Origin of the sequence: Streptomyces sp. NBC_00258 (genome assembly GCF_036182465.1) — a bacterium.
Taxonomy (GTDB): domain Bacteria; phylum Actinomycetota; class Actinomycetes; order Streptomycetales; family Streptomycetaceae; genus Streptomyces.
Genome location: NZ_CP108081.1, coordinates 9,697,830 through 9,755,500, shown reverse-complemented (window position 1 = coordinate 9,755,500; position 57,671 = coordinate 9,697,830). Strand labels below are relative to the sequence as shown.

The 57,671-nt window shown below is 71.2% G+C and carries 48 protein-coding genes (2 of these 48 cut by a window edge); 25 read left to right on the top strand and 23 right to left on the bottom strand.

The features are described 5' to 3' along the window. Positions 1-329, top strand: the 3' end of a protein-coding gene (locus OG718_RS43435) for a hypothetical protein (protein ID WP_328847930.1). 397 nt of this gene lie to the left of the window's left edge; only the last 329 of its 726 coding nucleotides appear in the window; the start codon falls outside the window, past its left edge; it ends in the stop codon at positions 327-329. Between the two features lie 149 nt (positions 330-478). On the opposite strand, the gene OG718_RS43430 is transcribed toward OG718_RS43435, so the two are convergent. After that, positions 479-1,660: an NAD(P)/FAD-dependent oxidoreductase gene (locus tag OG718_RS43430; protein ID WP_328846730.1), complete on the bottom strand. Its 1,182-nt coding sequence runs from the start codon at positions 1,658-1,660 to the stop codon at positions 479-481. After that, the gene (locus tag OG718_RS43425) at positions 1,657-1,983 is read right to left on the bottom strand and encodes a bifunctional 3-phenylpropionate/cinnamic acid dioxygenase ferredoxin subunit (protein WP_143635205.1); all 327 of its coding nucleotides are present in this window, start codon (positions 1,981-1,983) and stop codon (positions 1,657-1,659) included. Before OG718_RS43425 ends, OG718_RS43430 begins: the two co-directional genes overlap by 4 nt. A gap of 214 nt (positions 1,984-2,197) precedes the next feature. Here OG718_RS43425 and OG718_RS43420 point away from each other — a divergent pair, with 214 nt between their 5' ends. From OG718_RS43420 to OG718_RS43380, 9 genes are all read left to right on the top strand, one after another. Beyond that, positions 2,198-3,016, top strand: coding sequence for an IclR family transcriptional regulator (locus tag OG718_RS43420; protein ID WP_143635207.1), 819 nt, complete (start codon positions 2,198-2,200; stop codon positions 3,014-3,016). A 237-nt stretch (positions 3,017-3,253) separates the two neighbouring features. Beyond that, positions 3,254-4,339 (top strand): S-(hydroxymethyl)mycothiol dehydrogenase, encoded by a 1,086-nt coding sequence (locus OG718_RS43415; protein ID WP_143635209.1) that lies wholly within the window; start codon positions 3,254-3,256, stop codon positions 4,337-4,339. Continuing rightward, complete coding sequence (locus OG718_RS43410) at positions 4,336-4,962, top strand: MBL fold metallo-hydrolase (RefSeq protein ID WP_328846729.1); 627 nt, start codon at positions 4,336-4,338, stop codon at positions 4,960-4,962. The genes OG718_RS43415 and OG718_RS43410 overlap by 4 nt, the downstream gene beginning before the upstream one ends. Before the next feature lie 47 nt (positions 4,963-5,009). Continuing rightward, positions 5,010-7,460, top strand: coding sequence for a GcvT family protein (locus OG718_RS43405; RefSeq protein WP_328846728.1), 2,451 nt, complete (start codon positions 5,010-5,012; stop codon positions 7,458-7,460). A 22-nt stretch (positions 7,461-7,482) separates the two neighbouring features. Further along, the gene (solA, locus tag OG718_RS43400; protein ID WP_328846727.1) at positions 7,483-8,637 is read left to right on the top strand and encodes an N-methyl-L-tryptophan oxidase; all 1,155 of its coding nucleotides are present in this window, start codon (positions 7,483-7,485) and stop codon (positions 8,635-8,637) included. A gap of 11 nt (positions 8,638-8,648) precedes the next feature. Beyond that, complete coding sequence (locus tag OG718_RS43395) at positions 8,649-9,812, top strand: aromatic ring-hydroxylating oxygenase subunit alpha (RefSeq protein WP_143635215.1); 1,164 nt, start codon at positions 8,649-8,651, stop codon at positions 9,810-9,812. Further along, complete coding sequence (locus tag OG718_RS43390; protein WP_328846726.1) at positions 9,805-11,271, top strand: aldehyde dehydrogenase family protein; 1,467 nt, start codon at positions 9,805-9,807, stop codon at positions 11,269-11,271. The genes OG718_RS43395 and OG718_RS43390 overlap by 8 nt, the downstream gene beginning before the upstream one ends. Positions 11,272-11,443: 172 nt before the next feature. Continuing rightward, a complete protein-coding gene (locus OG718_RS43385; RefSeq protein ID WP_143635219.1) occupies positions 11,444-13,021 on the top strand; it encodes an APC family permease in 1,578 nt (525 codons plus the stop codon). Between the two features lie 52 nt (positions 13,022-13,073). After that, positions 13,074-14,624 carry a GMC family oxidoreductase gene (locus OG718_RS43380; RefSeq protein WP_328846725.1) on the top strand — a complete coding sequence of 517 codons (1,551 nt, stop codon included), beginning with the start codon at positions 13,074-13,076 and terminating at the stop codon, positions 14,622-14,624. Between the two features lie 72 nt (positions 14,625-14,696). On the opposite strand, the gene OG718_RS43375 is transcribed toward OG718_RS43380, so the two are convergent. The 4 genes from OG718_RS43375 to OG718_RS43360 form a co-directional block, all read right to left on the bottom strand. Then, positions 14,697-19,487: a hypothetical protein gene (locus OG718_RS43375; RefSeq protein ID WP_328846724.1), complete on the bottom strand. Its 4,791-nt coding sequence runs from the start codon at positions 19,485-19,487 to the stop codon at positions 14,697-14,699. A gap of 103 nt (positions 19,488-19,590) precedes the next feature. Continuing rightward, positions 19,591-20,469: a hypothetical protein gene (locus OG718_RS43370; RefSeq protein ID WP_143635225.1), complete on the bottom strand. Its 879-nt coding sequence runs from the start codon at positions 20,467-20,469 to the stop codon at positions 19,591-19,593. A gap of 139 nt (positions 20,470-20,608) precedes the next feature. After that, on the bottom strand, positions 20,609-22,135 hold the full coding sequence (locus OG718_RS43365) for a hypothetical protein (protein WP_143635227.1): 1,527 nt from the start codon (positions 22,133-22,135) through the stop codon (positions 20,609-20,611). A gap of 130 nt (positions 22,136-22,265) precedes the next feature. After that, entirely contained in the window at positions 22,266-22,961 is a 696-nt protein-coding gene (locus tag OG718_RS43360; RefSeq protein WP_328846723.1) for a GntR family transcriptional regulator, read from the bottom strand. Positions 22,962-23,190: 229 nt separating this feature from the next. Here OG718_RS43360 and OG718_RS43355 point away from each other — a divergent pair, with 229 nt between their 5' ends. From OG718_RS43355 to OG718_RS43335, 5 genes are read left to right on the top strand one after another with little or no spacing between them, the layout of a single operon-like run. Next, positions 23,191-24,510, top strand: a complete 1,320-nt coding sequence (locus OG718_RS43355; RefSeq protein WP_143635231.1) for an MFS transporter — start codon at positions 23,191-23,193, stop codon at positions 24,508-24,510. Then, on the top strand, positions 24,507-25,328 hold the full coding sequence (locus tag OG718_RS43350; protein ID WP_143635233.1) for a putative hydro-lyase: 822 nt from the start codon (positions 24,507-24,509) through the stop codon (positions 25,326-25,328). The genes OG718_RS43355 and OG718_RS43350 overlap by 4 nt, the downstream gene beginning before the upstream one ends. Before the next feature lie 19 nt (positions 25,329-25,347). Then, positions 25,348-26,106: a LamB/YcsF family protein gene (locus OG718_RS43345; RefSeq protein ID WP_143635244.1), complete on the top strand. Its 759-nt coding sequence runs from the start codon at positions 25,348-25,350 to the stop codon at positions 26,104-26,106. Beyond that, positions 26,103-26,717 carry a 5-oxoprolinase subunit PxpB gene (pxpB, locus tag OG718_RS43340; RefSeq protein ID WP_328846722.1) on the top strand — a complete coding sequence of 205 codons (615 nt, stop codon included), beginning with the start codon at positions 26,103-26,105 and terminating at the stop codon, positions 26,715-26,717. Before OG718_RS43345 ends, pxpB begins: the two co-directional genes overlap by 4 nt. Beyond that, complete coding sequence (locus tag OG718_RS43335) at positions 26,717-27,586, top strand: biotin-dependent carboxyltransferase family protein (RefSeq protein ID WP_328846721.1); 870 nt, start codon at positions 26,717-26,719, stop codon at positions 27,584-27,586. Before pxpB ends, OG718_RS43335 begins: the two co-directional genes overlap by 1 nt. Positions 27,587-27,720: 134 nt before the next feature. Here the strand turns inward: OG718_RS43335 and OG718_RS43330 are convergent, their stop codons facing one another. The 5 genes from OG718_RS43330 to OG718_RS43310 form a co-directional block, all read right to left on the bottom strand. Continuing rightward, positions 27,721-28,578: an SGNH/GDSL hydrolase family protein gene (locus OG718_RS43330; protein ID WP_143635249.1), complete on the bottom strand. Its 858-nt coding sequence runs from the start codon at positions 28,576-28,578 to the stop codon at positions 27,721-27,723. Beyond that, positions 28,575-29,768, bottom strand: a complete 1,194-nt coding sequence (locus tag OG718_RS43325) for a glycosyltransferase (protein WP_143635251.1) — start codon at positions 29,766-29,768, stop codon at positions 28,575-28,577. The genes OG718_RS43330 and OG718_RS43325 overlap by 4 nt, the downstream gene beginning before the upstream one ends. Further along, entirely contained in the window at positions 29,765-30,889 is a 1,125-nt protein-coding gene (locus OG718_RS43320) for a glycosyltransferase family 4 protein (protein WP_306941031.1), read from the bottom strand. Before OG718_RS43320 ends, OG718_RS43325 begins: the two co-directional genes overlap by 4 nt. 212 nt (positions 30,890-31,101) lie before the next feature. Then, complete coding sequence (locus OG718_RS43315; protein WP_306941030.1) at positions 31,102-32,520, bottom strand: HEAT repeat domain-containing protein; 1,419 nt, start codon at positions 32,518-32,520, stop codon at positions 31,102-31,104. A 301-nt stretch (positions 32,521-32,821) separates the two neighbouring features. Then, positions 32,822-33,214, bottom strand: a complete 393-nt coding sequence (locus OG718_RS43310; RefSeq protein WP_143635256.1) for an ankyrin repeat domain-containing protein — start codon at positions 33,212-33,214, stop codon at positions 32,822-32,824. Between the two features lie 316 nt (positions 33,215-33,530). Between OG718_RS43310 and OG718_RS43305 the strand changes: the two genes are divergently transcribed. Next, positions 33,531-33,725 carry a hypothetical protein gene (locus tag OG718_RS43305; protein WP_055611072.1) on the top strand — a complete coding sequence of 65 codons (195 nt, stop codon included), beginning with the start codon at positions 33,531-33,533 and terminating at the stop codon, positions 33,723-33,725. Positions 33,726-33,762: 37 nt separating this feature from the next. Further along, positions 33,763-35,385, top strand: a complete 1,623-nt coding sequence (locus tag OG718_RS43300; RefSeq protein WP_328846720.1) for a hypothetical protein — start codon at positions 33,763-33,765, stop codon at positions 35,383-35,385. A 175-nt stretch (positions 35,386-35,560) separates the two neighbouring features. Here the strand turns inward: OG718_RS43300 and OG718_RS43295 are convergent, their stop codons facing one another. Continuing rightward, entirely contained in the window at positions 35,561-37,060 is a 1,500-nt protein-coding gene (locus OG718_RS43295) for an SCO1417 family MocR-like transcription factor (protein WP_143635261.1), read from the bottom strand. Between the two features lie 100 nt (positions 37,061-37,160). Between OG718_RS43295 and yczE the strand changes: the two genes are divergently transcribed. The 4 genes from yczE (at position 37,161) to OG718_RS43275 (ending at position 40,664) form a co-directional block, all read left to right on the top strand. Further along, positions 37,161-37,859, top strand: coding sequence for a membrane protein YczE (gene yczE / locus OG718_RS43290; protein WP_143635263.1), 699 nt, complete (start codon positions 37,161-37,163; stop codon positions 37,857-37,859). Continuing rightward, the gene (locus OG718_RS43285; RefSeq protein ID WP_143635265.1) at positions 37,856-38,623 is read left to right on the top strand and encodes a glycerophosphodiester phosphodiesterase; all 768 of its coding nucleotides are present in this window, start codon (positions 37,856-37,858) and stop codon (positions 38,621-38,623) included. The genes yczE and OG718_RS43285 overlap by 4 nt, the downstream gene beginning before the upstream one ends. A gap of 61 nt (positions 38,624-38,684) precedes the next feature. Continuing rightward, positions 38,685-40,034: an MFS transporter gene (locus OG718_RS43280; RefSeq protein WP_328846719.1), complete on the top strand. Its 1,350-nt coding sequence runs from the start codon at positions 38,685-38,687 to the stop codon at positions 40,032-40,034. A gap of 255 nt (positions 40,035-40,289) precedes the next feature. Beyond that, entirely contained in the window at positions 40,290-40,664 is a 375-nt protein-coding gene (locus OG718_RS43275) for an RNA polymerase-binding protein RbpA (protein ID WP_003977404.1), read from the top strand. A 254-nt stretch (positions 40,665-40,918) separates the two neighbouring features. Here the strand turns inward: OG718_RS43275 and fxsA are convergent, their stop codons facing one another. The 4 genes from fxsA to OG718_RS43255 form a co-directional block, all read right to left on the bottom strand. Then, positions 40,919-41,500: an FxsA family membrane protein gene (fxsA, locus tag OG718_RS43270; RefSeq protein ID WP_143635269.1), complete on the bottom strand. Its 582-nt coding sequence runs from the start codon at positions 41,498-41,500 to the stop codon at positions 40,919-40,921. A 149-nt stretch (positions 41,501-41,649) separates the two neighbouring features. Then, complete coding sequence (locus tag OG718_RS43265; protein ID WP_328846718.1) at positions 41,650-42,417, bottom strand: polyprenol monophosphomannose synthase; 768 nt, start codon at positions 42,415-42,417, stop codon at positions 41,650-41,652. A gap of 502 nt (positions 42,418-42,919) precedes the next feature. Further along, on the bottom strand, positions 42,920-44,635 hold the full coding sequence (locus tag OG718_RS43260; RefSeq protein ID WP_143635272.1) for an amidohydrolase: 1,716 nt from the start codon (positions 44,633-44,635) through the stop codon (positions 42,920-42,922). 61 nt (positions 44,636-44,696) lie between these two features. Then, on the bottom strand, positions 44,697-45,137 hold the full coding sequence (locus OG718_RS43255) for an Lrp/AsnC family transcriptional regulator (protein WP_143635274.1): 441 nt from the start codon (positions 45,135-45,137) through the stop codon (positions 44,697-44,699). A 265-nt stretch (positions 45,138-45,402) separates the two neighbouring features. On the opposite strand from OG718_RS43255, the gene OG718_RS43250 reads away from it, so the two are divergent. Next, positions 45,403-45,831, top strand: coding sequence for a hypothetical protein (locus OG718_RS43250; protein WP_143635276.1), 429 nt, complete (start codon positions 45,403-45,405; stop codon positions 45,829-45,831). Between the two features lie 39 nt (positions 45,832-45,870). On the opposite strand, the gene OG718_RS43245 is transcribed toward OG718_RS43250, so the two are convergent. The 3 genes from OG718_RS43245 to OG718_RS43235 form a co-directional block, all read right to left on the bottom strand. Then, positions 45,871-46,959 carry a phosphotransferase family protein gene (locus OG718_RS43245; RefSeq protein ID WP_143635278.1) on the bottom strand — a complete coding sequence of 363 codons (1,089 nt, stop codon included), beginning with the start codon at positions 46,957-46,959 and terminating at the stop codon, positions 45,871-45,873. Between the two features lie 30 nt (positions 46,960-46,989). Then, a complete protein-coding gene (locus tag OG718_RS43240; protein WP_328846717.1) occupies positions 46,990-48,114 on the bottom strand; it encodes a hypothetical protein in 1,125 nt (374 codons plus the stop codon). A gap of 530 nt (positions 48,115-48,644) precedes the next feature. Then, on the bottom strand, positions 48,645-49,817 hold the full coding sequence (locus OG718_RS43235) for an acyl-CoA dehydrogenase family protein (RefSeq protein ID WP_143635283.1): 1,173 nt from the start codon (positions 49,815-49,817) through the stop codon (positions 48,645-48,647). Positions 49,818-50,152: 335 nt separating this feature from the next. Between OG718_RS43235 and OG718_RS43230 the strand changes: the two genes are divergently transcribed. Continuing rightward, positions 50,153-51,397, top strand: coding sequence for a glycoside hydrolase family 18 protein (locus tag OG718_RS43230; RefSeq protein WP_143635285.1), 1,245 nt, complete (start codon positions 50,153-50,155; stop codon positions 51,395-51,397). Between the two features lie 65 nt (positions 51,398-51,462). Here the strand turns inward: OG718_RS43230 and OG718_RS43225 are convergent, their stop codons facing one another. The 3 genes from OG718_RS43225 to OG718_RS43215 form a co-directional block, all read right to left on the bottom strand. After that, positions 51,463-52,122 carry a TetR/AcrR family transcriptional regulator gene (locus tag OG718_RS43225; RefSeq protein ID WP_306941023.1) on the bottom strand — a complete coding sequence of 220 codons (660 nt, stop codon included), beginning with the start codon at positions 52,120-52,122 and terminating at the stop codon, positions 51,463-51,465. 87 nt (positions 52,123-52,209) lie between these two features. Further along, the gene (locus OG718_RS43220) at positions 52,210-52,356 is read right to left on the bottom strand and encodes an SCO1431 family membrane protein (RefSeq protein WP_143635288.1); all 147 of its coding nucleotides are present in this window, start codon (positions 52,354-52,356) and stop codon (positions 52,210-52,212) included. Between the two features lie 188 nt (positions 52,357-52,544). Then, positions 52,545-53,924 carry a peptidase C39 family protein gene (locus tag OG718_RS43215; protein ID WP_143635290.1) on the bottom strand — a complete coding sequence of 460 codons (1,380 nt, stop codon included), beginning with the start codon at positions 53,922-53,924 and terminating at the stop codon, positions 52,545-52,547. A 234-nt stretch (positions 53,925-54,158) separates the two neighbouring features. On the opposite strand from OG718_RS43215, the gene OG718_RS43210 reads away from it, so the two are divergent. Both OG718_RS43210 and OG718_RS43205 read left to right on the top strand, forming a co-directional pair. Next, complete coding sequence (locus OG718_RS43210) at positions 54,159-54,785, top strand: uridine kinase family protein (RefSeq protein ID WP_328847929.1); 627 nt, start codon at positions 54,159-54,161, stop codon at positions 54,783-54,785. 434 nt (positions 54,786-55,219) lie between these two features. Continuing rightward, on the top strand, positions 55,220-57,088 hold the full coding sequence (locus OG718_RS43205; protein WP_143635293.1) for an AAA family ATPase: 1,869 nt from the start codon (positions 55,220-55,222) through the stop codon (positions 57,086-57,088). A gap of 111 nt (positions 57,089-57,199) precedes the next feature. Here OG718_RS43205 and OG718_RS43200 read toward each other — a convergent pair whose 3' ends face one another. Further along, positions 57,200-57,671, bottom strand: the final stretch of a protein-coding gene (locus tag OG718_RS43200; protein ID WP_143635294.1) for a hemolysin family protein. 629 nt of this gene lie beyond the right edge of the window; the window shows 472 of its 1,101 coding nt (coding positions 630-1,101); the start codon falls outside the window, past its right edge — the gene reads right to left on this strand; it ends in the stop codon at positions 57,200-57,202.

Here is a 57,671-nt window from a genome sequence, read left to right as displayed (position 1 = left end):
CCGCGGTGCGGGCCGTCATCATCATCGCCGTCACGCTGATCCAGGCGATGGTCGCCTTCCTGTGCACGCTGGCCGGTTCCTGGCTCGCGTTCCCCATGGTGCTGAGCAGCGTGGCGAGCACGGTGGTGGCCACCTGGGGCGCCCTGGACGTGTGGGTGACGCGCCAGGTGTGGAACCAGCGCAACGGCGTGGTGTCGGTGCCCAGCAGCACGGCCCGTGCCCTCCGGCGCGAGCGGCGCAAGGCACGCCGCCAGGAGCGGTCGTCGGAGCGGACCAAGGAGCGGATACGCCGACAGGGCGGCGGCGCGGGCCAGTTGTCGCACTCCTAGGAGGCAGCGCCCCTCGGCCGGCAGGCGATGCCCCTCGGCAAGCGCCCCTCGGCGAATGCTCCAGGGCGCTGCCTCGGGGTGCGGTCACGGCCGCACCCCTGCTCCGCCAGGACACGGCGGCAGCCCTCCCCCGTTGGAGGATGGCGGCGCTAGGAGGCGGCCGCCTCCGCCGTCACCCCGCGTCCGAGTTCGCGCCGGGCTCGCATGAACGGCCGTGGTCGGTCCACGGAGAGCACCGCGGTCGTCCGGCCGTCCCGCTCGTACAGGGCGAGAAAGCCTCCCTCGTCGGGCGTGCCGTCACTGATGCCGCCCTCCGCGATCCGGACGGTGTCGGTGTCGAGCCGCCGTCCGGCGAACTGGATGCGTGCTCCGTACTGGTCGGACCAGAAGTAGGGCAGCGGGCGCACGGTCTCCGCCGTGTGCCCCGCGAGGAGGTTGCGTACGGCGACCCGGGGCTGCTCGGTGGCGCTGGTCCAGTGTTCGGCACGGGTTCCGCCGACGCGGGCGACGTCACCGACGGCGACCACCTGGGGCAGAGCCGTCACGCAGCCGTCGTCGCACAGCACTCCGTCGTTCAGCGCGAGCGTCGAGCCCGCCAGCCAGTCGGTGTTGGGGATGGCTCCGATGCCGACGATCACGATGTCGGCGGGAAGGAGGCGACCGTCGGCGAGTTCCACCCCGGTCACCGCGACCGTGCCGCGCAGCCCGGCGACGCCGGTGCCCGTGACCAGGTCGACACCGCCGCGCCGGTGCAGCCCGGCGCACACCGCGGCCATCTCCGGGCCCAGTTGGGGCACCAGCGGCAGCGGCGCGGCCTCGACGACGGTGACGTCGTGACCGAGTCCCGCACAGGAGGAGGCCGTCTCGGCGCCGATGAAGCCGCCGCCGATGACGACGACACGGCGGGTGCCCGCGGCGAGTTCGGCACGCAGCGCACGCGCGTCGTCGAGGGTGCGCAGGGTGTGGACTCCGGCGAGTTCGCAGCCGGGGAGACCGCGGGCCGAGGCTCCGGTGGCGATGATCACTCCGTCGGTGGAGACGGTGCGGCCGTCGCCCAGCAGGACGGTCCGGCCGCGCGCGTCCAGGCCGCGGGCGCGGACGCCGAGCAGCCACTCGGCGTCCAGCTCGGTGGTCTCCTCGGCGTCGGAGAGGGCGAGTTGGTCCTCGCCCGACCGGCCGGTGAGGAAGTCCTTGGACAACGGGGGGCGGTCGTAGGGGCGGTGCGGTTCGTCCCCGACGACCACCAGCCGCCCGTCGAACCCCTGGGCACGCAGTTCCCGGGCCGCGTACAGCCCGGACAGCGAGGCCCCGACGACGGTCACGGTCCTCATGCCGCCGTGCCCTCCTCTTCCTCGGCCGCCACGTGGACGTGGACGATGCCGTCGTCGACGGTGACGCGGTGGGTGCGGACGGCCCGACGTGCGGGAAGGCACGTCGGCCGGCCGGTGCGGAGATCGAATGACGCGGCGTGGAGCGGGCATTCGACCAGACAACCCTCCAGCCATCCCTCGGAGAGGGACGCATCCTGGTGGGTGCAGGTGTCATCGATGGCGTACAGCTCGCCATCGGCGTTGAACACGGCGATGGGCGGTGCGGTGTCGATGCGGACGGATTCGCCCGCGGGGAGGTCATCAAGGCGGCAGACGGGAATCACGGGCCCCCCTCTCGGTCCAGGACCACGGTCCGGGACCTCTCAGGTCCGGTCTGGTCCGAGACCTTCCCGGTCACGGACTCTTCGGTAACATGATGTTTCGTATGGCGCACGAGGGAGCGCTATACGCAACAGAATCCGCGCGGGATGCCCGTCACGTCAAGGGCTTCCGGCAGATGCGGCTCAATCCGGGCCGCCAGGTGGTGAGAGTTGAGTTATGACCCGCACGCAGAAGCAGGCTGACCGCACAGAGGAGACACCCGGGAAGCAGAGCAGGGGCGCGGGGAGCGCCGTCCAGTCCGTGGACCGCGCCGTGAGCGTGCTGGAGATCCTCGCCCGGCTCGGCGAGGCGGGTGTCACCGAGATCGCCGACGAGCTGGAGGTGCACAAGTCCACCGCCTTCCGACTCCTCGGAGTGCTGGAGAACAGGGGATTGGTCGCCCAGGCCAAGGACCGCGGGAAGTACTACCTGGGCGCCGGCGTACTACGCCTGGCGGGGGCGGCGGCAGTGCGTCTGGACATCTCCCAGGAGGGCGTGCCCGTGTGCCGCGAGCTCGCGGACGAGGTGGGCGAGACCGTCAACATCGCGGTCCTGGACGACAACGCGGCGGTCAACATCATGCAGGCCCGTGGCGCCGCGTCCGTCACCGCGCAGAACTGGCTGGGCAGACGCACCCCGCTGCACGCCACGTCCAGCGGAAAGGTGCTGCTGGGGCATCTGCCGCCGACCCTGAGGGAAGGGCTGCTGGCCAGGCCGCTCCCGCGATTCACCGAGCGCACGATCACCGGTACGGCCGCGCTGCGCGGCGAGCTGGAGGCCGTGGTGGAACAGGGGTACGCGTTCGCCCTGGAGGAGCTGGAGCTGGGGCTGGCCGCGACCGCCGCCCCGGTACGCGCCCACGACGGGAAGGTGATCGGCGCGATCAGCGTCTCGGGCCCGGTGTACCGGCTGGATTCGGACCGTCTGCCCGAACTCGCCAAGCGCACGGCGGCAGCCGCCGCCGACCTGTCGCGCCGGATGGGATACGGCTTCTGACGGAAGCGGGGCCGGACGCGTACCGGAGCCGGAGACCGGACGCCGCAGGGACACGGCACGAAGCGCGGGGCCAGGAACACCTGGCCCCGCGCTTCTGTGTGTCGGACAGATTTCGTGCCGCCCGTTCCTTTTGCCAAGGATTAACCCGCACCCCTTGACGGCCCCTTGGCGGCGTTCTCACTATGTTCCTCATCGCGCAACCCATAGTGCATTGCGCAACAGCAGAGGAGCTGGGTCGTGCCACACGAGGTCCGTGCCGTAGTCGCTGTGAAGAAGGGCGCACCCGTCGAGGTGCAGACGATCGTCGTTCCCGACCCGGGTCCGGGCGAGGTGCTCGTCTCCGTGCAGGCCTGCGGGGTCTGCCACACGGATCTGCACTATCGGGAGGGCGCGATCAACGACGACTTCCCGTTCCTGCTGGGCCATGAGGCGGCCGGCACGATCGAGACGGTCGGCGAGGGCGTCACCGACCTGGCCCCCGGCGACTACGTGGTGCTCGCCTGGCGGGCCCCCTGCGGTTCCTGTCGCTCCTGTCGCCGGGGCCGTCCCTGGTACTGCTTCGACTCGCGCAACGCCACCCAGCCGATGACACTCCTGGACGGCACCCCGCTCAGCAACGCCCTCGGTATCGGTGCCTTCGCCGAGAAGACCCTGGTCGCGGCCGGACAGGCGGTGAAGATCGACCCGGCGGCCCGGCCCGAGGCCGCGGGCCTGATCGGCTGCGGCGTGATGGCCGGCTACGGAGCGGCCGTGAACACCGGCAACGTCGGCCGCGGTGACACGGTCGCCGTCATCGGCTGCGGCGGCGTCGGCAACGCGGCCATCGCGGGTGCCTGCCTCAACGGCGCCATGAAGGTCATCGCCGTCGACATCGACGACAAGAAGCTCGACCAGGCGGAGAGGTTCGGCGCCACCCACACGGTCAACTCCCGGGGCACCGACCCGGTCGAGGCCGTACGCGCACTCACCGACGGTTTCGGCGTGGACATCGCCATCGACGCGGTGGGCCGCCCCGAGACCTTCAAACAGGCCTTCTACATGCGCGACCACGCCGGCCTGCTGGTCCAGGTCGGCGTCCCCTCCCCCGACATGAAGATCGAACTCCCACTGATCGACGTCTTCTCCCGCGGCGGCGCGATCAAGTCCTCCTGGTACGGCGACTGCCTGCCGAGCCGCGACTTCCCGTTCCTCATCGACCAGTACCTGTACGGCCTCCTCGACCTCAACGCCTTCGTCACGGAGACCATCGCGCTCGACCAGGTCGAGGAGGCCTTCGCCAAGATGCACCGCGGCGAGGTGCTGCGCTCGGTGGTGGTCCTGTGAGCGCCCGGGGGACCGTACGGATCGAGCGTGTGGTCACCTCAGGCACGTTCAGCCTCGACGGCGAGACCTTCGACGTCGACAACAACGTCTGGCTGGTCGGCGACGATGAGGAGGTACTGATCGTCGACGCCGCCCATGACGCCCGTACGATCCACCGGGCCGTAGCGGGCCGCCAGGTGGTCGCCGTCGTGTGCACCCACGCGCACGACGACCACGTCGACGCGGCGGCCGAGCTGGCCGGGCTCACCGGTGCGCCGGTGCTCCTGCACCCCGCCGACCACGAGCTGTGGGCCGCCACGCACCCCGACCGCAAGCCGGACGGCGAGCTCTTCGACGGACAGCGGATCGGCGTCGCCGGGATCGAGCTCCAGGTGATCCACAACCCCGGTCACACCTGGGGCAGCTGCTCCCTGTACGCCACGTTCCTCGACGCGGTCTTCACCGGGGACACCCTCTTCCACGGCGGTCCCGGCGCCACCGGCCGCTCCTACTCCGACCGACCGACCATCGAGGCCTCCATCCGCAACCGGCTGCTCACGCTGCCCGGCGACACGGACGTCCACACCGGACACGGCGAGGACACCACGATCGCCGCCGAACGCCCCAACGTCCCCGCTCCCTGAGCGCGTTCACCCCCGCCACGACAACCCCCACCACGACAAGGAGGGGCATGTCCAGCACGCCCGAAACGAACCCCCGCGTGGTCATCGTGGGCGCCGGCATCGTCGGCTGCTCCCTCGCCGACGAGCTCACCGCCCGCGGCTGGACCGACGTCACCGTCCTCGAACAGGGACCGCTGCCCGCTCCCGGCGGCTCCACCTCGCACGCGCCGGGCCTGGTCTTCCAGACGAACCCGTCGAAGACCCTCACCGAGTTCGCCCGGTACACGGTCGAGAAGTTCAACTCCCTTGAGGTGGACGGGGTCTCCTGCTTCAACCCGGTCGGCGGCCTTGAGCTCGCGACGACTCCCGAGCGGCTGGCGGAGCTGCACCGCCGGGCCGGGTACGCCGCTTCCTGGGGCATCCGCGGCGAGATCGTGAGCGCGGCCCGTTGCAAGGAACTGTGGCCGCTCATCGACGAGTCGATGGTCCTCGGCGGCTTCCACACACCCGACGACGGCCTGGCCCGCGCGCTGCTCGCGGCCCGCGCCCAGCTGACCCGGGCCGAAAGCCGTGGCGCCCGTTTCCTGGACCGGCACACGGTCACCGGGATCGAGCAGGAAGCCGGCAAGGTCACCGCGGTCGTCACCGACCGGGGCACCTTCCCCGCCGACCACGTGGTCTCGGCGGCCGGTTTCTGGGGCCCGGTCATCGGCCGCATGGCCGGCATCGACGTACCCCTGCAACCGCTCGCCCACCAGTACGCGAGGACCAGGCCCCTTCCCGAACTGGGCGAAGCCACCGAAGAGGCCTCGAAGCCCATCCTCCGTTTCCAGGACCGCGACCTCTACTTCCGCGAGCACACCGACCGCATCGGCATCGGCAGCTACGCGCACAAGCCGCTCCCCGTCGACCCGTTCGCGGTCCTCGACTACGACGAGGCGCGCGCGAACGACATGGAGATGCCGTCCTCGTTCCCCTTCACCGAGGAGGACTGGGCGCCGAGCTGGGACGACTGCCGCCGGCTGATACCGGCGCTGCGGGAGACGGAGATCGAGGAGGGCTTCAACGGCGTCTTCTCCTTCACGCCCGACGGCATGCCGGTGCTCGGCGAGTCCCGTGCGCTGCGCGGTTTCTGGCTGGCGGAGGCCGTGTGGGTCACGCACTCGGCGGGAGTCGCCAAGGCGGTGGCCGAGTGGATGGTCGACGGCCGCCCGGAGACCGACGCCCACGAGTGCGACCTCACCCGTTTCGAGGACGCCCAGCGCTCCCCCTCGTACATCAGGGACAGGGGCTCGCAGCAGTTCGTCGAGGTGTACGACGTGCTGCATCCGCTCCAGCCGATGGAGCAGCCGCGTCCGCTGCGGGTCAGCCCCTTCCACGCCCGCCAGCAGGAGCTGGGCGCGTACTTCCTGGAGGGCGGTGGCTGGGAGCGCCCGCACTGGTACGAGGCGAACGCCCCCCTCGTCGACGCCCTCGGCCCGCTCCCCGAGCGCGACGCCTGGTCGGCCCGCTACTGGTCGCCGATCGCGGCGGCCGAGGCGAGGGCGACCCGCGAGAAGGTCGCTCTCTACGACATGACTCCCCTGCGCCGCCTTGAGGTCACCGGCCCCGGTGCCCTCGACTTCCTGCACGGCATGACCAGCAACAACCTCCGCAAGAAGCCCGGCGCGGTCACGTACACCCTGCTCCTGGACGAGACGGGCGGCATCCGCTCCGACCTGACCGTCGCGCGGCTCGGGCCCGACCGCTTCCAGGTGGGCGCCAACTCCCCGGCGGACCTGGACTGGCTGACCAGGCACGCCCCGGAGGGCGTACACGTCCGGGACATCACCTCCGGCACCTGCTGCATCGGCGTCTGGGGTCCGCTCGCCCGCGACCTCGTCCAGCCGCTGACCCGCGACGACTTCTCGCACGAGGGCTTCGGCTACTTCCGCGCGAAGGAGACGTATCTCGGCCACGTCCCGGTCACCGCGATGCGCCTGAGCTACGTCGGCGAGCTTGGCTGGGAGCTCTACACCTCCGCCGACCTGGGGCTCCGCCTCTGGGACGCCCTCTGGGAGGCGGGCCGGGAGCACGGCGTGATCGCGGCCGGGCGCTCCGCCTTCAACAGCCTGCGGCTGGAGAAGGGCTACCGCGCGTGGGGCGTCGACATGACCGACGAGCACGACCCGTACGAGGCGGGTGTCGGCTTCGCCGTCCGCCTGGACAAGGGGGACTTCACGGGGATGGGGGCCCTGGAGGCCCGGGGCGAGCCCCGGCGCCGGCTCACGCCACTCCTCCTCGACGACCCGGCGTCCGTGGTCCTCGGCAAGGAACCGGTGTACGTGGACGGCTCCCCCGCGGGCTACGTCACCAGCGCGTCGTACGGGTACTCGCTCGGCCGGTGTGTCGCGTACGCCTGGCTGCCCGTACTGCCCGCCGGGGCGAGTGTGCATGTCGAGTACTTCGGCGAGAAGGTGCCCGCGACCGTTGCCGACGAACCGCTCTTCGATCCGAAGATGACCCGCATACGGCGTTGATCACAAGCTCTGGAGGTGCCCTGTGTCCCCTACCTACGACGTGATCGTCATCGGTCTCGGCGGGATGGGCAGTGCCGCCGCCCACCATCTGTCCTCGCGGGGTGCGCGGGTGCTCGGGCTGGAGAAGTTCGGGCCGGTGCACAACCGCGGTTCCAGTCACGGTGGTTCGCGGATCACCCGGCAGTCCTACTTCGAGGACCCGGCGTACGTACCGCTGCTGCTGCGCGCCTACGAGCTGTACGAGGACGTGGAGCGGGCCACCGGCCGGGACATCGCGACACTGTGCGGCGGTGTGATGATCGGGCCCCCCGATTCGCTGACCGTCTCGGGTTCGCTGCGCTCGGCCACGCAGTGGGACCTGCCCCACGAGATGCTGGACGCGGCCGAGATCCGCCGCCGCTTCCCGACGCTCGACCCGAAGGACGACGAGGTCGCGCTCTACGAGAAGAAGGCCGGCCTGGTCCGCCCCGAGAACATGGTCGCGGCCCATCTCCAGCTCGCCACCCGGCAGGGCGCCGACCTGCACTTCGACGAGCCGATGACCCGCTGGGAGCCGTACAGGGACGGGGTACGCGTCCACACGGCCGAGAACACGTACACCGCGAGCCAGCTGGTGATCTGCCCGGGCGCCTGGGCGCCGCAGCTGCTCACCGACCTCGGGGTGCCGTTCAGCATCGAGCGGCAGGTCATGTACTGGTTCCAGCCGAAGGGCGGGGTCCGGCCCTTCCTGCCCGAGAACCATCCGATCTACATCTGGGAGGACGCGGACGACGTCCAGGTCTACGGCTTCCCGTCCATCGACGGACCGGAGCTGGGCGCCAAGGTCGCCTTCTTCCGCAAGGGCGTCGAGTGCACCCCCGAGAACATCGACCGCACGGTCCACGAGGACGAGATCCGGGCGATGGCCGACCACATGTCCCGCCCCGTCCCGGACCTGCCCGGCACCTTCCTGAAGGCCGCCACCTGCATGTACTCCAGCACCCCGGACGAGCACTTCGTCATCGCCCGGCATCCCGCGCATCCGGAGTCCGTGACCGTGGCCTGCGGGTTCTCCGGGCACGGCTTCAAGTTCGTGCCGGTCGTCGGCGAGATCCTCGCCGACCTGGCCCTCACGGGCACCACCGCTCACCCGATCGGCCTGTTCGACCCCCACCGCCTCGCCGCCGCGCCCGCCTGAGGAGCACGCACGTGACGACGACCCCCGTCTCCCCCGCCCCCGTCTCCGCCCCCGGTCAGCTGCCGCCCAGCCTGATCGCCACCCTTCCGGGGCACTACTACACCGATCCGGAGATCTTCCGACAGGAGCAGGAACGGCTCTTCGAGTCGATGTGGTTCTGCGCGGTCCGCGGCGCTGACCTCGCCAAACCGGGCGCGTTCCGTACGGTCCAGGTCGGCCGCGAAAGCGTCCTGATCACCAGGTCCCGCACCGGTGAGCTGCGCGCCTTCCTGAACGTCTGCCGCCACCGCGGGGCCCGCCTCTGTCTGGAGGAGGCCGGCGAGGTCCGGCGCAATCTCCAGTGCCCGTACCACGCATGGACGTACGACCTCGACGGCAAGCTGATCGCGGCGCCGAACCTCGTGAAGATGCCGGACGTCGACCGAACGGAGTACGGCCTGGTCAAGGTCGCGCTGCGGGAGTGGCTCGGCTATGCCTGGGTGTGCCTGGCCGACGAGCCCCCGTCCTTCGAGGAGACGGTGATGGACGCGGCCGTGGAGCGGCTCGGGAACGTGGCGGCCATCGACCACTACGGCACGGAGAACCTCGCCCTCGGAAAACGCATCACCTATGACGTGAAGGCGAACTGGAAACTGATCGTCGAGAACTTCATGGAGTGCTATCACTGCGCGACGATCCACCCCGAGCTGACCGACGTCCTCCCGGAGTTCGCCGACGGCTACGCCGCCCAGTACTACGTGGGACACGGCGCCGAGTTCGGCGAGGAGGTCAAGGGCTTCACCGTCGACGGCAGCGAGGGATTCGGGAGACTTCCCGAGGTCGCGGAGGATCAGGACCGTCGTTACTATGCGATAACGGTCAAACCCACCGTGTTCATCAATCTCGTCCCCGACCATGTCATCCTGCACCGCATGTTCCCCCTCGCCGAGGACCGGACGATCGTGGAGTGCGACTGGCTCTACGCACCCGAGGTCGTCGAGTCGGGCGCCGACGTCTCGAAGTCCGTGGAACTCTTCCACCGGGTCAACGCCCAGGACTTCGAGGCCTGCGAGCGTACGCAGCCCGCGATGGCGTCCCGCGCCTACCGGAGGGGCGGGGTGCTGGTGCCCACCGAGCACCACATCGGGATTTTCCACGAGTGGCTCATTGGCATGCTGGGAGGCATGGATGGCTGACCTCTATATCGGCGGCACATGGACGAGCGCGCGGGAGAAGGGCACCCGCGAGATCCGCTGTCCGGCCGACGGTTCACTCGTCGCCGTGGTCGACGAGGCCGGACCCCAGGACACGGCCGACGCGATCGCGGCCGCGCGCCGCGCCTTCGACGACGGCCCCTGGCCCCGGACACCCGCGAACGAGCGCGGCGACCTGCTGCTGCGGGTCGCCGACCTGCTCGCCCGCGACAAGGACGTACTCGCCCGCGCGGAGTCCCTCGACACCGGCAAACGCCTGGTGGAGAGCGAGTACGACATCGACGACATCGAGAACTGCTTCCGCTACTTCGGCCGGCTCGTCGCGAGCGAGTCCGGCCGGGTCGTGGAGACGGGCACGGAGGGCGTCGACAGCCGGGTCGTGTACGAACCGGTCGGTGTCTGCGCGCTGATCACTCCCTGGAACTATCCGTTGCTCCAGACTGCGTGGAAGGTCGCCCCGGCGCTCGCCGCGGGCAACACCTTCGTCCTCAAACCGAGCGAGCTGACCCCGCACACCGCGATCCATCTGATGCGCCTCCTGGAGGAGGCCGGGGTGCCCGCGGGTGTGGCGAACCTGGTCCTCGGCGCCGGTCCGGAGGCAGGCGCTCCGCTGGGCGACCATCCGGACGTGGACCTCGTGTCCTTCACCGGCGGTCTGCAGACCGGCCGCAGACTCATGGCCGCGGCGGCCGGGACGGTGAAGAAGGTCGCCCTCGAACTGGGCGGCAAGAACCCGAACATCGTCTTCGCCGACGCCGACTTCGAGACGGCCGTCGACATGGCGTTGACGGCCGTCTTCCTGCATTCCGGGCAGGTCTGCTCGGCCGGGGCACGGCTCCTGGTCGAGGACTCGCTGCACGACCGGTTCGTCGACGAGGTCGTCCGCAGGGCCCGGCTGATCAGGCTGGGCGGACCGTTCGACGAGCAGGCACAGACCGGCCCGCTGATCTCGGCGGCCCACCGGGAGAAGGTCGAGGCGTACGTCGCCAAGGGCCTGGAGGAAGGCGCTGTGCTGCGCTGCGGCGGGGAACGCCCGACCGAGCCTCCGCACCCGGACGGCTTCTACTACCCGCCGACCGTGCTCGACGAGTGCTCCGGCCGGATGTCGGTCGTCCAGGAGGAGTCCTTCGGGCCCGTACTGACCGTGGAGCGGTTCGCAGACGAGGCGGAGGCGGTGCGGCTGGCCAACGACACGATCTACGGTCTCGCCGGCGGGATCTTCACCTCCGACGAGGCCAAGGCCCAGCGGGTCGCGTCCGCGCTGCGGATCGGCACCATCTGGATCAACGACTTCCACCCGTACGTCCCACAGGCCGAGTGGGGCGGTTACAAGCAGTCCGGGTTCGGGCGGGAGCTCGGTCCTGCCGGTCTCGCCGAGTACCGCGAGACCAAGCACATCTGGCGCACGACGAACCCGAGACCCCAGGGCTGGTTCTCGTGACCCATCGCAGGAAACCGCAAGAAAACGACGTTCCCCATGGTCAGAACCGGCCGTTCTCGCCGTAAGATCCAGCTTTCCTCACCCTGAGATCGAACACCCGCACACAACGGCCCCGCACGAGCCGCACTCCCCCTCCCGCCCGGGAGAACTCCCCCTTCCCAGGAGGCGCCTCATGACCACCACCGCTCAACCACCTGAGAAACACAGCAACGACGACTCGGAACTCAACGAGTTCGGCTACAAGCCCGAGCTGAAGCGCACGCTCGGCAATTTCCACACCTTCGCCGCCGGCATCAGCTACATCTCCATCCTCACCGGCACCTTCCAGCTCTTCTACTTCGGTTACGGCAGCGGCGGGCCCGCCTACTGGTGGTCCTGGCCCATGGTCTTCGTCGGCCAGTTCATGGTCGCGCTCTGCTTCGCCGAACTCGCCGCCCGCTATCCGGTGGCCGGCTCCGTCTACAACTGGTCCAAGAAGGTGGGCAACCCGCACATAGGCTGGCTGGCGGGCTGGACGATGCTGATCGCCTCGATCGTGTCGATCGCGGCCGTGGCCCTTGCGTATCAGTTGACGCTTCCCCAGATCTCCTCCGCGTTCCAGTTCGTGGGCGACGGCACCGGCAAGTACGACGTGGCCACCAACGCCGTGCTGCTGGCCTCCGTACTCATTCTCTTCACCACCCTGGTGAACGCCCTCGGTGTGAAGCTGATGGCCAGGATCAACACGGCCGGCGTCTTCATCGAGCTGATCGCGACCGTCGTACTGATCGTGCTGTTCGCCGTGCACATCACCCGTGGACCGGGCGTCGTGCTGGAGACGAACGGCACGGGAGCGGGCCAGCCCGGCGGCTACCTCGGCGCGTTCCTGATCGCCTCGCTGGCGTCCGCGTACGTGATGTACGGGTTCGACACGGCCGCCTCGCTCGGCGAGGAGTCCCTCGACCCGTCGCGCAACGCGCCGCGCGCCATCATCCGTGCCATCGTCGCCTCGTTCGTCCTCGGCGGGCTCATCCTGCTGCTCGCGCTGATGAGCGTGTCCAGCCTGAAGGGCGACAAGCTGTCCACGGACGGCCTGCAGTACGTCGTCCTCAACGTGCTCGGCGAGGACGCGGGCAAGGCCATGCTGTGGTGCGTGTTCATCGCGGTCACCGTGTGCGCCCTGGCCGTGCACACGGCAGCGATCCGGCTGGCCTTCGCGATGTCCCGCGACAACAACCTGCCCGCCTCCGCCAAGCTGGCCAAGGTCCATCCGCGCTTCCAGACCCCGATCCTGCCCGCGGTGATCATCGGCATCCTGGCGCTGGCGATCCTGGTGGTCAACATCCGCCAGCCGCAGATCTTCACGGTGGTCACCAGTATCGGCATCATCCTGATCTACCTCGCGTATCTGCTGGTCACCGGGCCCATGCTGGTGGCCAGGCTGCGCGGCCAGTGGCAGCCCGCGGGAGACGGCAAGTTCTCGCTCGGCCGCTGGGGACTGCCCGTCAACATCGTCGCCGTGGTGTGGGGCACTGCCATGATGATCAACCTGATCTGGCCGCGCGCCGCGGTCTACAACGCTGCCGCCCCGTACCACTGGTATCTGCGCTGGGGTGCCGTCCTGTTCGTCGGCATCGTGATGGGCGGCGGCTTCGCCTACTACTGGTTCGTGCAGCGGCACCGCACCGGAGTGCTCGCCGAGCATCAGTACAAGTCCCCCGACACACCTCTTCCGCCCGCCTCTCCCGCGGCCACCCCGACGGCCGACTGAGCGCCCGATCCGAAGGCAGAACGTCGCAAGGACTCAAGGAGGTCAACTCCCCATGAACGAAGACGAGTTCGACTACGTCGTGGTCGGCGGCGGCACCGCGGGCAATGTGGTCGCGGCCCGGCTCTCCGAGGACCCGTCCGTCACGGTGTGCGTCCTGGAGGCGGGGCCCAGCGACGTCGGCGACGACGACGTCATGAAGCTGGAGCGCTGGATGGGGCTCCTTGAGTCCGGCTACGACTGGGACTACCCGGTCGAGCCGCAGGCCAGCGGCAACAGCTTCATGCGGCACGCCCGCGCCCGGGTGCTAGGCGGCTGCTCCTCGCACAACTCCTGTATCGCCTTCTGGGCACCGGCCGAGGACCTGGACGGCTGGGCGGCCGCGGGCTGCACGGGCTGGAGCGCAGCCGAACTCTTCCCGCTCTACCAGCGGCTGGAGAACAACGACGCTCCCGGCGAGCACCACGGCCGCACCGGCCCGGTGAAGCTGCGCCAGCTGAAGAGCGACGACCCTTGTGGCGCCGCCCTGTTGGAGGCCTGCGCCCAGGCGGGCATTCCGACCACCCCGTTCAACACCGGAAAGACGGTCGTGCGCGGGGCCAACTGGTTCCAGATCAACTCCGACGAGAACAACATCCGCCAGTCCTCGTCGGTCGCCTACCTGCACCCGATCCTCGGCAAGCGTCCGAACCTGGACGTACGGACCGGGGTGCGGGCCAAGAAACTCGTGCTCGACGGGCGGCGCTGCGTGGGCGCCGAGTACCTGGACCCGGACCTGATCCACACGCGGACGGTACGGGCCAGGCGCGAGGTGATCGTGTCGTGCGGCTCGATCGACAGCGCGAAACTGCTGATGCTGTCGGGCATCGGGCCCGCCGAGCATCTGCGCGAGGTAGGTGTCGAGGTGGTGGTGGACTCGGCCGGCGTGGGCGAGAACCTTCAGGACCACCCCGAGGGCGTCATCATGTGGGACGCCAAGCAGCCCATGACGACCACCTCGAGCCAGTGGTGGGAGGCGGGCATCTTCTACGACACCGAACCGGGCCTGGACCGGCCGGACCTGATGTTCCACTACGGCTCGGTGCCGTTCGACATGAACACCGCGCGCTGGGGATATCCGACCTCCGAGAACGCGTTCTGTCTCACGCCGAACGTGACGAGCGCGAAGTCGCGCGGCACGGTGCGGCTGCGGACGCGCGACTTCCGGGACAAGCCCAAGGTCGATCCGCGGTACTTCACGCACGAGCACGACGCGCGCGTGATGACGTTCGGGCTGAAGCTGGCCCGTCGTATCGCGGAGCAGCCCGCGCTGAGCGTGTGGGCCGGGGCCGAGCTGGCCCCCGGGCCGGATGTCCGGACGGACGACGAGCTGCTCGACTACATCCACAAGACGCACAACACCGTCTATCACCCGTCCTGCACGGTGAAGATGGGTGCGGATTCCGACGCCTCGGCGCCTCTGGATGCTCGGCTTCGGGTGAAGGGCGTTGAAGGGTTGCGGGTCGCTGACGGGTCCGTGATGCCGGATCTTGTGGCCGTCAATCCGTGCATCACGACGATGATGATCGGCGAGAAGTGTGCTGATCTTTTGAAGGAGGACGCGTAGGGCGGGCCCCTTTAGGGGCGCGGGGAACTGCGCGACCAGCCACGGCGGGCCCGCAGTTCCCCACTGCCGTCCTTACGGAACACTCGGCGCCGGACGCTTGTACATGCGCGTCGCCGTGATCTCCGTGTGTACCGCCTCCCCGGCCGGAGCCTCACGCGGGAGGCCCGGCCGGAGGTGTTCCTCCACGCTGATGTACTTGAGGCCGGCTCGGAGGTCCGCGTCGTTGCGGAGGCGGATGACCAGGGGGAACTCCGCGAGCGCGGTCGTGTCGAACAGGCCCGTGGTGTAGAGGAGTTGGACACCGAGGGCGTCCGACACGGCCCGCTGGAGCTCCAGCAGATACGTCGCGTTGGCGCGGCCGATCGGGTTGTCCAGGAAGAGCGTGCCGGCATGCCGGTGCTTGTCGCTGCGGCCCCGGTCGTTCGAGCGCAGGGCCGCCATCGTGCAGTAGAGCGCGATCGCGGCGGTGAGCAGCTGGCCGCCGGAGAACACGTCGCCCATCTGCCCGACGGGTACCCGCTCGGCGCGCAGTACGGCGTCGGGCTTGAGGATCTCGACGGCGACGCCCTTGGGCTGAAGGGCCGCGCTGACCCCTCTGAGCAGCAGGGACATTCCGTCGCGGCGCATGTCGGAGTTCTTCTTGACGGCCGCGCGGGTCGCCTCGTCGACGACCTCGCCGAGCCGCTCGGCGAGCGTGGCCTGGTCGGGCTCCTCGAAGCGGATGCGCAGGAACTCCTGCCCCGACCACTCCCCGAGGCCTTCGGGGAGACGGGACAGCCGCTGGGCCGACCTGAGTGTGGCGAGCGCGGACTCCACGAGCCCGCGCAGCCGGTCGACGATCGAGTCGCGGTTGCGCTCCAGCTGCTCCAACTCGTCGGTGAGGACCCGCAGTCGGGGCGCGAAGGCGTCCGCCCACTTCTGTGCGTGCTCGGGCAGGGAGGACGCCGGCAGCTCACGGATCTGCTGGCGCGCGGGCGTGCGCACCTGCTCGTAGCGTGTCGAGTTGGCATGCCGGACAAGTACGTCGCTCGCCTCGCGCACCGAGGTCTCCGCGGCGGAGAGGTCGGCCGCGCAGCCGCGCAGGGAACGGCGGGACTCGGCGGCGGAGTGCCGGGCCTCTTCTAGGGTGCCCGGGTAAGGCTCGGACTCCTCCTGCTCCTCGTCCGAGTGCTCCCTGAGGAGGTCCCGGAGCAGGGCGGCCGTCTCATCGAAACCGCCCGCCGCGTCCTCGGCGGCGCGGTGGGCGTCGAGCAGCTCGGCGTGGGCCGCGCGCGCCTGGCTCAACGCCTCGGTGCGGGAGGCGAGTTCACCGGTGGCGGTGCGCAGCAGGCTCTGTGCGTGCTCGGCGTCGCGAGGGACCAGGTCCTCGGGCAGCTCGGTGTGCGCCTCGCCGTCCTCGGGCGCGTGCCGCTCGGCCTCGCCCCGCAGCCGTCCGAGCTGCTCGCTCGCGGTCGACATTCGCGTTTCCAGAAGCTGCACCAGCTCCTCGGCGCGGGCCGCGGCGGCCTGCCGGGAGGGCCCGTCGGAGCCGTCGGTGGACTCCAGGAGCTGCGCTGCACGTGTACGCACCTTGTTGCTCAGCCGCTCCAGCTCCGCGAGCGCCGCGCTCTCGTCGCTCTCGGCCCGGGACTGCTCGGCCCGCAGGTCGGCGCCGACGCCGACCTGCTCGTAGAGCTGTGAGGCGGCGCGATAGGCCTCGCGCAGAGCGGGCAGCGACGACTTCGCGGCGGCCGGGTCGGCCTCCGGTACGTCGTCGGGGGCGCCCGCGATCTCCGCGCGCTCGCCGCGCAGGGCGCGGGCCGTGCGGCGGGCGTCGTCGGCGGCGCGCTGGGCACCGCGCCGGTCCTCGTCGGCGGCGCGGGCACGCTCGAGGCAGGACTGGGCGCGGGCCTCCGACTCGGCCGCGTCGTCGGCGAGTTCGCGCAGCTTGACCTGCCAGCCGGCGCGCTCGCGCAGCCGGAAGGCGAGTCCGGCGAGTGCGTCGGCGGCGCGCCGGGCCCGCTGCGCGGCCTCCTGCCGCTCGTCCCGTACGAGGGCCGCCTCGGCCGCCGCCTCGTCGGCCTCGGCCCGGACCGTACGAGCCTCGGACAGCTCCGCCTCGGACTCCTCGGCGAACGTGCGCGCGTCGTGGGCCGCCGTGGCGAGCTCGGCGAGCCGCCCCGCCGGACAGCCGGTCCGCCAGGAGGCGAGCCGGGCGGCCAGCTCCCGGTCCTTGGCGAGCCGGGCCGCCAGCTCCCGGATCTCCTCGTCCCGTTCGGCCGCGCGCGTACGCAGCGTCTGCCGCTCCTCGTCGGCGGCGTGCTCGTCGTGCATGGCCGGGTTCGGCGGTACGAGGAAGACATCCCCGTCGCCCGCGTCGGGAGCCGGGGTCGGGGCGAGCAGCGCGGCGGCCGTGCCCACGGCGACGGCGGAGCGCGGGAGCAGCGCGGCGTCGGCGAGCGCTTCGCGGGCCCGTGCGTGGGTGTCCGGGTCCGTGATGATCACGCCGTCGACCAGCTCGGGCCGCGCGGCCAGCACGCGTGCGTGGTCGACAGGGTCGACGGCCTGCGCGAGGTAGCGCCAGCCGGGGAGGGCGGGGATGCCGTGCTCGCCCAGGTACTCCACGGTGGCCAGCACGTCGGGTCCTGGCGGCAGCAGCCCGCCGTCGCCGAGCGCGCCGAGGATCCGCGCGTCGTCGGCCGCGGCGGTCCGCAACTCGAAGAGCTGCCGCTCGGCGGAGGCGACCCCGTCGTCGAGGAGCTCCCGGAGCTCGTCGGCGTAGTGGTCCAACTCCTCGGCAGAGAGGGGCGCTTCGTCGGAGTGGGCTTCGGTGTCCGGGCCGCCCCGCCCGCGACGGGTGCCCGCTACGTCGGTGCCAGGGCTCGTCCCGGAAGCACGGCCCGACGTGTTCCCATGGTCGGCTCCGTCCGCTCGCGCGCCGCCGTTTCCACGCACGGCGCCCTCGGTGGAATCCGTGCCCGCGCCCTGTCGCGGCTGCGGCAGCCCGCCGCGCCCGGAGCCTCCCGAACCGCCGGAGGCACCCGGCAGGCTCAGCAGTTCGGCCAGCCGCTCCTCCCCCGCCAGCGCCCGGGCGGTCCCCCGCTCGGCGTCGTAGGCGCGCTCGGCGGCCGTCGCGGCGTCGGCCGCGCGGGCCGCCGTGAGCTCGGCGCGGGACTCGGCGGACGCCGCCTCGCGGGAGTGCTCCGTGGTACGGCTGGACGCCTCGCGCGCGGTGTCCCAGGCGGCGACGGCGGTCTTCTCGGCATCACTGGCGGCGAGCGCGGCACGGGCCGGGTCGGCGTCGGGGGCGGTGTCGTCGAGCCACCCGGCGCGCACCGCCTCGGCGGTCTCCTGCTCGACCTCGCTGAGGCGCTGACGCAGATGGCCGATCTCGCTGCGGGCGCGCTGTGCCTCGGTGGCGGCGGACGTCGAGTCCCGGTAGGCGGCCTCGCCGACCTCCTGGAGCGCGGCGGACCGCTCCTCCTCCTCGTTGGCTACCGTCTCGGCCCCCTCGGCCGCGGCGTGCAGGGCCCGTACGAGATCGGCGGCGGCCTTGGCCCGCGCGGCGAGCGCCGGCGCGGCGTCCCGCTCGGCCTCGCGGATGGCGACGGCCACCCGCGCGGAGCGGTCGGCGGAGGCGCGGTGCCGCAGCACCAGTTCGGCGGCCTGCCACGCGGAGTGCAGCGTGCGTGCGTCGGCGAGCTCCCGCTTCTGCGCTGCCGCGCCCTTCTCGGCCCCGGCGAGGGCCAATGAGGCATGCCGGTATGCGAGTTGGGCCGAGATCAGCGCGCTGCGCTCCCGGGAGCTGTCGGCCTCGGTGACCCGGTGGGCGGCGGCGGTGACCTGCTGGGCGAGGTCGCCGGTGCGGCCCCGCTCCTGCCCGGCGCGCGCGGAGAGCCTTCGCGCCAGCGTCCTCGTACGCCGCTCGGCGCCCGCGTGGACGTCCCGTGCGCGCGAACGCGTGCCGGTCGCCTCGACGATCCGCCCGAGCAGGTCCACGGATCCGGCGGTGAACTCGCGCTCGGCGATCAGCTCGGCCCGCCGACCCAGCTTGTTGCCGAACCCGCCGACCAGGTCGGCGAGCCCGTCGGTGTCCCGGGTGTCGGTGACCGCCCGCAGCAGCAGGTCGGTGAAGTCGGAGTCCTTCTTGACGGCGAAGAGACCGGCGGCCTCGCCCTCGTCGGCGTTCATCTCACGCTGGTAGCGGAAGAGTTCGGGGTCGAGGCCCAGGTCGCCGAGGTGTTCGATCCAACGGTCGTGGATCTCCTCCCAGTGCACTTCGAGATGCGGGTACGCCTTGCCCGCCTCGGTGAGCGCGTCCCGGAAGCCCTTCATGGTGCGCCGGCGCCCCTGCGCGCCCGAGGCACCCTCGACGGACGGCCGCACGGAAGTGGCCTCGGCGACCGGCAGGTTGTCCAGGCTCAGCCCGGGCCCGGGCCGGAACGAGTACCAGGCCTCCGCGAACTTCCGCGGATCGTTGGAGACCTGGCGCCCCCGCCACTCGCTGACCTTGCCGACCACGACACACTCGCCGGTCAGCGTGTGCTGCCACTCCAGCGCCACGTGCCCGCAGTCGTCCGCGAGCAGGAACTTCCGCAGCACGCCGGAGCTGGCGCCGCCCAGTGTGTTCCGGTGACCGGGCAGCATCACGGAGAAGATCAGCTTGAGCAGTACGGACTTGCCGCCGCCGTTCTCCAGGAAGAGCACACCGGCGGGCGCGGGGCGGCGCGGCGGCCCGACGGGCTCCTCCTCGAAGAACTCCGCCTGCGTCGGCGCGGGGTCGGGCACGGGCTCGCCGACACCCCGCAGGTCCAGCACGGTGTCGGCGTAGCGCGCACCGGCAGGCCCGATGGAGTAGAGGCGGACCCTGGACAGCTCGTACATGGCGGCGGACTCTCGTAGTCGTAAAGGGAGTTGGGGCGGTCGGTCGGAGGGTCAGGCGGTGGACCGGGGCCGACGGGTCCCGGTCAACGGGCCTGCCGCCGGTTCATGAGTGGAACGGCAGTCCGGCATCGGCGGCCAGCTCCAGATCCTCGGTGTCCTCGGCGGGCAGCAGGCTGGCGGTGCCGTCGGTGACCGGCACGATGCCGAGCTCCAGCAGCTCGGCCATCGCGGCACTGCCCGCCATGTCCCGTACCTGGAGCTGGTAGCGGGCGGTCGTGCGGTACGTCCCCCCGCCGTCGTCCCCGGTGCGCTGCAGGAACCCCGAGTCGGTGAGGAACGCGACGGCCTTGCCGATGATGCCGGTGGTCGAACCGGCGAGTCTTCGGGCGTCCTTGGTGGCCCCGGTGGAGCTGCGCCGCGCCCAGATCCGCCAGGCGGCCTCAAGGCCCGGTGCGTCGGTCGCCGGGTCGGTGTTCTCCCCCTGTTCGTCGGCCCGCTCCTCCAACCGCCGACAGGCCTGCCGCACAAAGGCGTCGACACCGTTGACCGACACGCGCCCGATGTACCCGTCGTCGGCGAGGTCCTCCGGGCGCGGGAACGCCATGGCGGCGACGGCGAGATGCGCGAGCCCGTGCAGGAACCGGTCCCCCGAGTCGGCCGACGCGCGCCGCGCGTAGTCGCCCATCCTCACGGCGAACACCGAGTCCTCGGCCGCGGTCACCGCCATCCCCGCCCGCGGGGACACCTCGAGCACCACGAGCCCGAGCCCGGTCGCCACGGCATCGGCCAGCCGCGCGAAGGGCGGATCCTCCCGGTACCTCCGCAACAGCTCGGCATACTCCTGATCCCGCGCGGGCTGCAACTTCGGCTGCAACCCGAAGGCCACGAGCCGAGCGGCATCGGCGGCGTCGGCGGGAGTGACCGCGCTGCTCACCGGCGCGGCGGCAGCCTCCGGCTCACTCCACTCGACTTGCTCGGTCACGGCTACTGCAACTCCCTGAACTTGAATACGGGGCTGAGGACAAGCGCCCCCACAGGGGCGCGGGGAACTGCGCGACCAGCCACGGACGGCCGGCAGCCAACAGACAACCCGAAGTCACCCGGCAAACCCAGCGAACCGCTCACGCCGCATCCTTCCGATCCGCCGCCATCCCCACCGCATCCAGCAGCGCCATCCCCACGATCAGATCGGCCCCACCGAACTCCGGATCGTCCAGCTCGGTCCCGTCGTCCACGGCGAACAACAGCTTCTCCTCACCCTGCCGATACGCCGTGCCGACCGGCGGACTGGCCGCGTGCACGGCCAGCAGGGCGAGCAGATAGGGCAGTTCGGGATCCCGGCGCCGCGCGTCGGCCAGCAGCCCGGACAGCCGGCGCGGCGCGTCGGCCGGCAGGTCGAGCAGCTCCATGGCGGCGGCGAGCTGCTCCTCGCTGAACCGGCTGTCGTCCGGCGTGGCGATCAGATCCGGCTCGGGCATCTCGGCCCCGAGGTGCTCGCGCTCTATCGGCGGCGTCAGCAGAAGATCGACGAGATCCCCGACCCGAACGGACGCGGGCGTCCGGAGCCCCGTCCCACGGGCGAAGAACGCGTCGGTCACCCGCAGCGCCTGCTCCACGGGCAACGGCAGCACGGGCGCGACGAGATGCCCGTACAGATCGATCCCCGACGTCGTCATGGGCGTCGCGAAGGCCTGTCGGTCCTGCTCGGCACGGAACAGCGGCCCGGCCTCCAGAAGCCGGGACTGCAGCTGTGTGTGCCGCCGGATGCAGTCCTTGACGATGTCGACGAGTTCGGCGGCCCGCCGCTTCTGCTCGGCGTCCTCCGACTCGTCCCGCGCCTTGCGGATGTTCGTGAGGATCGCGTTCTCGTGCCGATAGCGGTCGGCGACATGGTCGAGCGCCTCGGCGATCATGTCGGGCACGGCCTGCAGCCAGTCCACCGCCCGTACGTTGCGCCGGGTCGCGTCCAGCGCTCTGCGGAGCGTCTCCGAGTACTGGACGGTCCGGTAGCGGGCCTGCTCGGCGGCGAGCTGCGCGTCCGCGAGCCGGCCGCGGCTGATCAGCACCTCCAGCTTGACCTCGGCGGCGATCTGCGCACTGGTGACGTCGGTGTCGAGGGCGCCCACGAGGACGTTGACCGCCTCGTCCGTCGTACGGAGATACACGCTCCCTCCGTAGCCGGGCACCTCCTCGATGAGCTTGAAGTCGTAGTCCCGGCGCACGTACGAACCGTCGGGCGCGAAGGTGCCGTATACGGCCCGGAAGCCGCGGTCGACGCTGCCGACGTTGATGAGGTTCTCCAGGACCCAGCGTGCGACGCGCTCATGCTCGGCGACGGGCCGGCGCGGGGCCTGGGCGGCGATGCGCGGGATGAGCCTGGCCACTATCTGGTCGTGGTCGGCGCCCGTGTCGAAGTCCATGTTCAGCGTGACGAGGTCGATGGCGGCGAGGGCCACCTCCGCCATCCCGTACACCGAGTACTCACCCGCGAGGTTCGCCTTGCGTACGTCCAAGTCGTGCAGCGGCGCGGTGCAGGCGAGCGCGCGCAGCCGCCGCGCCAGCCCCTCGTCGGCGGCCGGGCCCGGTGCGGGGCGCGGCCCCGCGCTGAGCTGGGGCGGAACGCTGTCCGTCGATGCAGGCGAAGTCACGGTGCACAGACTAGGTCCTCGGTCTGACAACGACCCAAACGACGCGAAGCGCTCCGCCGGGGGTACCAGGTGAGCACGGTTGTTTGTGGGCTGCGGGCCCGTTGTGGCCGATCGCGCAGTTCCCCGCGCCCTAGGGGGCGTCCTCTGCCACGCGGCGGCCGTAGACCTCCACAACCCTTTTGCGTGAATCATCCAGATATGTACCGAGCAGGCTCTCAGCCTTCTCACGGTCGCCGTCCTGGAGGGCCTGCAGTATCTGGCCGTTGCGGGCGAGGTACGGCTCGTGGAGCCGGCGGGGGTCGTCCACGAGGTGGAAGGCGAGGCGGAGTTCGGCGAAGACGCTGCGCATCAGTTCGTCGGTGCGGGCGCTGCCGGCGAGCGCCACCAGCTCCCGGTGGAAGTGGATGTTGGCCGTGCCCAGGCCTTTCCAGTCGCCTTCGCGGGACGCCTGCCGCCCGTCCGCGACGGCCTTGGCGAGGCCGTCGACCGCGTAGGGCGGTTCGCCGATCCCGCGTACGACGGCGCATTCGACGAGGCTGCGGGTGCGGTAGATGTCCTCGACGTCCTCGACGGTCAGGACCCGCACGAAGACACCCCGGTTGAGCTGGTGGACCAGCAGCCGTTCGTGCGTGAGCAGCCGGAACGCCTCGCGCAGCGTGTTGCGCGAGACGCCGAGCGCGTTGCCGATGCTGTCCTCCGACAGCCGTGTGCCGGGCGGGAAGAACCCTTCGGCGATCCGGCTTCTGAGGATGTCCGAGACCCGCTCGGCGGTGCTGGTGCGACCCAGCAGCGCGCGGTCGTCCGCCAGTCCGTTCAGTTCGGCCACGCCCGAATTCAATCGCAGATACAAGAACGAAACAACATGGGTATTGAGGGATCGTTCAACGATCCTCTACCTTGCTAGTCAGGCACCGGCCGCTCGTCCCGGAGCCGACGGCTTCCGCACGCCACAGTTCGGCACCGCAACCGCTTCCGCACGCCACAACTCGCACCGCCACTGCTTCCGCACGGCTCAGTCCTCAAGCACCCTCCCGTCCCTCATCTGTGAGGTGCCCATGAGCACGACCCCTCCACCGCAGGCCCTGAACACCGAGACGCGCCCCGGAGCGGGTGAACCCACCGACGACGAGGGCGCGTTCGCCTGGCTGCGTGCACTGGGTCCGCGCGGCCGCCGCGCCTTCGGCGGCGCGTTCGGCGGCTATGCGCTGGACTCGTACGACTACTTCACGCTGCCGCTGAGCATGGTGGCGCTGTCCGCGTACTTCGGTCTCAACAGCGGCCAGACCGGGCTGTTCACGACCGTCACGCTGGTCGTGTCCGCGATCGGCGGCGCGGCCGCGGGTGTGATCGCGGACCGGATCGGGCGCGTCAAGGCGCTGATGATCACCGTCATCACGTACGCGGTCTTCACCGTGGCCTGCGGCTTCGCGCCCAACTACGAGACCCTGCTGGTTTTCCGCGCTCTCCAGGGGCTCGGTTTCGGCGGCGAGTGGGCGGTCGGCGCGATCCTGGTCGCCGAGTACGCGAGCCCCAAGCACCGGGGGCGCACGCTCGGCGCGATCCAGAGTTCCTGGGCCGTGGGCTGGGGACTCGCCGTACTGGTCTACACGCTGGTCTTCCAGTACCTGGACGACGACCTCGCCTGGCGCGTGATGTTCTGGACCGGAGCGCTGCCGGCCCTGCTCGTCGTCTGGGTACGCCGCAATGTGAAGGACGCGCCGGAGGCGGCCCAGCGTCGCAAGGAGAGCCCCGAGAAGGGTTCGTTCGCCGCGATCTTCAAGCCGGGCACGGCCGCCTCGCCCGGACTGCTGAAGACGACGATCTTCGCGGTCCTGCTCTCCACGGGCGTCCAGGGCGGCTACTACACGCTGGCCACCTGGGTTCCGACCTATCTGAAGACGGACCGCGGGCTGTCCGTCGTCGGCACCGGCGGCTACCTCACGTTCCTGATCTCCGGAGCCTTCATCGGCTACCTGACCGGCGGCTATCTCACCGACAAACTGGGCCGCAAGCGCAACATCCTGCTCTTCGCGATCCTCTCGGCGGTCTGCATCCTGGCCTACGCGAACATCCCGAGCGGCGCCAACACCCTTGTCCTGGTGCTCGGTTTCCCGCTCGGCTTCTGTATGTCGGCGATCTTCAGCGGCTTCGGCTCGTTCCTCAGCGAGCTGTACCCGACGGCGGTGCGCGGCACGGGACAGGGCTTCACGTACAACACCGGCCGTGCCGTGGGCGCGGTCTTCCCGACGGTGGTCGGCTTCCTGGCCGACAGCTGGGGTGTCGGGGGCGCGCTGGTCTTCGGCGCGATCGGATACGGTCTCGCGGCGCTGGCCCTGATCGGTCTGCCCGAGACCCGTGGGAAGGAGCTCCTGTGAACCGTACGCAACACCGCCCCCTGAACCTTCTCGACGACCACGCGCACGCGTGGAGCCCGGCAGAGGCACGCTCCCGGTTCCGTTCGGGAGTGTCCGGTTCCACCGCGGGCTGCTCGGCGGGCCACACCCAGGCGAACCTGATCTCGGTGCCGGCCGACTGGGCGTACGACATGCTGCTGTTCTGCCAGCGCAACCCGAAGCCCTGCCCGGTGCTCGACGTCACCGACGCCGGTTCCTGGACGACCGTCCTGGCCGGCGACGCCGATCTGCGGACCGATCTGCCGGGCTACCGGGTGTGGAAGCACGGCGAGTTGGTGGAGGAGCCGACGGACGTGCTGGCCCACTGGCGCGACGACCTCGTGTCGTTCCTCATCGGGTGCAGTTTCACCTTCGAGTCGGCGCTGTCCGATGCGGGTGTGCCGATGCGCCACATCGAGCAGGGACGCAACGTCTCCATGTACGTGACCAGCCGCCAGTGCCGTCCCGCGGGGCGGCTGCACGGCCCCATGGTGGTGTCGATGCGTCCGGTGCCGCCCGAGCACCTGCCCGCGGCGATCCGGGAGACCAGCCTGCTGCCCGCGGTGCACGGCAGCCCGGTCTACTGCGGTGATCCGGGCGGCCTCGGCATCGAGGACCTCGCCCGCCCCGACTTCGGCGATCCGGTGGACGCCGAGCCGGACGACATCCCGGTGTTCTGGGCCTGCGGTGTGACGCCGCAGGCCGCGGTGATGGCCTCGCGCCCGCCGTTCGCGATCACTCACGCACCGGGCCAGATGTTCATCACCGACGCCCGCGACGAGCAGTACCGCGTCGCCTGACCGGGAGGAACAGCACCCCATGAGCACGATCGATCTGAACGCCGACCTCGGCGAGGGCTTCGGCCACTGGCGCCTGACCGACGACGAACAGCTGCTGTCCGTCGTCACCAGCGCCAACGTGGCCTGCGGCTTCCACGCCGGGGACGCGGCCACCATGCGCCGCGTGTGCGACCTGGCGGCCGAGCGCGGCGTACGGATCGGCGCCCAGGTCTCCTACCGGGACCTGGCGGGCTTCGGGCGACGCGCGATGGACGTGCCGCCCTACGAGCTGGCGTCCGAAGTGGCCTACCAGATAGGCGCCCTGGAGGTCTTCACGCGCGCGGCGGGCGCGCGCGTGGCCTACGTCAAACCGCACGGCGCGCTGTACAACCGCGTCGTGCACGACGAGGAACAGGCCGGCGCGGTCGTGGAGGGCGTGATGCTCGCGGACGCCACGCTCCCCGTGCTCGGCCTGCCCGGCTCGCGTCTCCTCGACGCGGCCGGGAAGGCCGGACTCCCCGTCGTCACCGAGGCGTTCGCGGACCGCGCCTACACCGAGGAGGGCACCCTCGTGCCGCGCGGCCGGGACGGCGCGGTCATCACCGATCCGAACACGGTCGTGGAACGCTCGGTGACCCTCGCCCGTTCTGGTGTCGTGACGTCCCACTCCGGGCGTGACATCCCGGTTCGGGCCCGCTCCTTGTGCCTGCACGGCGACACACCCGGCGCGGTGGACCTGGCCCGCCTGGTCCGTGCACGGCTGGAGGAGTCGGGCATCCGCGTGGAGGCGTTCGTATGAGGGCACTGCCGGTCGGCGACCGTGCGCTGCTCGTCGAGGTGTCGACGGACGAGGAGGCACAGGCCCTGCACGCCGACCTGCTCCGCCGCCGCGCGGAGGGCTCGCTCTCCGTCCGCGAGATCGTCCCCGCGGCCCGTACGGTCCTGCTGGACGGTCTCGACGATCCGGCGAGGCTGGCCGCTCGCCTGACCACCTCGAAACTGCCGCCCGCGCCTGCGCGCGCGCAGGAGGCGGTCGAGATACCCGTCCGCTACGACGGCCCGGACCTCGCGGCCGTCGCCGCCCACTGGGACGTGTCCCCGAAGGAGGTCGCGCGGATCCACGCGGCGGCCGAATTCCGGGTCGCCTTCTGCGGGTTCGCCCCGGGCTTCGGCTATCTGACCGGGCTCCCGGCCCGCTACGGCGTGCCCCGGCACGCGACACCCCGTACGACCGTCCCGGCGGGTTCCGTCGGCCTCGCGGGGCCGTACACGGGCGTGTATCCGCGCTCGTCGCCGGGCGGCTGGCAACTGATCGGGACGACGGACGCCGTCCTGTGGGACCACGCGCGCGTGCCCGCCGCCCTGTTGTCGCCCGGCACGCCGGTCCGATTCGTCCCGGTGGAGTCCTGATGACGGACCGCGCGCTCGCCGTCGTACGGGCCGGGGCGCTGACCACCGTGCAGGACCAGGGGCGCCCGGGCCACGCGCACCTGGGCGTTCCGCGCTCCGGTGCGCTCGACGCGCCCGCCGCCGCCCTGGTCAACCGGCTCGTCGGCAATCCGCCCGAGGCGGCCCTCCTGGAGACCACGCTCAACGGCTGTGACGTACGGCCGCGTTCGACCGTCATCGTCGCCGTCGGAGGTGCCCCGTGCCCGGTCACCGTGGACGGGCGACCGGTCGCCTGGGGAGCACCGGTGCGCGTGCCCGCCGGGGCGCTGCTGTCCGTGGGGACGGCGGTCTCCGGAGTACGCAGTTATGTGGGCGTGTCGGGCGGCGTGGCCGTCGAACCGGTGCTCGGCAGCCGGTCGACGGACCTGCTGTCGGGCCTGGGCCCGCCGCCTCTCACGGACGGAACGGTGCTCCCCCTGGGGACGCCGACGGCCCCCCACGCGCGCGTGGACGTCGTCCCGCAGCCGCGGCCCCCCGCCGAACTCGTCCTGCGGGTGACGCTCGGCCCACGCGACGACTGGTTCACGGCGGCGGCGATCCGCACCCTCACCACGCACACCTACCGGGTCTCCTCGGCTAGCAACCGCATCGGCCTGCGCACGGAGGGCCCCGCCCTGGAGCGGGCCCGACCGGGTGAACTCCCCAGCGAGGGCATGGTCCTCGGCGCGATCCAGGTCCCCCCGGACGGCCGCCCCGTGGTCTTCCTGGCCGACCACCCGACCACCGGCGGCTACCCGGTGATCGCGGTCGTCCGTCCCACCGACCTCCCCGCCACGGCCCAAGCGGTCCCGGGCACCCCGGTTCGCTTCTTGGTGGTACGCCGCCGCTGACGCGGATGCAGAGCCGAGTACTGGGCCGCGCCCCGTCGGGCGCACGGGGAACCGGCGCCCCGAAAGGGGCGCGGGGAACTGCGCGACCGGCCACAACGGACCTGCAGCCAAATATCGGCCCAACCCGCGGAGCGCTAAGCGACGTCGGGCTGCTCACCGCTCACCGACAGCGCGGCCAACGCCGCCACCACCGCATGGGACGCACTGAGGTCGAGCCGCGCGCTGGTCCCCCGCGCCCGATGGCGGATCTCGGACGCCGCCAGGCTGAGGAGTTGGGGCAACAGATCGGTGCAGCGGCGAGCCACCCACCCCGTCCCGGCGGTGGCCAGCCACCACAGGCTGGCCGACCGCGTGGGCTCGGGGAACTCGGGCTCGGCGGAAGGCGCGACACCCGTGGCGGTGCCCGCCTCGGCGAGCAGCGCGTGGAAGTGGAGCGCGAGCTGCCGATGCCCCCGCTCCCCCGGGTGCAGCCGATCCGAGCTCCACATGGCCCGGTCCGTGACCCAGTCACCCTCCGCGGCATGCAGATGCACCGCTCCGTACCGCTCGGACAGCGCGTGCACGACCGCGTTCACGGCCCGCTGACGCCGTGCGAGCGGACGGGCCAGCGCCCCGGGCAGCCCCAGCATCGCGCCGGGATCGGGCAGACAGGCGGTGAGCAGGACGGCACCCTGCCCGGTGAACGCGGCGTACACCTCGTCGAGCCGTTCGGCCACGGCGTGGATGTCGAAGGTGCACCGCAGGGTGTCGTTGACGCCGATGACGACCGAGGCGACGTCCGGCCGCTCGGCCAGCGCGGCCGGGGTCTGGCGTTCCAGGACGTCACGCGTCTGGGCGCCGCTGACCGCGAGGTTGACGAACTCCACGGGCGCGTCGGCCGGTGCGAGCCCGGCGGCGAGCAGCGCGGCCCAGCCGCGCCACTCCTCGCCCACCGGATCGCCCACCCCTTCGGTGAGGGAGTCACCGAGCGCCACGAACCGCAGGGGTCTCATCCGACGCCCTCCCGAGCCCGTTCCACGGTGGGGGCAACCGCGGGCGCCTCGGGCCGCCCCACCCGGACGTCGGCGTCATGGGCGGTGAGAAACGCCTCGACGGCGGCCGGCCACCCGAAACAGGCCGCACGCGCGCGTGCGGCCTCCCGCCGCTCGCTCTCCGGGCGGTCGAGAAGCATCCGTATCTCGTCCGCGAAGGCCTCTCCGTTGTCCGCGGCGGTGGCTCCGGCGGAGCCGACGACCTCCGAGAGCGCGGAGGAGGCGCTGGCGACGACGGGCGTGCCGCAGGCCATCGCCTCCAGGGCGGCGAGTCCGAAGGTCTCGGCGGGCCCGGGGGCGAGGCACACGTCCGCGGAGGCCTGGAGACCACTCAGGAGCGCGCGGTCGCCGACATGTCCGAGGAAGGTGACCGGCAGCCGCCGTTCGCGCGCCCGCTGTTCGAGGCGGGCCCGCAGCGGCCCGTCACCGGCCACCACGAGCACCGCGCGCCGCCCGCGGCGCAGCATCGACTCCAGGGCTTCGAGCGCCGTGCCGGGCCGCTTCTCGACGGACAGCCGGGAGCACATCACGAGCAGGACCTCGTCCTCTCGCGCGTGCCGGGCCCGCAGCCCCGGGTCCCGCAGTGCCGGGTGCCGGCCCTCCAGGTCGACGCCCAGCGGGGCGCGTACGACATTGCGGGCGCCGATGCGGACGAACTCGCGCTCCGCGAACTCCGTGGTGCACACGATCCGTGAATAGTGGTGGGCGGTACGGATGTTGAGGGCGTCGGAGGTCCTGCGCGCCATGCCCTCGGAGAGGCCCCAGGTGCGCAGTACGCCGTCGGCGGTCTCGTGGGAGACCATCACGGCGGGCACCCGGGCGCGCCGCGCCCAGACGCCGGTCCAGCGCAGCGTCGTGCGGTCGGACACCTCAAGGCGGTCCGGCGCGAGCGCCTCCAGGAGGCCGGCGACACGCCGCTTGTCGGTGAGGACGCGGTAGCCGCCGGTGCCGGGCAGCAGCGGGCCCGGCAGCGTGATCACCCGCCCCTGTTCGGTCTCGCGGTCCGAGGCGCGCTCGCCGGGCACGACAAGTACGGGCTCGTGCCCGGCCGCCAGGTATCCGGCGCCCAGTTCGCGCAACGCGGTCCGCAGGCCGCCCGAGGCTGGGGCGACGAAGTTGGCGAGCCGGACGATTCGCAGGGGCGCGCTCATGCCGCGACCACCGCCCGCCCTGCGAGTACGTCGGTGTAGTGCCCGATGAGCTGGTCCCCGACGGCCGCCCAGGTGCGGCCCTCGACGGTCCGCCGCGCCTCGGCGCCGTACGCGGCCCGCAGTGCGGGATCGGCGGCGAGCGACCACACCGCGTCGCGCACGGCGGTCTCGTCGCGCGGCGGGACGAGCAGTCCCGTACGCCCGTGCGCCACCAGGTCGAGCGGTCCGCCCGCGGCGGGGGCGACGACCGGGACACCGCTCGCCATCGCCTCCTGGACCGTCTGACAGAACGTCTCGAACGGTCCGGTGTGCACGAAGACGTCCAACGAGGCGAAGATCCGGGCGAGTTCGTCGCCGGTGCGACGCCCCAGGAAGACAGCGCCGGGCAGGGCCTGCGTCAGGCTCGGCTGACTGGGTCCGTCGCCCACGACGACCACCCGTACGCCGTCCAGGCCGCAGGCTCCGGCGAGGAGTTCGACCTGCTTCTCGGGGGCGAGACGGCCCACGTAGCCGACGATCAGCTCGCCGTTCGGGGCGAGCTCACGGCGGAGTGTGTCGTCCCGGTGTTCCGGCCGGAAACGAACGGTGTCCACGCCGCGCTGCCACAGCCGTACCCGCGGCACACCGTGTGCCTCCAGGTCGTGCAGGGCCGGCGTGGACGGGGCGAGGGTGATGTCGGCGGCGGCGTGGACCGAGCGGATCCGGCGCCAGGCGGCCGCCTCGCCCGCGTGTACGTAGGTACGGGCGTAGCCGGCGAGATCGGTCTGGTAGACGGCCACGGCGGGGATGCCGAGCCGGGCGGCGGCCGTCATGCCACGGACGCCGAGGACGAAGGGGCTGGCCAGGTGAACGATGTCGGCGCGGTGTTCGGTGATCGCGGCGGCGACGCGTCGGCTGGGGAGGGCGACGCGGACCTGGGGGTAGCCGGGGAGCGGTAGGGAGGGGACTCGGACGACGGGGCACGGCGCGAGGGCGTCGGGCCCGTTGCCGGCGGCCGTGGCCGGGGCGACGACGATGGGGGCGTGACCGCGCTCGACGAGGTGTCGGGCGGTCTGGAGCGCGCAGTGGGCCACGCCGTTCACATCGGGGGGAAAGGATTCGGTCACGATGACGACACGCATACCCGTGTTGTCGTCGGGCCGGACGTGGACGCGTCAACGTGGATCTTTCCGGATGAGGAACGTCCCGTGAGCGTTGCGCTCCGCATGCCCCCGCATCACAGACCGGTCACGCTCCGGCGTCCGGGCCCGTACCAACGGGATACGGGCCGACGACGGAACACGCACACGGCGGTCCCACACCGCTGTCGCACTCAGGGTCCCACTCGTGTGCCTCACACGGCGGACGCGTCCGGTCCGATGCGGCTGCGTACCGCGGTCTGTACCTCGGCCTCCTCGGCCGGATCGGCGGCGAGCCGCCGGAGCTGGTCGACCACCCGGGCGTCCCCGGTCTCGGCGTGCCGCGCGGCCACCTCACGGGTGGTCTCCTCGCAGTCCCAGAGGCACTCGACGGCGAACCCGGCGGGGAACGAGGGATCGGTGGCGGCCAGCGCGCGGGCAGCGCGCTGGCGCAGATGGGACGAGGCGGTCTCGCGGTAGACATGCCGCAGTACGGGGGCCGCGTTGGCGATGCCGAGACGTCCGGCGCCGTCGACGAGGGTCCACAGGGTCGGGGCGTCGGGCCCGTCGCCCCGGACGGCCTCGCGCAGGGCGCCGAGGACGAGCTCCCGGTCCGCTGCGCCGCCCCGGCAGGCGAGGACGCGCCCGGCGGCCTCTCCGAGGGCGTCTGGCCGGTGGACCCAGCCGCGCGCCCGCTCCACGGCGGCGATGGACCGCATCCGTTCGAAGGCGTCCACGGCGGCTTCCACGACGAGCCGCGAGGCGGAGGCCTGGGCGGCCTCGATGAGATCGAGTACGTCGGGATCCTGGCTGTCGGCGAGATAGCGCAGGGCCGTGCAGCGCGCGCCGTCGTCTCCGGTGCGGGCGGCCTCGATGATCTCGGGGCGGTCCTCGGGTCCGGCGACGGCCGTGAGGCATCGCGCGGCCGGCACATGGAGGGCCGCTCCGCGTTCGATGCCTTGCTGGGCCCACTCGAAGACGGCCCGCACGCTCCACCCCGGGCGGGGCCCGGACGGTCGCATCTGCCGTTGCCATCGGTCGAAGGAGCCTGATTCCTGGGCGGCACGCACACGCGTGCCGATGGATTCGCGGGGATCGTCGGCCCACAGGCGCCAGGGCCGCGGTTCGAAGGAGTCCCGTACGACGACCGCCAGTTCGGCCTCGCCCTCGGGATCGGCGGGGAACCGGGCGAGGACGGGGGCCGCGAGGGCACGCAGTCCTGCGTCGTCGTCGCGCAGCGCCAGCTCGTCGAGGGCCCAGGCCCAGTTGGCGCCGCAGGCGGCGTACCGCCTGAGCAGTTCGAGCGCGTCCCGCCTGCCGTACGAGGCGAGGTGGCCGAGGACGGCGAGCGCGAGGCCCGTGCGTGACTCGTCCGTGTCGAGGACGTCGTCCGCGTCGAAGAGGTGCGCCTCGATCTCGTCGAGCTCGCCGCTCAGGTCGAGAAAGAGACGTGCGTAGTAGAGGGAGCGGTTCTCCACCTGCCAGTCGTGGCGGGGGTCGCGCAGCACACACTGGTTCAGTGCCGCGAGCGCTTCGGCGCGCGGGGCGGTGAGCGCGTGCAGCGTGCCGTCGCCGCGGCCCCTCTGGAGCAGGCCGAGCAGCGTACCGCTGGGCGCTATGACCGGATCGAACATGGGAAACAGCCTCACATCAAGCGTCGACGCAACCGGGGATCCTGCTTTACCTGGCCGCGTGACAACACGTCGGGGCGCCCGCCGTTTCCTGCTTGCTGTAGACCATCTTCCTCTGCCTCTCGTCGGTGGCCCGTGCGGGCCGCATCACGGTCCGCGCGGTGCGGCAACACCTGCCCAGCCATCGCGTACGTGAATCACGACGTCATGATGACCCAGCGGTTCTCGCTGCCGCGACCGCATTTCCGGCGGCCCCGTACCGCCTCCCCCAAAATTGTTGTTTCGCCTGGTCAAGGCGTTTTGTTCAGTGCACGCCGAACAGTTCGAGCAATTCGGCCTTGGCGAACATACGAGCCGTGTCGACGGCGGAGGGCGTGCCCGCCGAGGGGTCCGCACCGGCGTCGAGGAGGACCCGGATCACGGCGTCCTCGCCCTTGAAGACAGCTCCGGCGAGCGGAGTCTGTCCCCGGTCGTTGATGCGGTCGGCCTCCGCGCCGCGCTCCAGGAGGGCACTCACGGCGTCGGCGTGGCCGTGGTAGGCGGCCAGCATCACGAGCGAGTCGCCGCGGTCGTTGGTGAGGTTGGCCGGAACACCCGCGTCCACATACGCCACCAGCGCCTCGGTCCGACCCTGCCGGGCCAGATCGAAGATCTTGGTCGCCAGCTCCACGACCTCCGGGTCGGGGGCTTCACTCATCGGCGGGACCGCCTCTCACTGCGACAACACATGCGACAACGAACGGGACTGCGGGAACGTGCGGCCGTCAGCGGTGCGGCCGTACGAGTGAATCGCCAGCGTACTGGCTTCGCGGGCACATGACCGGGCCCGACCGAGGCAAAGATCACCACGAATCCGGCAAACCGTCGAGCGGCCGCCCTGGAGGCCCGGTTGGACAGGGCCATCGGGATGAAATAAGCGGAATTTCACTCTGTTGCACCTTTTATCGTATGGATACATCCTGTGAGCCTGGAAGTACTCATGGTGACTGTCCCCATCGACCAGGAGAACTCTCATGATCCTGTCCATCTCAGGTGTGGTGCTGCTCGGCATCATCGTCTTCCTCTTCTTCCGCAAGGACGGCCTCAAGGCCTCGCACGCGCTGGTCTGCGCCCTCTTCGGGTTCTACCTCGCGGGCACGGCCATCGCTCCGAGCATCACGGCAGGCGGCGCGAGCCTGGCCGGGCTGCTCGGCGGGATCAAGTTCTGACGCCCATCCCGTTCGCACGCACCTCCAGGAGACAGCAGTGGCCCGGCGCCCTCTTCCCCGCATTCTGAGTACCGGCAGCGCGCAGATCGCCCGCAGCCGGGACCTGGCCCGGACGGCCGCCGACAGCGCCACCGACGTCCTTCACCCACTGATCACGGTCACTCGTGGACTGCGCCGGCTGGCTGCCGCCGGACGGCGCAAGTGGGCGGACACCCCCAAGGACCGGCGCGGTCCACTGCTGTTCCTGGTGGCCTCGGTCGTCCTGGTCGTGGCTCTCGTCCCGTACGGGCCGCTGCTCGCCGTCATCACCCTCATGGGGGCGTCGGCGTGGCACGGCCGGGACCGCACCCCGCCCGGGCCGACGGGACCCGACGAGGCGCAGGCCAAGCGCCTCGAGTCGCTCTACGAAGCACTCGTCCCCTACTTCTCGGTTCCCGAGGACCCGGCCCCGCTCTACGCCCACGGCGGCGAGTGGGACAAGGCCTTCACCTCGTACGAGTTCGACGACACCGGCCGTGTCTCGCATCTCTCGCTCCACTACCCCGCGTACTTCACCGACGGGGAGGCGGACGCGCGTGCCCGTATCGAGCAGTTGCTGCACACCAAGTCGGGCCGCGGGCGCGAGTACCGCTTCGCGTGGGACGAGGAGGGCAACCAGCTCTCGGTCACCGTGCTGCCGCCGCTTCCCACCGATGTCGCCGCCCAGCGCTTCGTCACGGCTCCGGGCGAGACCGTCCTCGGCTTCACCGACCCGGCCGGGGTCCAGCGCACGCTTCCGCTCACCTTCGGCGACGAGCGGCGGGACGCCCCACCGGTCGTCTGGCGCACCGGTGCGCGCTCGACCGAGCCGCATCTGCTCGCGGTCGGCGGGCCCGGCAGCGGCACGACCACCCTGCTGCGCTCGATGGCGCTGCAGGCCCTCCAGCACGGCGACGTACTGATCGTCGAGGGCGGCGGCAGCGGCGAGTTCGCGTGTCTGACCGGCCGCGACGGCGTCCTGGGCATCGAGTGCGGCCTGGCGGGCGCGCTGGCGAGCCTGGAGTGGGCGGCGCACGAGACGGAGCGCCGACTCATCGCCGCGAACCGTGCCCGGCAGGCGGGCCACACCCCGCCGGAGGACACCAGGCGTCCCCTCTGGCTCCTCCTCGACCGTCCGACGGTCCTCGGTCATCTCGCGGCGGCCGACGGCCGCAAGGATCCCCAGTCCCTCCTCCAGGTGCCGCTGCGCCACGGCCGCGCCGCCGGTGTGACGGTGGTGGTGGCCGAACAGTTCGACGCCCTGGAGTCGCTCGGCGAGGCGGTACGCGGGCACACGCGCGCGCGTGTCGTGCTCGGCCACGCGTCCACGAGCCAGCTCGAAGCGGTGCTCGGGGCTCCCCCGCCCACGACTCCGACACCGGACGTGCCGCCCGGCCGCGGCTACGCCCGGCTGGGCTCGGGTCCGGTCCACCGCCTCCAGGTCCCGGCGACCCCGGATCCGTACGACGAGGCGACGAGCGAGGCCCACCGTCAGGCAGTGGTCGGTCTGCTGCCGGCGCGCACGACTCCGGCGGACGCCGAGCCGACGGGCATGTCACCCGGAGACCTTGTGGACGCGGCCCCGGAAAGCCCCGTGAGCTTCACCGCGCCGGGTGCGGTGGGCGTCCCCGCGGAAGGCTGAGCGGGCGGAGGGCGAGGCGTCACGCACGAGGAAGCGCGGCGCCCTCCCTACCGTCCGCTCCCCTCGCCACTGGCACGTCGGCAGCGGCCTGGATTACCGCGCCTCCCTCGGGACACCGGGCACGGAAGGCGTCACAGCACGGGAGTCGTCACAGCACCAGGCGCAGCCAGAAGCGTCAGGCCACGAACGTGCGCGGGGCGTCCGTTCCGCCGTTCGCCCCCGACTCCACCAGTCGGGCGGCCGCGGCCAGGCGCGTCGCGGCCTCGTCGGCCACCGCACCGCCGACGGTGAAAGGCAGCCGCACATAGCCCTCGAAGGCCCCGTCGACTCCGAAGCGGGGCCCGGAGGGCACGCGCACTCCCACCCGCTCGCCGACCTCGGCCAGCCGTGAACCGGACAGACCGCCCGTACGCACCCACAGCGTGAGCCCGCCGCGCGGCACGTCGTATTCCCAGCCGGGCAGTTCACGACGCAGGGCCGTCACGAGCGCGTCGCGGTTCTCGCGGGCCTGGGTGCGCCGGATGTCCACGGCCTGCTCCCAGCCACCAGTGCTGAGCAGCCAGTTGACGGCGAGCTGCTCCAGGACGGGGGTGCCGAGGTCGGCGTACGCACGGGCCGCGACCAGACTGCGGATCACGTCGGGGGCGGCGCGGACCCAGCCGATCCGCATGCCCGCCCAGAACGCCTTGCTGGCCGAGCCGACGGTGATGACCGTGGACCCGGCCGGGTCGAAACCGCACACGGGACGCGGCACTTCGAGGTCCTCGTCCAGGTGCAGCTCGCTCATGGTCTCGTCCACGATCAGCACCGTGCCGGCGGAGCGGGCCGCGTCGACGAGCCGTCGCCGCTGGTCCTCGTCGGCGAGCGCGCCGGTCGGGTTGTGGAAGTCCGCGACGACATAGGCGAGCCGGGGCGCCGCGTCGCGCAGCACCTGCCGCCAGCGGTCCATGTCCCAGCCCGCGAGCCCCTCGGCCATCGCGACGGGCACCAGACGGGCCCCGGCCTCGCGCATCAGCTGAAGGATGTTGGCGTACGAGGGCGACTCGACGGCGATGCGCTCGCCGCGCCCGGCGAAGAGGTGGCAGATGGCGTCGATGGCGCCCATGGCCCCCGTGGTCACCATGATCTGTTCGGGCATGGTCGGAATGCCGCGCGCGGTGTACCGCTCGGCCAGCATCTCGCGCAGCGCGGGCAGCCCCGCCGGATAGTCGCCGTGCGTGTGGGCGTACGGCGGGAGTTCCTCCAGCGCGCCCTGGACGGCACGCGTGAGCCACGGCTCAGGGGCGGGCAGGGCCGCGCAGCCCAGGTCGATCATGGAGCCGAGGGCCTCGGGCGGCAGCGGTTCGAGGCCGCGCGCGGGCAGCGGGTTCCCGGCCGGTACGGCCGTCCAGCTGCCCGCTCCCCTGCGGGACTCCAGGAACCCTTCGGCGCGCAGCGCCTCGTAGGCGGCCGCCACGGTGGTGCGGCTCACGGAGAGGGAGAGGGCCAGTTCGCGCTCGGCGGGCAGCCGCGCGGCGACGGGGACGCGCCCTTCGAGGACGAGCAGACGGATGCCGTCGGCGAGGGCGCGATAGGCGGGCGGACGGCGTGTGCCTGGGCCCGCCGGGCGCTCCTGCTGGGAGTTGAGCAGCCGCGCGAGCTGAGCGGCACCCACCGCCGAGGTCCACTGCGCCATGATTTCCAGTCCACCTTTCCCGAATTGGCCATGGAAGAGGCTTCTTCTCAAGCCACAGAGTGTCACGGGTCAGGCCACTATCACCACCAGGGGGCACATCTTGTCCACTTCGCCGTCGGACCGGCCGTCGGGTCCGCCATCGAGCCCGCCGTCGGGGCGCGTCACGCGCCGACTGCTTCAGCTGTACGCGGGCCTCGCGCTGTACGGCGCGAGTGTGGCCCTCCTCGTGGAGTCGGGCCTGGGCCTGGCGCCCTGGAGCGTCCTGGACCAGGGCCTCGCCGAGCTCACCGGGCTGACGATCGGCGTGGTGTCGATCATCGTGGGCGCCGTGGTGCTGCTCCTGTGGATCCCGTTGCGCCAGCGCCCGGGCCTCGGCACGGTCTCCAACGTCTTCGTGGTCGGTATCGCCATGGACGGCACGCTCGCCCTGGTCCCTGACGCGCACGCGCTCGGGATCCTCATCCCCTTGCTGGTGGCAGGCATCCTCCTCAATGGCGTGGCGACCGGGCTCTACATAGCGGCCCGTTTCGGTCCGGGCCCGCGCGACGGCCTGATGACGGGGCTCCACCGGCGCACCGGCCGCTCGATCCGTCTGGTGCGTACGGCCATCGAGGTGGCCGTGGTGGCGACGGGCTTCGCCCTCGGCGGCACGGTCGGCGTGGGCACGGTCCTGTACGCGGTGGCCATCGGCCCGCTGGCTCAGCTCTTCCTGCGCGTGTTCGCCGTCCCCTCGGCATCATCGGGCGGCAGCACGGTCGTTGCCGCCGGGCAACCGGAGCAGGCGATACTGCGCGGGTGAGCACCCGTATACGCCACCCCTACCTCGACCATCCCGGCCCGATCGCCTTCGCCCACCGGGGCGGGGCCGCGGCCGGCCTGGAGAACACCGCGGCCCAGTTCCGGCGCGCGGTCGAGGCCGGCTACCGATACATCGAGACCGATGTACACGCCACGGCGGACGGAAAACTCGTCGCCTTCCACGACGCGACGCTGGACCGGGTGACCGACGGGTCGGGCCGGATAGCGGACCTCCCCTGGGACGACGTGAGCCACGCGCGCGTGGCGGGATCGGAACCGGTCCCCCTCTTCGAGGAGCTGCTGGAGACGTTCCCCGACGTCCGCTGGAACGTGGACATCAAGGCGGAGCCCGCCCTGCACCCCCTGCTCGACCTGATCCGGCGCACCGGCTCCTGGGAGCGCGTCTGTGTCGGTTCCTTCTCCGAGGCGCGGGTCGCCCGTGCGCAGCGCCTGGCCGGTCCGCGCCTGGCCACCTCTTACGGCACCCGGGGCGTCCTCGGACTGCGCCTGCGGTCATGGGGGATCGCGGCCCCGCTGCGCCGCTCGGCGGTCTGCGCCCAGGTGCCGGAGTCCCAGTCGGGCGTCCCTGTGGTCGATCACCGCTTCGTGCGCGCGGCCCACGCGCGCGGGCTGCAGGTTCACGTCTGGACGGTCAACGAACCCGCACGGATGCACCGGCTCCTGGACCTGGGGGTCGATGGCATCATGACCGATCACATCGAGACGCTGCGCGGGGTCCTGGAGGACCGCGGCACCTGGGTCTGACGGCCCGGCGCCCCGCGCGGCGTCCGCGTACGGGGACTGCGACGGGGAAGCGAGGGCACGGGTGGGCACCGACACCGTGCGGGAAAGAGCGGCCGACGAGGCCGCGGAACGGCGGCGCGAACAACGCGGCTGGTACGTCTACGACTGGGCCTGTTCCGTCTACTCGACGAGTGTGCTCACCGTCTTCCTCGGCCCCTATCTGACATCGGTCGCCAAGGCGGCGGCGGACGCCGACGGGTTCGTGCACCCGCTGGGGATCCCCCTGCGCGCCGGCTCCTTCTTCGCGTACTGCGTGTCGGCGTCCGTCATCCTGTCGATCTTCGTGATGCCGATGGCGGGCGCGGCGGCCGACCGCACTGGCCGCAAGAAGCCGCTTCTCGCGGTCGCCGCCTACCTGGGCGCCGCGGCCACCGCGGGCATGTTCTTCCTGGAGGGCGACCGCTATCTGCTGGGCGGTCTCCTGCTGATTGTGGCCAACGCCTCACTGGCCGTCTCGATGGTGCTCTACAACTCCTACCTCCCCCAGATCGCCCCGCCGGAGGAGCGCGACGCCGTCTCGTCGAGGGGCTGGGCCTTCGGTTACGCGTCGGGCTCACTGGTCCTGGTCGCGAACCTGATCCTCTACACGGCCCATGACACCTTCGGCGTCTCGGAGGCGACGGCGGTCCGCATCTGTCTGGCCTCGGCCGGTATCTGGTGGGGCGCCTTCACGCTCGTACCGCTCAAGCGGCTGCGCGACCGCCGCACGACGTCCTCCTCGGGTACGTCCACGCACGGATGGCGGCAGCTGGCGGCCACCGTGCGGGACATGCGCCGCCAGCCACTGACGCTCGCCTTCCTGCTCGCCTATCTGGTCTACAACGACGGCATCCAGACAGTCATCTCGCAGGCATCCGTGTACGGATCCGAGGAACTGGGCCTCGACCAGTCGACGCTGATCGTCGCCGTGCTGCTGGTCCAGCTGCTCGCGGTGGCCGGGGCGCTCGGCATGGGGCGACTCGCCCGGACGTACGGCGCCAAACGGACCATCCTCGGATCACTGATCGCCTGGACCGTGACGCTGGGCGCCGGCTACTTCCTGCCCGCCGGCGCGCCCGTCTGGTTCTTCGTCCTCGCCGCCGGCATCGGGCTCGTCCTCGGCGGCAGCCAGGCACTGTCCCGGTCCCTGTTCTCGCATCTGGTGCCGCCCGGCAAAGAGGCCGAGTACTTCTCCGCGTACGAGATGAGCGACCGCGGTATGAGCTGGCTCGGCCCGCTTCTGTTCGGTCTGACGTACCAGCTAACCGGAAGTTATCGGGACGCGATCATCTCGCTCGTGATCTTCTTCGTGCTGGGATTCGTGCTGCTCGCGAGGGTTCCGGTACGCCAGGCGGTGCGCGACGCGGGCAACCCGGTTCCGGACAGGATTTAGCGCCGGAGGCCAAAGGCCGGTAGTGTACGCGTTTGGCCTGCCAGGCGTACCGTTACTGCGCGTCAAAGATGCCGAAACGCTAGGTGACATCTGGCCTCAGATGTGACAAACCGGGCGCAGGTGGGTACAACAAGGGGCGGCTACGACGGCGACGCATGACCCGGAACGGGAATCTTTACCGCCGACCGGACGTTGACCGGATGACGACGACAGCGACACCTGTCCTGTGGGCGACAAGCCCGGGAGGCACGATTCATGAGTGAGCGAGCTCTTCGCGGCACGCGCCTCGTGGTGACCAGCTACGAGACGGACCGCGGCATCGACCTGGCTCCGCGCCAGGCCGTGGAGTACGCATGCGAGAAGGGCCATCGATTCGAGATGCCCTTCTCGGTGGAGGCGGAGATCCCGCCGGAGTGGGAGTGCAAGGTCTGCGGGGCCCAGGCACTCCTGGTGGACGGCGACGGCCCTGAGGAAAAGAAGGCCAAGCCCGCGCGCACGCATTGGGACATGCTGATGGAGCGGCGCACGCGAGAGGAACTCGAAGAGGTCCTCGAAGAGCGCTTGGCGGTACTTCGCTCCGGAGCCATGAACATCGCGGTCCACCCTCGGGACAGCCGCAAGTCCGCGTAACCCCTCCGGGGGTTGGGCGGCATACAACGCACGCACCCAACCGCGGGTGCCGTACCTCCGGGTACGGTGCCTGCGGTTTTGTGCGTTCGGATGGCTTTTGGGTGACTTCGGGTGCGGGCTCGCTGTGGCTGATCGCGCAGTTCCCCGCGCCCCCAAAGGGGCGCGGGGAACTGCGCAAAGGGGGTTCGGGGGCGGAGCCCCCGAGTAGTGACGGGAATGGGTAGGGGCGGCGGGGGCGAAGAAAGCCCTCGGCGTCAGCCGTTCAGCGGGGGCCTCGGGCCCGCGTCTTCCTGACGACGGTCCTGCGGCTCGTCGCGGATGACCTCGCCCGGAACGACCTTCCCATCAGGCCGATGGATACGCGCTTGCTGGAAGGCACCCCCGAGCGTCCCAGCGCCGGCCTCCCGCATCTTGCGCTCAAAGGTCCGCTCCGCATAACGGCTCAGCCCCTTCTGAACCGGCGGAACCAGCAGAAGCAGCCCGAGGGCGTCGGAGATCAGCCCCGGCAGCATCAGCAGCAGGCCGCCCAGCATCATCAGCCCGTTGCCCTCGGAATTCGTACCGCCCTGCGGCAGCGCCCCGCTCTGCTGTTGCTGCAGCGTCTCGCTCAGCGCGCGAAAGGCTCGGCGTCCGGCCCGCTTGATGACCACGGAGCCGAGGACGAATCCGGCGACCAGCAGCAGGAAGACGGTGAAGCCGCTCGTGGCACCCGCCACCACGATCAGCAGCCAGATCTCCAGCACCAGCCATGCGGCGATGCCGAGCGGCAGGTACCGGAGCGGGCCGGAGCGCCGGGGCCGTGCGGGGTGGGGCGGAGTCGAAGCGCCAGTCGTCATGCGTCCAGTGTGCCTGGGCACGGCTCAGTACGGGATAAACGCGTGGTCAGCACCACCTGTGAGGCCGAGCCGCCCGCCCCGGCAGCCGGACCGCAACGGCACCACCTGCCCGGACAGACCGACAGCCGGACCGCACGAGGAACCGGACTTCAGGACTTCCGACGCCCGCGAATCCGGTCCGCCCGCTCCCCGACCCCCCACGTGGTCACCCTCCACAGGGCCTCCACCAGGATGTCGCGGCTCATCTTGGAGTCGCCCAGTTCGCGCTCGACGAAGGTGATCGGCACCTCGACCACGTGATAGCCGGCCTTGACGGCCCGGCGCGCCAGGTCGACCTGGAAGCAGTAGCCCTGCGAGGAGACCTCGCCGAGGCCGAGGCCTTCCAGGGTCTCGCGGCGGAAGGCGCGGTAGCCGCCGGTGACGTCGCGGATCGGTACGTCGAGCATGACGCGCGAGTACAGACTGCCGCCGCGCGAGATGAACTCACGGGACTTGGGCCAGTTGACGACGCGCCCGCCCGGCACCCAGCGGGACCCGAGCACGAGGTCGGCACCCTTGAGCGCGGTGAGCAGCCGGGGCAGTTCCTCGGGCTGGTGCGAGCCGTCGGCGTCCATCTCGACCAGGACTCCGTACCCGTGCTCCAGACCCCAGCGGAAGCCCGCGAGGTAGGCGGCGCCGAGGCCTTCCTTGCCCTTGCGGTGCAGCACGTGGACGTGGTAGTCCTCGACGGTCAGTTCGTCGGCGAGTTTGCCGGTGCCGTCGGGGCTGTTGTCGTCGGCGACCAGAACGTGCGCCGCGGGCACGGATGCCCGCACCCGGCCGACGATCGCCTTGATGTTCTCCGCCTCGTTGAAGGTCGGGATGATCACCAAGGTCGTGCCGAGCGGACCGAACTGTCGCCCACCGCCGTCGTTCACAGCTTCCCCTTAAGACTTCCGTGCGAGGGGCTCCACCATAGCGAGCGTCGCTCTTCAGGCCGGTGAGGCACCGGCGTGAAAGTTCTCGGAGGGGGGTGGGACTGCGGATCGGGGCCCGGCGCCCTTCGGGCCGACCTGGGACCCGCTGGCTGCGGGTCGACCGAAAGCCGTTGTCTACTGAGCGTCCGGGCCCCACCCGGGTCACACCATCCGAGCCGGAACGTTCCCTCGCGCCGTGGCGCGGGCGCTGGGCCTGGCTCCCAGTGGTGGTGTACCGGTGCGGCACACCACCCCTGACCCAACTGCGCTGCGGCGACTGCGCGGAAGTTCACCGGTCGGACGTCCGGTGGTGGACCCGGCCGAACCTACCGGCCACCTGCCGCTCGCTGTCAACAGTCGTTTGACCTGGTGGTTTTCCCTCAAACCCCTGGTCAGCGCGGAGGATACGCAGGTCGCGCGACAGGGCGCCGGCCCATGATCGACGCCGCGCCACCCCGGGACATCACTCGTCCGGCCGTACGAATACCGTCCGTCCGCCCACGACCGTACGCAGGCAGACGGGCAGTCGCGCGCCGGGCGTGAGGTCGGGCAGTCCGGGGGTGCCGGAGCGCGGGTCGGTCGACCAGCGGGCGACCCGGTCGTCCGGGGCCTGGACGACGAGTTCTTCGGTGCGCCACACGGCGTAGTCCGCGGGCGCGCCGGGTACCAGGAGTCCCGCGTCGTCGCGTCCGACCGCCCGCCAGCCGCCCCGCGTATGCGCCGTGAACGCGGCGCGCACGGACACCCGGTGCTCCGGAGTGCGGTGGAAGGCCGCGGCACGGACCGTGCCCCACGGGTCGAGTGGTGTGACGGGGCTGTCGGAGCCGAAGGCGAGCGGCACTCCGGCCCGCAGGAGGGCCGCGAACGGGTTGAGCGTCCGGGCGCGCTCGGCGCCGAGGCGCTCGACGTACATGCCGTCCTCGCCGCCCCACAGCGCGTCGAAGGCCGGCTGGACGGAGGCGGTGAGGCCGAGTTCGGCGAAACCGGCGATCGTCTCCGGGGTGAGCATCTCGGCGTGCTCGACGCGGTGCCGGGCGGCGCGTACGCGGGCCAGGCCGACCTTCTCGGCGGCGGCGCGGACTCCGTCGACCACGGAGGCCACGGCGGCGTCCCCGATGGCGTGGAAGCCCGCTTGGAGGCCCGCCTCGGTGCATGCCACCACGTGGGCCGCGACGGCGGCGGCGTCGAGGTAGGCGGTGCCGCTGTGCTCGGCGTCGGTGTACGGCTGGTGGAGGCAGGCCGTGTGCGAGCCGAGGGCGCCGTCCACGAAGAGGTCGCCCGCTGCGCCGACCGCGCCCAGCGCCCGGGCCTTCGCCACGCCCTCTTCCCCCGGTTCGGCCCAGTAGCCGACGACCCGGGGCCCGGCCTCCTCCACGGCGAGCCGCAGCAGTCCGGTGAAGTCGTCCTCGGAGGAGATCTCCGGGCCCGCGCACTCGTGGACGGAGCCGATACCGAGCGAGGCCGCGTGCTTCAGTGCGGCACGCTGGGCCTCGGTGCGCTGCTCCGGGGTCACGGCTGCGAACGCGGCGGCGCGTACGGCGTGATGGGCGTCGCGGGTGAGCGGTTCGCCGTCCTCGAAGCCTTGCGCCCGGCGTACGCCCGGCGCCATGTCCAGCAGCGCCGTGGTGACGACGGCCGAGTGGACGTCGATCCGGCTGAGGTAGAGCGGGCGCCCTGCGGTGGCCTCGTCCAGCTCCTCCCGCCGCGGGTGGCGCCGCTCGGGCCAGCGGGACGCGTCCCAGCCATGACCGAGGAGTACCCGGTCGGCGGGACGGGCCGCCGCGAAGTCCCGTACGAGGGTGATCGCCTCGCCGAGGGTGCGGGCGGCGGAGAGGTCGAGGCCGGTGAGGGCGAGTCCGGTGGCCGTGGTGTGCACGTGCGCGTCGGTGAACGCCGGGGTGACGAGCGCCCCTTCGAGGTCCACCACCTCGTCGACGCCGTCCGCGAACGCGTCGGCCGCGCCCTCGGAGCCGACCCAGGCGACCTGCCCGCGTTCCACGACCATCGCGGTGGCGAACGGGTCCGCGGGGCTGTGGACTTCACCGCCGCGCAGCAGCACGGTGAGCGCCCCGCGGGAACGGCTGTCCGGCAACTGCGGGTCTTCTGTGGCTGATCGCGCAGTGCCCCGGGCCCCTGACGAGGCTCGGTTCTGCTGGGGGTCGGCGGTGCTCTCACTCATGGGAACAGTCTCGCCCCTGGGCGCCTCCGCCCCGCGCACGGGGGTCCCCGCACTCGGGGGTTCAGATCTTCGGCGGCCGGGCCTCGTACGGCGTGGAGAGAACCACCGTCGTACGTGTCGACACGCCCGCCAGCGTGCGCACGCGCGCGAGGAGTTCCTCCAGCTCGTGGGGGCTCGCGACGCGGACCTTGAGGATGTAGTTCTCGTCGCCGGCGACGCTGTGGCAGGCCTCCAGCTCCGGGACGTCGGCCAGCCGTTCGGCGATGTCGTCGGGGGCGCTGGGGTCGAACGGTTTCACCGAGATGAAGGCCGTGATCGGCAGCCCGACGGCCTCCGGGTCGACGACCGCGGCATAGCCGCGGATGACGCCCCGCTGCTCCAGCCGGCGCACCCGCTGGTGCACGGCCGACGTGGACAGGCCCGTGGCCTTGCCCAGGTCGGTGTAGCTCATCCGCCCGTCTTCGACGAGCAACTGCACGATGTGGCGGTCCAGCTCCTCCATGGCGGAGAACCTACAGTGCCCTTGATCCCCTCGGGTACTCTGCGGCGCAGGTCATACCCTGTTTGTGATGTGGCCTGAAGAAGCGGGCGAGACACCCGGGGGACAAAACCACCGGGTCGGGCACCTGCACGCGGCATGTGACGAACGCCACATAGCAGCGGTCGGGTCCGTGATGTTCTCGTGATTACCGCAGAGACGGGGCGGGAAGTGCTTGCTGTGGTCGAGGTCGCAGTGCCTTGTCGGCCCACCCGAGGGGGAGTAGCCCATGCAGAGTCTGAAGCGCCCTGGTCGCACCGCGCCCAAGCGGCAGCAGCCCGTCGTCGAGCCCGAGCCGGAGGGTGTCGAACCTGACGCCGAGGAGCTCGACGCGTACGACACCTTCGAGATGTTCCGGGTGATCTGCCCGGACTGCGCGCAGCCCATCGCGCTCCTCGCGGACGAGGAGATCCTGCCGGAGCACGCGCTGTGCGCGTCGCCGTGGAACCCGTTCGGGCTCACGGTCTGCGCCGGTACGGGCCGTACGGCGGCCGAGGCCCGGCCCGCCGACGAGACGATGGAGGTTCAGGAGCAGGACACCGCCCTGCTGTTGACGCTCCCTCAGGGGCTCGACTGGCGTACGCAGCCCTTCTCTCACGTCGGGGGCCCCGGCTCGCGTCCGATGCGAGTGCCGGTGATGCGCGACGAGGCCGCCTGAGCACCACACGGCCGGTTTCCGCCTGAGCGGTCCTCAGTTTCAGTAACTGCCCTGCACCATGGCTCGCAGGCTGTCGTGGTGCAGGATCAGTGTGTCCGGATCCGCGGGGACGGCGGCCTCACCGAAGTGCACCTGCCGGTAGGCGACGCGCAGCATGACCACGGCGTGCCGCAGGGCGGCGTACAGGATGTGGAAGTCCATGTCCCGCGGTGTGTGACCGGTGAGTTGGGCGTAGCGCAGCTCAACGCGGTCCCGGCGCAGGAAGCCCGGCAGTCCGGGCTGGCCGAAGCTCACGGTGAGGTCCTGGAAGAAGCGGTGCAGGTAGATCATCCAGCCGAGGTCGACCTCGCGCGGGGCCAGTGCCGCCATCTCCCAGTCGAGGACGGCGGCGGGTTCGAAGCCGTCGTAGATGACGTTTCCGATGCGTGCGTCACCCCAGCTGAGGACCGTCTCGCCCTCGTCGCGCGGCCAGAGTGCGTCGAGCCGGTCGAAGGCGTCCTCGATCAGAGGCGAGCGTGACAGCCCGTCAATCACCCATTCGTAGTAGGCGCGTTGGGCCGCTACATGGCGTCGCAGCGCGCTGCCGTGCCCCGGCGGGACGAGGAAGTCCGCCTCGCGCACCGGGACTTGGTCGTGCAGTCGGGCGAGGAGTCCTACCGACGCGTCCTCAAGTCGCTCCCGCTCGGCGTCACTTGCCGCGTGCAGCCAGTTGCCCTCGTATGTGTAGGGCATGACGTCCGGCGGTACGCGGCCCGCCACGCGCTCCATGACGAAGAAGGGTGCCCCGAGGGGCCCCGGGGCCTCCTCCAGCCATTGCACCCGCGGGACGGGCAGGTCCGTGCGGTCCGCCACCAGTCGCATGGTGCGGTACTGGCGCGGCAGGTCGTAGACCGGGAAGACGGTGTACGCCGCCGGGTCCGCCGCGAGCCTCAACGCGCAGGCACGCACCGGGGGTTCGGGGTGCTCGATGTCGAAGAGCAGCGTCTCGCTGGAGAGTCCGTTGGAGGCGGGGACGCGGACGTCGACCGCCTTGGCGCCGGGCAGCCGTCCGGCGAGCCAGGCGGTCAGCCGCTGCGCGAGTTCCTCCGGGTCACGTGTGGTCGTACGCGGACGGGGTGCCGTTGCCATCGCTCCACTCCCTCCCTCGCGTCAACTTCCTTACGGCGCGACCGAGTCGAACCCGGTGAACCCGCTCGGGTCGTGCCGTCCGAACGAGCCGTGCTCGAAGATCCCGTGCCCCACCTGTCCGTCGAGCATGAAGCGGGCGGCGTGGTCGGTCACGCCGTACGCGGCGAGCCCGAGGGCAGCCGGATCCGAAAGGTCGTACGTACGCCGGTCGGTCCAGCCGCGTCCCCGCCAGGTGCCGTGCTGCCAGTCGTCGGCGGGTGGATAGCCGGCTCCGACGGCGAGCGGCGAGGAGGTGAGGATCTCGACGCCGAGTTCCGACGGTTTGCGGAAGTCGCCGAGGTGGACGATCGCGCGCTCCGGGTGCCTGGTTCCGCTCCGGTAGGTGATCTCGGCCTGGGGCCAGCCGAGTTGGCGGTCGCGTTCCCCGTTCCGCACGAGCGTCGCGTCGTTCAGGGTCCGGTAGCCGTCGGCGTCCTCCTGGGTGACGACCATCAGGAAGCGGTCCTCGAAGCGGACGGGACACCAGAGCCAGTGGAAGCCTTCGGTGCGGTGCTCCTCGGCGAGCCGGCCGCCTTCCTCGCCGGGCAGGGGGCGCGTGCCCCAACTCCGGTCGCGGGTGCCGGTCCAGCCGTCCGCGGACAACCGGATCTCCTCCCCCGCGACCCGGATCCAGCCCTCGCACCGGCCCGCCTGCACGAAGCGCCGCCCCTCCAACGTGAGGCGGGCGCCCCGGCGTTGGACGTGATGCGGCTCCCACAGCGCGGGAAAGTCCGCCGACCAGTTGATCTCGTACGACAGTCCGTCCGGGTCCTCGGGGTCGGCCGCGCAGCTCAGGACGAAGTCCTTCAGTGAGCGCTCGACCAGGATCCGCAGCGGACCGACCGCCATCGCCATCCGGGTGTCGTCGTCCAGCGCGTCGGAGGCGCGTACGGCGTGCAGGGTGTCGCCGACGCGAAGGGTCGCGTACGCGTCGATCACCCCGACGTTCGGGTACACCCCGAGCCCCAGGATGAGCAGCGCCCGCCCCTGGTGGTCGAAGACCTGGAAGATGCACCGGTCGTAGGCGTTCCGGTCCCCCGTCGCCACGTGCTTCATCGAGAGGGGGACCTGGTGCACGGGGTACTCGTCGAGGGCTACGGGGCGGTCGTCGGGCATCGGCTGCCTCCCGGGGCGTACGGCGCGTGACGTCGCCCGGAGGGGTGCGGCCCCCCGGCGGCGGAGTTGACGGTACGTCAGAAGGCCTCGGGGGGCCAGAGTCCGGTGCGCCCCTCATGCGGACCGGCGGCGACCCGGACAAGGGCGTGCCGCGAACTCACTGGCGAATCCCCGCGCCGGTGACCTGTCCGCCCGTGGACCCGTTGGCCACGGTATGACCCCCACATACGCAGAGGCGGAGCGCCGCCGCCGGATCCCCTTCCCCGCGTCGGCAGAATCGGTTCCCCAGGGGTCCCTGGGGCCACAGGAGACACAGTGGGCGCAGGGAACTCAGTGGACGCAGGGAGTTCACTGGACACAGGCAACCCAGGGATCACAGGGGTCCCACGTGCACCATCAGCCCCTGGATCCCCCCATCTACCGCGCCCTGATCCGCACCTGGGCCGACCGGGGCCGGACCCTGCCGGGCCGCCACGACCCGGAGTGGGCCCGGCTCGCGGCGCCCTCGGCGATGTACGGGTACGAGAGGTTCAGCGCGACTCGGGACCCGCGAGATGACGGGCGATGACCATCCGCTGGATCTGATTGGTGCCCTCGACGATCTGCAGCACCTTGGCCTCGCGCATGAAGCGCTCCGCGGGGAAGTCCGCGGTGTAGCCGTACCCGCCGAGTACCTGGACGGCGTCGGTGGTGACCTTCATCGCGGTGTCGGTGCAGTGCAGCTTCGCCATGGCCGCCTGCTTGGCGAACGGCCGTCCCGCGTCACGCAGCCGGGCCGCGGCGAGGTAGAGCGCCCGGCCCGCCTCGATCTGGGTCGCCATGTCCGCGAGCATGAAGCGCAGGCCCTGGAAGTCCGCGATCGGGCGGCCGAACTGCTGCCGCCCGGTGGCGTACGCCACGGCCTCGTCGAGCGCGGCCTGGGCCACACCGATCGCGCAGGCCGCGATGCCGAGCCGCCCCGAGTCGAGCGCGGACAGGGCGATCGCGAAGCCCTGGCCCTCGTCGCCGATGCGCCGGTCGTCCGGGATCCGTACCCCGTCGAAGTGGATCTGGGCGGTGGGTGAGCCCTTCATGCCCATCTTCTTCTCGGGCACCGCGGCGCTCAGCCCCTCCGCGTCGCCGGGCACCAGGAACGCCGTGATGCCCCGCGCCCCCTCACCGCCGGTCCGCGCGAGCACGGTGTAGAAGTCGGCGACTCCGCCGTGTGTGATCCAGGCCTTGGTGCCCGTGATCACCCACTGGTCGCCGTCCCGCACGGCTTTCGTGCGCAGCGACGCGGCGTCCGAGCCGGAGGACGGCTCCGAGAGGCAGTAGGCGCCCAGGAGGCCGCCGCCGAGCATGTCCGGGAGATGCTCGACCTGCTGTTCCTTGGTGCCGTAGTTGGCGAGGGCGTGGCAGGCGAGCGTGTGCACGCTGACGCCGAGGCCGACGGTGAGACGGGCGGCGGCCAGCTCTTCGAGGACCTGGAGGTAGACCTCGTACGGCTGGTCTCCGCCGCCGTACTCGGAGTCGTACGGGAGACCGAGCAGTCCCGACTCGGAGAGCAGCGTGAGGACTTCGCGCGGGAAGTGCCCGGCGTCCTCCTCCTCGGCCGCCTTCGGGGCGATCTCGCGCTGCGCGATGTCGCGGACGAGCGAGATCAGATCCCGGGCCTCGTCCGTGGGCAGTTGACGGTCCACCGGCTGCGGGGCGCGGTCGGGCATGGCGACGCTCTCCTCCCTGTCGGGCACTTCGGCGAACGCACACCTGGGTGGGGCTGCCCCGCCTGGTCTTACTGGGCACTGTCGATGCTCGGCGCCTCCGGGTCACGGAAGCGGCTGATCAGCGGCTGTGCGCTGTGAGTATGCCCGATCGGAGGCATCGAGTCACCAGTTAACGACCGCTTACTCAAGAGTAAAGGATTCCCGTAGCGAATCCTGTGCCGAATTGGTCCGAACCATTGACCGTACTGGTCTAGTCCTCCTACTGTTTCGCTCCGACGCTTCACCGCGTTCATGCCAACAGGCGCCCGTTCCCCTCTCCCCCACGAGGAGACACGATGTTCAGCTCGCTCCGCCCCCGCGTCCGCTTCAGGGCGCTCATCTCCGCCGCGTGTTGCGCCGTTCTCGGCGCGGGGCTGCTCGCCGGCGCGGGTACGGCCACCGCGGCCGGCCCCGCCGAACGGGCCGCGGCGCCGAAGGCCGCCTCCAAGGTCGTCGGCTACTTCACCGAATGGGGCACCTACGACCGGAAGTACCTGGTCAAGAATGTCGAGACGTCCGGCTCGGCGGCCAAACTGACGCACATCAACTACGCCTTCGGCAACGTCACCGGCGGCAAGTGCGCGATGGGCGACAACTACGCGGCGACCGAGCGGACGCACACCGCGGCCGAGTCGGTCGACGGAGTCGCGGACACCTGGGACCAGCCGCTGCGCGGCAACTTCAACCAGCTGCGCGAGCTGAAGAAGAAGCACCCGAACCTCAAGATCCTTTGGTCCTTCGGCGGCTGGACCTGGTCGGCGGGCTTCACCGAGGCGGCCAGGAACCCGGCGGCCTTCGCCCAGTCCTGCTACGACCTGGTCGAGAACTCGAAGTGGGCGGACGTCTTCGACGGGATCGACATCGACTGGGAGTACCCCAACGCGTGCGGCGCCACCTGTGACACCAGCGGGCGGGCCGCCTACAAGAACCTGATGTCCGCGGTGCGCGCCAAGTTCGGCGGCTCCGCACTGGTCACCTCGGCGATCCCGGCCGACGCCACGGCCGGCGGCAAGCTCGACGCGGCGGACTACGCGGGCGCCGCCCAGTACGTCAACTGGTACAACCCGATGACGTACGACTTCTTCGGCGCCTGGGACGCGACCGGTCCCACGGCTCCGCACTCGGCGCTGAACTCCTACTCGGGGATCCCGAAGGCGGAGTTCCACACCTCCGCGACCATCGCCAAGCTCAAGGGCATGGGCGTCCCGGCCTCGAAGCTGCTGCTCGGCATCGGCTTCTACGGGCGTGGCTGGACCGGTGTCACCCAGGCTGCGCCCGGCGGCACCGCCACCGGGCCGGCGGCGGGCACGTACGAGCAGGGCATCGACGACTACAAGGTGCTCAGGACGAAGTGCCCGGTGACCGGCACGGTCGGCGGCACGGCGTACGGCAAGTGCGGGAACAACTGGTGGAGTTACGACACCCCGTCGACCATCGCCGGGAAGATGAACTACAAGAACGCGCAGGGCCTGGGCGGCACGTTCTTCTGGGAGCTGAGCGGTGACACGTCGAACGGCGAGCTGATCAAGGCGATCAACTAGCTTCGGCGGCAGGGCACTTGAGCGGAGGGCGGGGCCGGTCGGCGGGCTCCCGCCCTCCACTCGTGTCACGTGTCCCGGCGTGCGGCCTTCGGGGCCGGGTAGGAGGCGTCGAGTTCCTCGATGGCGCGCATCGTGCCGCCGAGCATCTTCACCAGCAGCTCGCGCATGAGGTCGCGCGGGAGGCTGTAGTGGTGGATCCAGTCGAGGGTGGCCCCCTCGACGCTGCACAGCCAGCCGAGCAGCGCCATGCGCGGCAGCGGGGCGATCTTCCGTCGCCCGTACGCCCCTTCGGCGATCGTCTCGACGATGGCCTCCCGCACGCTCTCCCGGATGGCGTGCACCTCGGCGTCGAAACCGACTCCCCCGCTGATGATGGTGCGGTACGCGGCGTGGTTGTGCTCGGCGTAGCGCAGATAGCCGTCGATGGTGCGGTGGACCCGCTCCGCCGGGGGCAGTTCGAGGCCACTGGCCGCCCGGGAGATCAGCTCGGCCACCGAGTCCTGGACGATCGCCAGGTAGTAGCCGCGCTTGGACTTGAAGTAGTAGTAGATCAGCCCCTTGGCCACCTGCGCCTGTTTCGCGATGTCGTCCATCGACAGTGCGTCGTAGGACGTGTCGGCGAACAACTTCCGCCCGATGGCGATGAGTTCGGCGCGGCGCGCTAAGGAACGGTCGGTGCCGCGCGCTCCGGGGCGGTCGGCACCACGCTGCTGACTGTTACTCAATTCCGGACCTGGTCTCCAACTGCGAGCGGGACCACCGCAGTATGGCAGAGCAGCGCCACCAGCCTGTTCGACTCTCTTCGACTGCGATCAGAGGAGGCCGAGCTGCGTCACGAACATCGCGAGTACCACCACGAACGTCCAGCCCACGAGGTGCTCGAGGATCTTCGGGCCGTCGTCCTTGGGGCCACCGGTACGGGCACGGACACGTCCGGCGGTGGCTGAGGTCGTGGTCATGGCAGCTCGCTCACGTCGGTCTTGCAGTGGACTCCCCCCACCGTTCTGTCCACCTTGCCACCGGATCGGGCTTTTGCGGGAGAGAGCTTGGTCACGCGCGAGGGGCTGCTGTGGCACCCGCCACAGCAGCCCCGTCACAGCGGTCTCGTCACCGCTGCCGCGCCACGCAGACGTCGCTCAGCCGTCGCTCAGCGAATGCCCACCGCCGCCAGCGCCCTCCGCTGGCTCGCCGTGGGACGGGCCGGGAAGTAGACGTAGCAGACCCCGCCGGTACCGGAGACGACCGCCCCGGAGGCGTTGTACCGCTTGGTACGGAGCCAGATGTTCTCCCACTCGCGCCGCTTGTAGACGCGCCGAACCGCGTTGTTGTCCGGCGAGGCCGGGTCGTTGGCGATCACGTCGCCGTCGGCGGTGAACCCTATGACCGTCATCAGATGGCCCGCGGTGCCGTACCCCGCTCCCGTCAGTTCGGTCCTGAGGAACGACTGGGACGTTATGGCCGGGATTCCGGCGGCGATCAGCGTCTCCAGGTCGGCGAGCGAGCCGAGCCGGGTCACCACGCCCTGGAGGTCCTTGTACGTCGCGGCGTACGCGGCGTTGAAGGGCCAGTTCCCGCAGCCGTTGTACTGGTGGTCGAAGGTGAACCGGGCGGCGTGGCACACCTGCGGGTCCGCGTACTCGGGCTTGACCCAGGCCAGGTCCGCCGCGGTGGGCTTCCGGCCCCAGTACTCGATGATCATCTGGGAGGAGGTGGGGCTGCACCACGCCTCGCCGCCGTTGTCGTACTCGGGGTACTGGCCGGCGTGGATCTCCTGCGAGTAGCGCGGCACCGTCAGCTCCCGCGCGAGAGCGGGCGTCGAGGCCGGCACGGTGAAGCGGTCCGGGACGTCGGAGCCCATCGCGCCGAGCCGCCACACGGTCGGCGTGGCCGTGGTCCCGGGCTTGCGGTACAGGGTCAGCCGCAGCCGGTACGACACCAGGCGCAGCCCGGAGGCCGCGTCGTCGATGGAGAGGGTGTCCGTCCAGACACTGCTCCTGCCGTCGCTCTGGTCGTCCACCGAGGTCCGCCGGATGTCCTGGTCCCCGGCCGCCCAGCGGCCCATCACGTACCAGGGTGTGCCCGTGCCGTCGGAGTACTTGCCCGACAGCTCGACCTGGAGCCAGGTGCCCGCCGGGGTCCGCGCGTTCCAGGAGGGGATGACCTCGGTCGAGGGGACGGCGAGGCGGTGGACGGGCGAGGTCCAGCGCGCGTACTCCCAGGTGGCGGTCGTGCCGGTGTGCGGATCCTTGTAGTCGGTCCGGCCCTCGGGCGTCCCGATCGCCAGGCCCGGGCGCACCCCCGGCACGGCACGGGTCCCTTCCGCGACACCACCGCGCCAGTCGGTGTACGAGGTCCAGGCATGGTTGTCCACGAGGCGTGACGGGGCTTTCGACGGGGCGGCGGTCCGGGTTCTCACGGGGCCGGCCGTCGAGCCGGCGGCCGCCGCCGGACTCGCGGCGCCCGCGGTGGCCGCGGCGACGGCCACGGCCAGGAGACTTCTGCGGGACGGCTGTTCAGCTCTGGTCATGGGCGGGTGACCCCCAGGTGTCCGGAACGGGCAGGTCCAATGCGTGGGTGTGGGCCAACTATGGTTCGCGATCACCGCTTCTGCCAGCACTTCGCGTGTCGCGGCGCCGACAAATATTGGTTGATACCACTGGTATGGCCGCGACAGGACGACGGCATCTTCTCCCCCGGTCACCCGAGGGTGACCTCGGTAGAGTGAAGCCCAGGAGCACCGCACCGCACCAAGGGATCCCTCATCCACCTCGACGTCCTCGCCTCCCGGCTGCACCGGCTGCCGCCCTCCTGCGGCCCCGTCCGGCTCGTCGGTGTCGACGGGCACGCGGGCTCGGGGAAGACCACGTTCGCGGAGCATCTGGCCGAGGCACTGGGCGGGGCTCCCGTGCTCCACCTGGACGACATCGCCACGCACGAGGAGCTCTTCGCCTGGACCGGACGACTGCTCCGGGAGGTCGTCGCGCCGCTGTCCCACGGCACGGCGGCGCACTACCGGCCGTACGACTGGACTGCACGTGGCTTCGGACCGGCCCGTGCGCTGCCGCCCGCGCCCGTGATCCTCGTCGAGGGGGTGGGCGCCGGCCGTCGCGCGCTCAGGCCGTGGCTGGCGCGGCTGCTGTGGATGGAGCTGGCCGACGAGGACGCGTGGGCACGCGGGCGGCGGAGGGACGGTTCGGTGCAGAACGAGTTCTGGGAGGGGTGGGTCCGCGCCGAGCGCCGCCACTTCACCAAGGACCCGTCAAAACAGTTCGCCGATCTTTTGGTGCTGCAGTGTTCAGAGGGGTACGAGGTGCTCCAGGGACCTGCTGCGACCTCAGCGAAGAGCCTCTCGGTCACAGACCGTGATGGGCCAGCGTCTGTGTGCTGAACTTGTGAAGACCCACATCTGAGAAGTTGCCTGAGTGCCCCAACTCGGCTTGACCCGGGGGCCGTACAGGACTTACGTTCTGAATGTGCGGCCTTTTGGGGCCGCCCCGCAGACGCGAAGCCCCCGGTTGTTCCCCCGTGATCGGGGGCTTCGTTCTGCCCACAGCCGTTTTTCGGACGCTCCGAGGCGCGATTCGTTCACCCTCGGTCACCAAACCGAGTGCGCCCCATCTGCTCCCACCTCGGAGAACCTGTCGTGCGGCACCCTTCGGCCCGGTACTGCCCCGCAGGTACGATGCCTCTCGGTGCGACATTCGGACGGCTGCTCTCCGCACCGAACGCAACTCCCGTCCGCGGCACAGCGGTTCGACGAAGACTGCCGACGGGCACCGGCCCGCCCGGCGATCAACGGGGGCACGGTTTGTGGGGGACGTGATGGACTTCGGCACGCAGGGCCCCGAGGCCCCGGCCGACCTCGCCTGGCTGCGAGGTGTGGACGCCTACACGATGGGGGCCTATCCGCAGGCGGAGGAGGAATTCCGCGCCGCGGTCCGGATGGATCCGGGAATGGCCGACGGCTGGCTCGGGCTGCACGCGCTGCGCATCGACACGACGACGGCGCTGCTGCGCATGTTCCGGCACCGGGAGCGCTTCGGGGAACAGCGCTCCCGCCACCGGCGGACGCTCAACTCCTGGTACTGGCTGGGCTGGTGGGTGCAGCCCGTCCTGGAGTCGCCGCGCGATCTGCTGCTCGCGCACGCCTCCCACTGGCTCGACGGACGTCACGTCCCGGAGCTGGACCGGGCGCTCGCGAGCCTGCCGCCCGTGGACGCGGATCCGCAGGTGCGGTTCCTGCACGCCTGCCGGGCGTATCTCGTCAAGGACTGGGAGCAGTTGGTCCGGCACACGGATCCACTGATCGACGATCCGATGCTGGGCATCGAGGCGGGTCTCTTCGGCGGCATGGCACGGGTACGCCTGGAGATGTTCGGGCAGGCCGAGCCACTGCTGTCGTCCGCGCTGATGCGCTGTCGCAGCGAGCAGCCTCAGCGCAAGGAGCTGCGGTACTGGCTGGCGCGGGCGCACGAGGGCACGGGCCGCTCCGCCGCGGCGCTGCCCCTGTACCGGGCGGTGCACAGGGTCGACCCGGCCTTCATGGACACCTCCGCGCGGCTCGCGGCGATCTCCGAGGGCGACGGGTACGACGACACGGCCGACCTCGCGGCGATCACGCTCACCGGTGTCGGGCAGGACATTCTCGACGGCCCGGACGGTGTCGACCCGCTGTTCGGCGGCGAGGGCCGTGATCTCAAGCTCTCGGAGCCCGAACTGCCGCCGCCGGGCACGCTGCCCTCGGAGGCGGACCGGGTCCGCGAGAAGGCCATCGTGCCGGTGCGTCCGCCGCATCTGCCGACCGGGCCCACCGATCCGGCACTGCTCGAAGAGGCGCTCCTGGAGCTGGAGCACATGGTCGGTCTCGAACCGGTCAAGCGCCAAGTGAAGGCGCTGTCCGCGCAGTTGAACATGGCGCGGCTGCGGGCCGGGCAGGGTCTGCCGGTCCAGCCGCCGAAGCGGCACTTCGTGTTCTCGGGTCCCTCCGGCACCGGCAAGACGACCGTGGCCCGGATCCTGGGCCGGGTCTTCTACGCACTCGGACTGCTCGGCGGCGACCATCTCGTCGAGGCCCAACGCGCCGACCTGGTGGGCGAGTACCTCGGCCAGACCGCCGTGAAGGCCAACGAACTGATCGACTCCGCGATCGGCGGCGTCCTCTTCGTCGACGAGGCCTACTCGCTCTCCAACTCCGGTTACGGCAAGGGCGACGCGTACGGCGACGAGGCGTTGCAGGTGCTGCTGAAGCGGGCCGAGGACAATCGCGATCACCTGGTGGTGATCCTCGCCGGCTATCCGGAGGGCATGGACCGGCTGCTGGCCGCCAACCCCGGGCTGTCGTCCCGCTTCACGACTCGCGTCGACTTCCCCTCGTACCGTCCGCTCGAACTCACCTCGATCGGTGAGGTGCTTGCCGCGGAGAACGGTGACGTGTGGGACGAGGAGGCGCTCGACGAGCTGCGGTCCATCAGCGGGCACGTTGTCGATCAGGGCTGGATCGATGAGCTCGGCAATGGGCGGTTCCTGCGGACACTGTACGAGAAGAGCTGCGCGTACCGTGATTTGCGGCTTTCGGTGTACCCGGGGCACCTCACCCGCGACGATCTGTCCACGCTTCGGCTGGCCGATCTCATGCAGGCGTATGGCGAGGTGTTGTCGGGGCGGGGGCCGCAGGATCCCTCACCTATGTGAGACCCGCCGACGAGCTCGGTGCCTTGCTGTCGGCTCGCGGGTGCGGCGCCGTCGTGGCTTGTCGCGCAGTTCCCCGCGCCCCTAAAAACTTAGGGGCGCGGGTCTTCTGCGTCAGCTTGCCAGTGCCTGCTGTGGTGTCTCCGAAGGCTCAGCGACCCCGGAGCGCGGCTCGCCGACCCGTACTGTCGTCGAATTTCGGTGCGCCGGGTCGCGGACCTCGCCGACCAGCAGCTCCAGTACGTCCTCCAGGGCGACCAGGCCGAGCACGCGTCCCGACGCGTCGGCGACCTGGGCGAGGTGCGTCGCGGCGCGGCGCATCACGGTCAGGGCGTCGTCCAGCGGGAGCTCGGCCCCGAGGGTCGTCATGGGGCGCCAGACCTGCTGAGGTACCGCCCGCTCCGACTCCTCCAGGTCGAGTACGTCCTTCACGTGCAGATAGCCCATGAAGGCCCCGTTCTCGGCGGCCACCGGGAAGCGGGAGTACCCGGTGCGGGCGGTGAGCGCGACGACCTGGCCCGGGGTGACCGAGGGGCCGACGGTCACCAGGGACTCGCTGCCCAGGAGCACGTCGGTGACCGGGCGG

Excerpts from the sequence above, each read along its gene's own strand:
- OG718_RS43230 (WP_143635285.1), top strand. The coding sequence starts at position 50,153 with ATGTTCAGCTCGCTCCGCCCCCGCGTCCGCTTCAGGGCGCTCATCTCC.
- OG718_RS43215 (WP_143635290.1), bottom strand. The coding sequence starts at position 53,924 with ATGACCAGAGCTGAACAGCCGTCCCGCAGAAGTCTCCTGGCCGTGGCC.
- OG718_RS43295 (WP_143635261.1), bottom strand. The coding sequence starts at position 37,060 with ATGGCGCAGTGGACCTCGGCGGTGGGTGCCGCTCAGCTCGCGCGGCTG.
- OG718_RS43430 (WP_328846730.1), bottom strand. The coding sequence starts at position 1,660 with ATGAGGACCGTGACCGTCGTCGGGGCCTCGCTGTCCGGGCTGTACGCG.
- OG718_RS43330 (WP_143635249.1), bottom strand. The coding sequence starts at position 28,578 with ATGAGACCCCTGCGGTTCGTGGCGCTCGGTGACTCCCTCACCGAAGGG.
- OG718_RS43245 (WP_143635278.1), bottom strand. The coding sequence starts at position 46,959 with ATGGCAACGGCACCCCGTCCGCGTACGACCACACGTGACCCGGAGGAA.
- OG718_RS43345 (WP_143635244.1), top strand. The coding sequence starts at position 25,348 with ATGAGCACGATCGATCTGAACGCCGACCTCGGCGAGGGCTTCGGCCAC.
- OG718_RS43235 (WP_143635283.1), bottom strand. The coding sequence starts at position 49,817 with ATGCCCGACCGCGCCCCGCAGCCGGTGGACCGTCAACTGCCCACGGAC.
- pxpB (WP_328846722.1), top strand. The coding sequence starts at position 26,103 with ATGAGGGCACTGCCGGTCGGCGACCGTGCGCTGCTCGTCGAGGTGTCG.
- OG718_RS43250 (WP_143635276.1), top strand. The coding sequence starts at position 45,403 with ATGCAGAGTCTGAAGCGCCCTGGTCGCACCGCGCCCAAGCGGCAGCAG.
- OG718_RS43305 (WP_055611072.1), top strand. The coding sequence starts at position 33,531 with ATGATCCTGTCCATCTCAGGTGTGGTGCTGCTCGGCATCATCGTCTTC.
- OG718_RS43255 (WP_143635274.1), bottom strand. The coding sequence starts at position 45,137 with ATGGAGGAGCTGGACCGCCACATCGTGCAGTTGCTCGTCGAAGACGGG.
- OG718_RS43390 (WP_328846726.1), top strand. The coding sequence starts at position 9,805 with ATGGCTGACCTCTATATCGGCGGCACATGGACGAGCGCGCGGGAGAAG.
- OG718_RS43335 (WP_328846721.1), top strand. The coding sequence starts at position 26,717 with ATGACGGACCGCGCGCTCGCCGTCGTACGGGCCGGGGCGCTGACCACC.
- OG718_RS43420 (WP_143635207.1), top strand. The coding sequence starts at position 2,198 with ATGACCCGCACGCAGAAGCAGGCTGACCGCACAGAGGAGACACCCGGG.
- OG718_RS43320 (WP_306941031.1), bottom strand. The coding sequence starts at position 30,889 with ATGCGTGTCGTCATCGTGACCGAATCCTTTCCCCCCGATGTGAACGGC.
- OG718_RS43205 (WP_143635293.1), top strand. The coding sequence starts at position 55,220 with ATGGACTTCGGCACGCAGGGCCCCGAGGCCCCGGCCGACCTCGCCTGG.
- OG718_RS43385 (WP_143635219.1), top strand. The coding sequence starts at position 11,444 with ATGACCACCACCGCTCAACCACCTGAGAAACACAGCAACGACGACTCG.
- OG718_RS43260 (WP_143635272.1), bottom strand. The coding sequence starts at position 44,635 with ATGAGTGAGAGCACCGCCGACCCCCAGCAGAACCGAGCCTCGTCAGGG.
- OG718_RS43325 (WP_143635251.1), bottom strand. The coding sequence starts at position 29,768 with ATGAGCGCGCCCCTGCGAATCGTCCGGCTCGCCAACTTCGTCGCCCCA.
- OG718_RS43240 (WP_328846717.1), bottom strand. The coding sequence starts at position 48,114 with ATGCCCGACGACCGCCCCGTAGCCCTCGACGAGTACCCCGTGCACCAG.
- OG718_RS43355 (WP_143635231.1), top strand. The coding sequence starts at position 23,191 with ATGAGCACGACCCCTCCACCGCAGGCCCTGAACACCGAGACGCGCCCC.
- OG718_RS43375 (WP_328846724.1), bottom strand. The coding sequence starts at position 19,487 with ATGTACGAGCTGTCCAGGGTCCGCCTCTACTCCATCGGGCCTGCCGGT.
- OG718_RS43310 (WP_143635256.1), bottom strand. The coding sequence starts at position 33,214 with ATGAGTGAAGCCCCCGACCCGGAGGTCGTGGAGCTGGCGACCAAGATC.
- fxsA (WP_143635269.1), bottom strand. The coding sequence starts at position 41,500 with ATGACGACTGGCGCTTCGACTCCGCCCCACCCCGCACGGCCCCGGCGC.
- OG718_RS43380 (WP_328846725.1), top strand. The coding sequence starts at position 13,074 with ATGAACGAAGACGAGTTCGACTACGTCGTGGTCGGCGGCGGCACCGCG.
- OG718_RS43220 (WP_143635288.1), bottom strand. The coding sequence starts at position 52,356 with ATGACCACGACCTCAGCCACCGCCGGACGTGTCCGTGCCCGTACCGGT.
- OG718_RS43315 (WP_306941030.1), bottom strand. The coding sequence starts at position 32,520 with ATGTTCGATCCGGTCATAGCGCCCAGCGGTACGCTGCTCGGCCTGCTC.
- OG718_RS43275 (WP_003977404.1), top strand. The coding sequence starts at position 40,290 with ATGAGTGAGCGAGCTCTTCGCGGCACGCGCCTCGTGGTGACCAGCTAC.
- OG718_RS43405 (WP_328846728.1), top strand. The coding sequence starts at position 5,010 with ATGTCCAGCACGCCCGAAACGAACCCCCGCGTGGTCATCGTGGGCGCC.